This window comes from Deinococcus sp. YIM 134068, assembly GCF_036543075.1.
Lineage (GTDB): Bacteria > Deinococcota > Deinococci > Deinococcales > Deinococcaceae > Deinococcus > Deinococcus lichenicola.
In genome coordinates this window covers 1-57671 of the sequence record NZ_JAZHPF010000004.1, presented here as the reverse complement: position 1 = coordinate 57671, position 57671 = coordinate 1, and the positions used below count along the sequence as shown (strand labels likewise).

Below are 57671 nucleotides of genomic sequence, written 5' to 3'. Positions count from 1 at the left end.
TCGCGCCCATGAACAGGCCGATGACCGTGCTCAGCAGCACTGCCCCCACGCCGATGGTCAGGGAAATCTGCGCCGCGTACACCGTGCGGGTGAACAGGTCGCGGCCCAGCGCCTCGCCGCCGAACAGGTACACCTTACAGTCGGGATTGCCCGTGCCGAACAGGTGCAGGTTGCCGGGAATCAGGCCGAGCAGCCGGTAGGAGTCGCCCCGCACCCCGAGGTAGATGGGGCAGCGCGTCTCGGTGGGCCGGAACTCGTTCACGAAGGTGTCGGGGTTGAGCTGCTGCCCGTACTGGTACACGAAGGGCCGGGTCAGCCCCCCGGTCTCGGGGTTCCGGATGTGGATGGGCGTCGGCGGGTGGAAGCGGGTGATGTTCGTGGTCGAGTAGTTGGAGAGGCCGTCGGGCGCGATGAAGGGCGCGAAGAGGGCGAGGGCGTACAGCAGCAGCAGGAAGGTGCCGCCGATGCGCGCGAGGCGGTTCTTGCGAAGCTGTCCCCACGCGACGGCGAACTGGGACTGGGACTGGACGCGGCGCGCACGGGCCTGCCGGGGCTGGGGGGCGGTGGTGGTCACGTCCAGCTCCTCACGACACCGACACGCGGGGGTCCACGACCGCGAGGAGAATGTCGCTGATCGCGTTGCCGATGATGAGCAGCACGGTCGTGATCATGGTGAACCCCGCGATGAGGTAGAGGTCCTGGGTGCCAATTGCGTTGAGCAGCATGGGCGTGATGCCGGGGTACGCGAACACCACCTCGATGAAGCCCGCCCCGCCGATCAATCCCGGCAGCGTCCCGCCGATACCCGCCACGATGGGCAGGATGGCGTTGCGGAAGGTGTGCTTCCAGATCGCCGTGCGCTCGGTGACGCCCTTCGCCCGCGCCGTGCGGATGTAGTCCGAGCGCATGACCTCCAGCATCTGCCCGCGAATCACGCGCGTCAGGCCCGCCGCGTCCGTGATCGCCAGGATGAGCGCCGGGATGACGAGGTGCTTGGCGATGTCGAGCGCCTGCGCGAAGGGGCTGAGTTCCGCGTAGTTGTCGCTCCGCATGCCGCCGACCGGAATGTCCCAGCCTGTGGCAAAGCGCGCCTGCACGATGAAGTACAGCACGATCAGCGCGATGAAAAAGGACGGGAAGCCCAGCAGGAAGTACAGCACCACGTTCACGCTCTTGTCGCCGAGCGAGTTCTGCCGCACCGCGCCGTACACGCCGAGGGGAATGGAGACCGCGTAGAACAGCACCGTGATCAGCAGCACCAGCCACAGCGAGTTCACGATGCGCGGCCAGATCACGCCGAGGACGGGCTGCTGGTACTGGAAGGACAGCCCGAAGTCGCCCCGCAGCATGTTGCCCAGCCACAGCAGGTACTGCTGCCACGCGGGGCGGTCGAGGCCGAAGTTGCGCTCCAGGTTGGCGATCTGCTCGGCGCTGATGTTGGGGTTGAGCTTGGCGGGCGTCAGGAAGTCGCCGGGGGCGAGCGAGATCACGAAGAAGATCAGGAGGCTGGCGAGCAGCAGGGTCGGGATGGCCTGCACCACCCGCCGCAGGAGGAAGGGAATCATGGAGGCTCCTGTTCATAGGCCGTCGGGGGCAGCCCGCTTGCGCGAGCCACCCCCGGACGTGGTGGCGGACGGATTTACTTGATGAACGTCAGCGCGATGGTGCGCGAGCCGTAGTACGCGTCCATCATCTCGCGCTCGTACGCGCCGCCCAGACGCTCGCTGTAGGTGACGTGGTAGTTGCCACCCACGAGGTAGACCACGGGCTGCAACTCCGCCTCGGCCTTGAGGAGCTGCGCGCCGATGGTGCGGCGCTGGGCCGCGTTCAGCGTGGCGTCACCCTGGTAGTACAGCTTGGTCATCAGCGACTCCTGCGGGGTCAGGCAGGCACCGTTGGTGGGGTTGTTGTACGAGTGCAGGTTGCCGCCGCAGGGCACCGTGTTCGTTCCGAAGGGCCAGATGTTGTCGCCGCCCGCCAGCCCCAGCAGGATCGCGTCGAAGGGACGGTTCGCGCCCTTCGCGGTGAGCTGCCCCACGAGGTTGTTGAAGTCGATGGGCGTGAAGTTCACCTTGACGCCGACCTTCTTGGCCTCGTCCGTGAAGATGCGTCCGAGCTGCTCGCGCACCGTGTTGCCCGAGTTCGTGGCGAGGTTGAACTCCAGCACCTTGCCCGCCCGGTTCACGAGGTAGCCCTGCGCGTTCTTCCGGGTGTAGCCGAGCTGACCGAGCAGACGGGTCGCCTGCGCGAGGTCGTAGCGGTACTTGGGGGCCGCGTCGCTGATGTAGTTCTTGAAGATCGGGTAGACCGAGTAGTAGGTCTCGCTGCCCAGGCCGCCCAGCGCGAGCTGCACCATCGCCTGACGGTTGGCGATGTGGCTCATGGCGCGGCGGAAGCGCACGTCGCGGAAGAGGCGCTGCTTGTCGGGGTCCTCGGCCTTGTTCCAGTTGAAGGTGATCCACTGGCTCGTCGACTGCGGGCTGACGTTGGCGATCAGCGTCGCCTTGAGGTTGCCCCCGTCGATGGCCCGCTTGATCTGCGCGAGGTCGTCGGCGTTGCGCGGCCCGAAGGAGTCGATCTGCCCGGCGAGGTACGCGGCGAGCGCGGCGTTCAGGTCGTTCGTCACCCGGTACGAGTAGCGGTCGAGGTAGGGCAGGGCGTTGCCGCGAGCGTCCTTGTTCCACTCGCCCCAGTAGGGGTTCTTCTTGAAGACCGTGCGCTCGCCCGCCTGGTAGCTCTCCAGCACCCACATGCCCGGCGAGACGACCTGGCTGGCGGGCGTGCCCAGCGTCCACAGCCGCTTGACGGCCTCCGCGCCGCCCGAGCGGTACGCCTGCCCGTAGATGTGGTCGGGCCAGGGCGCGTAGCTCATGATGACGAGGGCCTTCGCGCTGGCCTGCGGGAAGTCGAACTGGAGGGTGGAGTTGTCGATCTTCTTGACGGTGATGGGCTTCTTGTTCAGGAAGAAGCTGTCGTAGGAGTTGCTGCCCACCTTGTCGTCGGTGTGAATGCGGTAGGTCGTCACCCAGTCGTCGGCGGTGATGGGCTGCCCGTCGCTGAACTTCATGCCCTGGCGAATCTTGACGACGAAGCGCCGCCCGCCGTTGCTCACCACCGGCTCGCCGTCCGCCATGTAGGGGATCAGGTCGTCGTTGCGGGGGTCCTGGGTGAAGAGGCCCGTGCCCGTGTCCATCGTGCCGGGGATGCTGTCCGCCTCCGCCGAGGTGAAGGGGTTGATCGTCTTGAAGTCGGAGATCACGTAGCTGCGGAACTCACCGCCGCGCTTGTTCGCGGTGTTCTGCTCCGCCGTCCAGGCCGCCGGGTGGACGAAGGGGGCCGCGACCGCCGACCCGAGGGTCATCGCCAGCGTAAAGAACAGTGCTTTCTTCATGGGAAGCCTCCTGAGGCTCGAAGATGGACTGGGGAAACGGGAGACGCCATCCCCGGCACGGGCCGGGATGCAACTCGGGCAGAAGGTTGAAGGGGTTCCAGCGCTGCCAATATATGAACCGACTCCAAAGAGGTCAAGAGAAGACGCTACGTTGCCGGGAAAATTGTCACGAACTGCTCAAAGAGGCGTGTTAGATGAGCGAGCCGGGGTTGGCCCAATGTACCTTGTTCGACCACGGAAGGACAAACGACAAGGCCGCCGCCCCCGTCGGGAAGCGGCGACCCGTGAGGGCGCGAGGCGGCACTCAGCGCGAGACGAAGCTGATGAGCAGGGCGAGGAGCATGAACAGCCCGCCGAGCACGCTGGTGACGCGGATGAGGCCGCCCTCCACTCCGCGCCCGCCGAGCAGCGAGCCGCCGGAGGCCATGCTGGCGGTGAGACCCGCCTGCTTGGGCACCTGGAGGAGAACGAAGAACACGAGGCCCACGCACACGAGGGCGAAGAGGATGATGAACAGGGTCAGGATCATGGAATACCTCGGGGGAGGGCGGAGGCCGCCGTTGCCCCGAATCTAACACGGGCCTGCTTTGCGGCGGAGTTGCCCGGCGCGGGGAGGGCAAAAGGGCGGGGACTTCAATCTTTTCCCAGAATCAGGGCCTAGACTGCGGCCACGCCCCTTTCCTCCCACTCCCCAGGAGGCCGACGTGACCGCTCAAGCTGGCCGGGTTCAGGAGTTGTTCCCCCCTCGTCTCCTCGTGGCAGGTGCAGTCCGGGCAGGTGCAGGATGAAGGCGCTATGGCTGGCCCTGGGTGCGGGTGCCCTCGGGCTGAGTTTCGCGGCGGGCCGTCTGAGTGCCCCTTCCGCCACCGAAACGGCCCGTTCGGGTCTCGGGGCGGCTCTGGTGCAGGTTCAAGGTCAAACGCCCACCGACCCGAACGATCCGCGCGAGGTCTTCCCGCTCGTGCCCGGCCCCGGTGACGAGCCGGGCCAGGGGCAGGGGCAGCAACCCGGTCCCCAGCAACAGGGACAGCAGCCGGGTCAGGGTGAATGCACCGTGCTGATGTTCAAGGACGGGCAGATGTACCGCATGCAGCCGGGGCCGGGGCAGCAACCCGGCCAGCAGCCCGGCCCCGGTGAGCGCGGCGACGGGCAACCCGGCAGCGACAACGAACTCTTCCCCATCCAGCCCTTCGACGCGCCCTCCCTGCCGCTGCCCGGCCTGCCGCCCACCTCCGCTCCCGATATGAGGGTCTGATGACGAATCCCGCTCCGCTGACTCCGCTCTCTCCGCAGGCCGTCACGAACGCCTCGGCCCGGCTCCGCACGCTGCTGTTCGAGGTCAAGAAGGTCATCGTCGGGCAGGACCTGTTGCTGGAGCGGCTGCTCGTCGCGCTGCTCGCGCGGGGGCATGTGCTCGTGGAGGGCGTGCCCGGCCTCGCCAAGACGCTGGCGATCAAGACGACCGCCGACGCCATCGGGGCCTCCTTCCGGCGCATCCAGTTCACGCCCGACCTCGTGCCCGCCGACCTGATCGGGACGCGTATCTACAACCAGCGGGACGGGGCCTTCGAGGTCGAACTCGGCCCGGTGTTCGCCAACCTGATTCTGGCCGACGAGATCAACCGCGCGCCCGCCAAGATTCAGTCGGCGCTGCTGGAGGCGATGCAGGAGCGGCAGGCGACCATCGGCCTCCAGACCTTCCGGCTGCCCGATCCCTTCCTCGTGCTGGCGACGCAAAACCCCATCGAGTCGGAGGGCACCTACTTCCTGCCCGAGGCGCAGGTGGACCGCTTCATGTTCAAGGTGATCGTGAGCTACCCGAGCTTCCACGAGGAGATGACGGTCGTGGAGCGGGTCTCGCAGTCGTTCGCGCCCGTGGCGGTGCAGCTCTCCGCCGACGAGCTGCGCGAGTTGCAGACGATGGCCGATGGGGTGTACGTTCACCCGTCGGTGATGGAGTACGCGGTGACGCTCGCGCGGGCGACCCGCGACCCGGCGGCGGTGCGGCTGCCCGAGCTGAGCCGGGCGATCACCTATGGGGCCAGCCCGCGCGCCAGCGTGAACCTGATCCTGGGCGCGAAAGCCCTCGCTATCGTGCGCGGGCGGGAGTACGCGCTCCCGGAGGACGTGCGCGACCTCGCGCCGGAGGTGCTGCGCCACCGCATCATGCTCTCGTACGAGGGGCTGGCGGAGGAAGTGAAAGTCGAGGAGCTGGTGGGCAAACTCGTCGCCGCCGTGCCGCTGCCGCGCGTCCACCTCGGCGACCCGCACGGGGCCGCCCCGCCGGTCGTGACGCGCGATGAGCCTGCTTAGGCGTCGTCAACGGGTGGTGGCCCCGCCGCCCGTCCCGGCTCCGGCCCCGGCCCGGCCCCCGCTGGAGGTGCCCGCCCATCTCCTGCGTCGGCTGGAGTTCAAGGTGGTGCGGCGGCTCGACGGCTTCCTGTTCGGGGACTACCGGGGGCTGTTCTACGGTCCCAGCCTCGACCTCGCGGAGGTGCGCGAGTACCAGCCGGGCGACGAGGTGCGGCGCATCGACTGGAATGTGACGGCCAGAAGCGGGCGGCTGCACGTCCGCCAGTACCGCGAGGAGCGCGAGCTGACGGCGTGGCTGATCGTGGACACGTCCGCCTCCATGAGCTTCGGCACCCGCCGCGCGCTCAAGCGGGACCTGGCGCGGGAGTTCGCGGGCGTGGCGTCGCTCGTCATCACCCGGCACGGCGATAAGATCGGGGCGGTGACGTTCGGGCCGAGTTCGGGGATGGTGCCGCCCCGCAGCGGGCGGGCGCAGGCCCTCGCGGTGATGACCCTGCTCTCGCGGGGGGTGGTGCCCGGCGCGTCCCCGGCGGCGGACCTCGCCTCGGCCCTGAACGCGGTGGAGAACACCCTGCGGCGGCGCTCCCTGCTGTTCGTGGTGTCGGACTTCCTGGAGGTGGCGACGCCGGGCGCGGGGGGCTGGGCGGGGGCGCTCGGTCGGCTCTCACAGCGGCATGACGTGGTGGCGGTGCGGGTGTCGGACCCGGCGGAACGGTCCCTGCCCGACGTGGGCGGCCTGCGGCTGCGCGACCCGGAGACGGGCGGGGAGCTGTGGCTCGACACCTCCGACCCGGGGGTGCGCGCGGCCCACGCCCGGCTGGTGGGCGAGCGGGACGAGGCGCTGCGGCGCACGCTGCGGACGGCGGGGGTGGACCTTCTCGACCTCGGGACCGAGCGTGACCCGGTGGGGCCGCTGCTGCGCTTCGCGGCGGCGCGGCGGGGGAGGCGGACATGACCTTCGGCTTTCCGGCCCTGCTGTGGCTGCTGCTGCTGCTGCCGCTGGCGGTGTGGGCACTCGTGGCGTCGGGGCGGCGGCGCGAGAAACGGGCGCAGACCTACGCCGATCCGCACCTCCTCGGCTCGGTGCTGCGGGCGGGCAACCCGCGCCGGGCGTGGCTGCCGCTCGGGCTGCAACTCGGGGCGCTGGGGCTGCTGCTGTTCGGGGCCGCGCAGCCCGTCGCCAAGCCCAGCCTGCCCGTCAACAAGGCGTCGGTGATCATCGCGCTCGACGCCTCGCGCTCCATGCTCGCCGACGACGTGAAGCCCACCCGGCTGGAGGCGGCCCGCGAGGTCGCCCGGCAGTTCCTCGACCTCGCCCCGGCCTCCACCCGCATCGGCTTCCTGACCTTTTCCGACAACGCCTCGGTCCTCGTGCGGCCCACCACCGACCGTCAGGCGGTCCTCGACGCCCTGAACCGGGTCAAGCCCGCGCAGGCAACTTCCTTCGCGGGGGCGATGGTCAGCGGCGTGCGGGCGCTGCCGGGCCGGGAGAAGGCGGTGCCGCCGCGCGAATTGCTGGAACTGCCCCCGCAACCCAACGCCACCCCGATTGACCCGCAGACCCTCCCACCGGGCGCGATCCTGCTCCTCTCGGACGGCATCTCGAACCGGGGGGCCAATCCCCTCATTGCCGCGCGCTTCGCCTCGGACCACAAGGTCAAGCTGTACGCGGTCGCCCTGGGCACCGAGGGCGGCGCGGTGAGCCGGGTGGAGGGGCAGCTCGTGTTCGTGCCCTTCGACACGCGCGAGATGAGCCGCCTCGCGCAACTGACCGACGGGGAGTTCCTGTTCCCGCCCGACCCCGAGAAGCTGCGCGGCCTGTACCGCGACCTCGGCACGGCGATTCGCTGGGAGCCGAGCGAACTGGGTCTCGGCGGCCCGCTCGCCGGACTCGCGGCGCTGCTGCTCGTGCTGGGCGGCGGGCTGGCGCTGGCGTGGCAGCGGAGGGTGCCGTGAGGGGAGAGTCGCCAGTCGCCAGTCGCCAGTCGCCAGAGTGGGGACAGGGGAAGTGGCGTTCAGCGGGGGGGCAACTGAGTTCTACATATGGCCGCGTCGGGACGCCTCACCCTCTTGAGAGGCTGACGGAAAGGCTAGTAAGACGCGGAGGCTCTCCGAGTTTTTCCTGGCGACTGGCCGCTGGCGGCTGGCGACCCCTCGACCGGCGACTCCCCCCCACCCGAGGACCGGAGGTAAATCCATGAGCTTCACCTGGCCCTGGGCGCTGGCTGCGCTGGCGCTGCTGCCCGTGTTCGTGTGGCTGTACCTGCGCGGGCTGCCCCGCCCCGCCGAGGCCGCCGTGCTGCACCCCGACCTGCGGTTGCTGGCGCAGGCGAGCGCGCGGCCCCGCCCGCTGCGGCGGCACCTCCCGGCGCTGCTGTACCTGGGGGCGCTGTCGCTGGCGCTCGTGGCGCTGGCCCGGCCCACGGCCCCGCTGCCGCTGCCCGACAACCGGACGACGATCATGCTCGTCATCGACGTATCGCGCTCGATGGAGGCGCAGGACATCAAGCCGAGCCGCTTCGTGGCCGCGCAGGAGGCGGCGCGCAATTTCGTGCGGTCGCTGCCGCAGGGGGCGCGGGTGGGGCTGGCGTCCTTCGCCGGGTACGCGGTCCTGAACGCGCCGCCCACCACCCGCCACGAGGAGGTCTTCGCGGCTATCGACGGGCTGGGCATGGCTCGCCGCACCGCCATCGGGGAGGGGCTGCTGGAGGGGCTGAACGCCCTGCCGGAGCGCGGACCGAACGCGACCGAGACGAAGAACCTCCCGGCGGCGGCCATCGTCCTGCTCTCCGACGGGCGCAACAACAGCGGCTCGGACCCGCTGGAGGCGGCGGCGCAGGCGAAGAAGTTCGGGGTCAAGGTCTACACCGTCGGCCTGGGCACCGAGAACGGTGATCCGGGCGGCGCGGGCTGGGGCGGCTTCTGGGGAGGCTTCGATGCCGAGACCTTGAAGCAGATCGCCTCCTCCACGGGCGGGCGCTACTTCGAGGCCCGGTCGTCGGGTCAGCTCAACACGATCTACCGCGAGTTGGGCCGCTCGCTGGGCTGGACCGTCCAGCCGCGCGAGGTGTCGGGCTTCGTCGCCGCCCTCGCCGGACTGGCCCTGCTGGGCAGCCTCGCCGCCTCGGACCGGATGAGTCGGCGCATCCTGTAGGCTTGTCTCTCGTCCCGTGCGGTGCCCACTCCCCCCGTCAGGGGGGGTTCGCATGTTCGTCCCCGACACAGGCCCGGTTCTGCTTGACTCTCCGGGTGCGACTTCTCTTCCTTCTTCCAGTTCTCCTCGCCGCCTGCGCCCCGTCCGTCAGCTCCAGCTCCTCCGCTTCCACGCCGCGCCTCGTCAGCTCAGGGCAGGTGTGGACCATGACCGTCGAGGGTCAGCGGGGGGAAAGTGAGCTGCTGGTCGATACCCTCCGCGACGAGGGCAGGGACGGCTACTTCTATTACACGAAGAGCCGACTCGTTCAGGCGCGAATGGTGAGCGACCGCTTCATCGTCGAGCAAAACGACGACGGAACGCCCGCCTTCCTGACGATCATCCGGTTTGACCTGGAGGCGAGCGGGACGGCACCCCGGACCTGTGCCGTCCCCCGTCCGGTGCGGGTAGCACCCGGCGAGGCCCTGCAGGGCATCTACATGAATGGCAAGGTAGATAGTTACCGTCTTTCCTCCGCCGTGGTGCCCTCGAAGGAGGCCCTCGCCGTCAATGTCCGCTGCACGCTGACGCGGGTGAAGTAGGCCTTCACAGGGCGGAGGGCAAGTCCTGGCATGAGACTGAGACCAGAATCTGCCCTCCGGCCTTTTGCTGTTCCGTCTACAGCATTTGGCATTGGCAGAGGAATGGTCATGTTGAGGGCCGCGAAGCATCCTCCACCTCGTGATAGGAGGCCCTTCGCGGCCCTCAGGGTGACACCTCTTCTTTCGTCAACCGCTCTCATCCATATGGTTCGAGCCAGAGCGACGACCCCAGCCGCAGCGAACTTCGGCTTCAGGCCGGGGTGAGGGAGAGCGGACCAGCAGGACGGAAGCCCCCCACCACGGTGGGTCTCCCGTCGTTCAGCTCAGGAGCGAAGGGCCGCTTCCAGCCACGCCAACTCCTCCTCGGTGCGGGCAAGGCTGGGCAGGATGTGCCGCTCCAGCACGCCGAGGTTGGCCGCGTCCTGCTCGGGCCGGGTGTTCTCGTGGAGGATGAGGGCCACGTCATAGGCGAGGTCTTCGAGCACGCGGCGGAGGAAGTAGAAACCCAATACGTTCGGGGCGAGCCGAATCTTCCGTCCGGCGGCGGCCTCATAGGCGGGCAGAACTTCCGGCAGCCGGGCGTGGAGCATCCACAGGTCATGCTCGGGCGGAGCGAGCCGGGCCGTCTCCCAGTCGATAATCCACAGTTCCCCCGCTGCGTCCCGCATGACGTTGCCGCCGTGCGCGTCCGTGTGACACAGGACGAACTCGCGGGACTGGGAACGGACGGCCTGTTGGAAGAACCGTGCCCGTGCCAGAAGCCGCTCGAGGTCGGCCTCAAGAGGGAGCAGGAGGTCACGGAGCGCCTGAACGCCGGGGCGGGCGTCGTACCGACCGTCTCGCAGAAGTCGCAGGTCTTCCGTCAACGAACGCTCGAAGGGCAGGTCGAAGTCCTCCGGGGGGACGGGCAACCCCGCCACAACCGAGGTGACTTGCCGTGTTCCCGCGTGCAACCGTCCCAGCAGGGGCGCGAGGGCGTCCAGTGCCCCCCGCCAGTCCGCCGACAGGTTCTCCCCCTCGCTCCACCCGTGGACGACGAGCAGTTGGCCTTCCACCTCGGCGAGATCGGCACCGCTCAGGGTGGGGACGGGACGGGGCACGCGGGTCAGCACTCCGCTTCGGCGCAGGGCGTGGAGCAGGGGCACTTCCGCCGCGACGCGCCCCGCCGCCAGCAGGCCGGAGGGGGTGTTCGGCAAGACCTTGAGGAAGAAGCTCCCGCCCGGTCCCTCGGCGCGGTAGGCGGGGGCCGTCCCACCGGGGAGGAAGGTCAGGTCGTTCACGTCCAGCCCGTAGGTGGACCGGACCACGCCGAGAAGCGCCGTCCGGCTCAAGGTGGGTTCGGCGGCCACGCCCGCCCCTTACCCCCCGCGCCGGATGAGGGCCGGGTATTCCGGCTGGCCGAAGAGGGGCGTCAGGGTGGGCACATTCAGCGGCAGGGTGACGGTGCGGCCCGCGAGGGTGACGGTCACACCGACGGGGGCGCGGCGGGCGGCGAGCGTGACGCCGGGCAAGTCCGCGAGGGCGGCCAGCGGCACGAAGGCGGCGCGGTCCACGTAGCGGACGGGCACGGGCACGCCCGGTTGCGCGGCCTGCGTGCCCGTGCCGTCGGGGAGCGCCAGCGTCGCCGTGCGCGGAGTCAGCAGGCGGATGGGCGTGCCCAGCGCCCCCGTCAGCTCCCGCAGCGGCAGGTACACCTGACCGTCCAGTGTCCGCGCGCTCTGCCCGGCGGCCTGCGCGTACTGCTCGGGCGTGAGGACCGGAGTTGGTGGGGGCGTGACGGGGGCGGGCTGGGTGGGGGTCGGTTGCGTGGGAACGGGCTGGGCCGGACGGGGCGTGTTCGGCGCGGGCACGTTCGGTGTAGGCACGGTCGCAAGAACGGCGGTCGCGGCGGCCCGCTTCGCGGCGGTGCGGGTGGCCGCCTCGGTCGCCGTCAACACCCGGCCCCATCCGGCGGGCACACCGCGAAAGCTCGTCCACGGGCCGTCCGCCAGGGGCCGCTGCCGCTCCACGGCATTCAGCGCCCCGCCCTCCCCGGAGAAGTAGAGGGTACCCGCATCGCTCACCGCCACAGGCGTGTCGATCTTGCGGCCCGACTCGATGCGCCACAGTAGTCCCCCCGTCTTCCCGACGGCGTGGACGGTGCCCTTGAGGTCCCCCACCACGACCGTTCCGTCGCTCAGCTCGGCGGCGGGGGCGACGACGGGTGATCCGGCGGTGTACACCCACGCGTCCCTGCCCGCCGTGTCCACCGCGTACACGTTGCCGTCGTAACTGCCGACGACGACCAGATCACCGCTCGTCACGATGGGACTGGCGTTCACGAAGAGGCCGGTCGCCCGCGTCCAGCGCAGCTTGCCGCCGGGGTCCACCGAGTACAGGCGGCGGTCGCTGGAGCCGAAGTAGATGTTGCCCGCACGGTCGAGCGCCGGGGAGCTGAAGACGAGCGACCCGGCGCGGAAGGCCCACTTGAGCGTCCCGTTCGGCGTCAGGGCGTGGAGCTGGTTGTTCTGCCCACCGAAGTAGATCGTGCCGTCCGCCGCCACGAGCGGGCTGCTGAACACGGGCGAGCCGACCTTGAAGCTCCAGAGGATTTGCCCCGCCCCGGAGAGCGCGTACACTGTCCCGCCCGCCGTGGCGACGATCACGCTGCCGTCGGGGCGCAGGGCCGGGCTGGCGTAGATGTCCCCATCGAGCCTCGTCCGCCACAACAGTTGGCCCGCCGCGTCGAGCGCGTAGATGTGGTCGTCGTAGGACGCGGCAATCACCGTGCCCTGCGGCGTGATCACGGGATGCGCGCGCCCCAGGTCGCCCACGGCGTAGCTCCACCTCTCCACGCCCCGCGCGTCGGTGCGGTGAACGCGGGCATCCGAGCCGACGAAGATGAGGTCTCCCCCATCGGTGACGGCGATGCTGGACACCACCTTGAGGTCGCCCAGCGGCGTCACCCTCGGCGCGACCTGGGCGGGTGAGGGGGCGGACGGCGTAACCGGTTGGGCGAGGGCGGCGGGGGCGAGGAGACAGAGGGCCAAAGACAGCGAGAGGATTTTCCTCATGTGAAGGTGAGCTCCTTTACAGTCCCTTTACGGGGTGGCGAGGTCGATAGACGCCCGCAAGGGTAGCGTCCTAAGATGCGACTCGCTATGAAAAAGATTCTCATGCTGACCGCATTTGCCCTCGCTGGCCTCGCCGCCGCGCAGGACACCACGACGCCGCCCCCCGCCGACACGACGACCCCGGCGGCCCCGACGGACACGACCACCACCCCGGCTCCGGCGGACACCAGCACCACGACCACCGATACCACCCAGACGACCACGACCCAGACCACGACCGCCGCGCCCGCCACGGAGGTGGACCCCACCACCCTGAGCGCCGCCGACAACTTCACGCGCGCGCAGGAGCTGGCCGTGCAGGCGGACGTGGCGTACCCCGTGTCCTTCTACGACCGCACACTCTGGAAGGCGTCCGTGACCCACGCGTTCTACGCCGCCAACCAGGAGGCGACCAACCGCGACTACCAGGCGTACCTCGCGCAGCTCTACACCAAGACCCAGTGGTGGATCAACGCCTACAACGCGTGGAACCGCCTCGGTGAGCTGACCGACCAGGAAAAGCAGCTCGCCTCCCTGAGCGCCGCCAAGCTCGCCTACATCGCCCTCCAGCGCGGCGACCGCACCGCCGCCCGCACCTACGTGGACAAGGGCGTGGGCTGGGCCGACAGCCCCAGCCTCCAGTCGATCCTGCGCCGCCTGTAAACGCCGCGAGTCGCAACGCGTCCTCCTCGTTGGGGGCGCGTTTTTTATTGTTTGGGGCGGCCAGGGGCCAGCTTCCAGCCGCCAGCGGGAAGGGTAGACTCGGCCCATGCGGCTCCTCGTCCTCTCCGACACTCACGGCCTCCTTCGCCCGGAGGTCCTGGCCCTCGTTCGTGAGGCGGACGCCGTGCTCCACGCGGGCGACGTGGGGAGGCCGGAGGTTCTGGACGGGTTGCGGGCGGAGTCGTCCGGCCCCGTCCACGCCATTCGGGGGAACGTGGACCGTACGCCGCCCCTCTCCAGCCTGCCCGAGACGCTGCTCGTGGAGTTCGGCGGAATGGGCGTCTACCTCCTGCACAACTTGGACGACCTCGACCTCTCCCCTGAGTCAGCAGGTATTCATGTCGTGATCAGCGGGCACACGCACAAGCCAAAGCTGGAGGAGCGCGGCGGCGTGACCTACCTCAACCCCGGCTCGGTCGGCCCCCGGCGCTTCTCACTGCCCGTCGCGTGCGCGTGGCTATATCTGGACGGGGAAGGCGGCGTTCGGGTGGAAGCCCTGACGTTGAATGTTTAAGAACTCCCGCCCGCTCTGGCGACTGGCGACTGGCGACTCTCCAAAGTCCCCCTCCTCGGCAGATGGAAGCCGGTGATAGCCTCCCCCCCATGACCACGCCCGCCTCCGCACCGACCCGCGTTCACGGCACATTGCACGCCCTCCAGGTACCCATCCCCTACCCCATGAAGACGGTGACGGTCCTAATCGACGCGCCGCCGGGTGGCCCGGTGACTCTGATCGACACGGCGCTCGACACGCCGGAGGCACGGCAGGCCATAGAGGACGGACTGGCGGCCTTTGGGCTGCACTGGGGGGATGTGGAGCGGGTGATCGTGACGCACCACCACCCGGACCATTACGGGCTGGCGGGCGTGGTGGAGGAACGCAGCGGCGCGGCGGTGCAGATGCTCGACGTGGAGATCGGGCGCGGCGAGCGGTACTGGCACCTGTGGGAGGAGTGGCTGCCCGGCCACATCAAGCACATGCGGGACCACGGCCTCCCACCCGAACTCGTCGAGACGCTGGAGCACGACAGCCGCCGGGGACGGGCACGCGTCCACCCGGCGAGCCGCGTCCAGCCCCTGCGCGAGGGCCAGAGCGTGCCTCTGGCGGGCGGGGAGTGGGAGGTGCTGTGGCTGCCCGGCCACGCCGACGGGCACCTCGGGCTGTGGAACGAGGCCGAGAGCCTGCTGATCGCTGGCGACGCGATCCTCCCGCGCATCTCCCCGAACGTGGGCCTGTACGCCTACACGCGGCCCGATCCCCTCGGCGACTACCTCCAGACGCTCGGCAAGCTGGAGGCGCTCAACCCCGCCCGCGCCGTCGTCGGGCACCACGGCCCCGTGATGGAGGGAGTGCAGGCCCGCGCCCGTGAGCTGCGCGCCCACCACCACGAGCGGCTGGACTTCATCCGCGCCGAGGCGACCCGTGAGCCGCGCAGCGCCTACGGCCTGTCCCTCGCCATGTTCAACCGCGAGCTGAACACCGCCGGACGACGCTTCGCCCTCGCCGAGACGCTGGCGCACGCCGAACACCTGCACCTGCTGGGGCAACTGGCGCGCACGTGGCAAGGCGGGGCGTGGGTGTACCACGGGTAAGGGACAGCAGAGAGAGGTCCCGCATCTCGCCGTGATGTCAGGAAAGGTCGTCTCTTCCAGGAACCCGGCTCAACCCGTTCCTGGTTCTCCTCCCTGAGTCGCCCGAGTGTCCCCGGAGGGAATGCTCTGGAAGTACCTTTCCTGAATGGGCTTGTACAGCACGCCTGCGCTTGCTATCCAGTCGAGGACGCGTCGGTAGTCTCCGGGCAATTCATGGATTTCGAGCACTTGCCTCGGCAGGATGTAGACGGACTCCGGACGCCCTGAGTGGAGAACGATCTGGTCGCCCTCGATGGTCCGGGCAGTCATGACGCAGTAAGCAAGTTCGGCCTGTGGGAGAACTTCCGGATTCTTCCAATAATAGTGGTTCGCCCAGACCTGACGGTCCCTCTGGACCCGCTCCATCACCATTGCCGGGCCGAACGTCATGACGACGGTGCAGTAGGTCCCCAGCCCGAGTTCGGCCAGGAACTCCCGGTATCCGGGGGGAAACGTGAGGCCGAGCGCACGTTCAGCCGCCGCGACCTCAAGCGGTGGGATGGTCGCCGTCAGTGGACCGATGCGCCGAACGTCCTCGTACATCCGGGGAACGTAGCATGAGCCGGATTCCCGGCGGCGGAAGGGAAACCGTCTCAAGGTGCCGTCCCGCCGATTTCCCCGCACCCACCCGCTCTATACTCGCGCGCATGACCGAACTTCAGCGCATCGTGCGGGCGCTCCAGGCGAGCGGCATGGCCGTCGAGACGGTCGAGGACGGCGCGCTGGTCCGCAACGGCGAGAGCCGGGTGGCGCTGTTCGCGGACGCGGACCACCGGGGCGGCGTGATCGTCCGCCTTCACCTCGACCTCGATCTGTACGTCGAGGAGGACTCGCTGCCCGACATCCTGATGGGCATGAACCTGATGAACCAGGGTCTCGACTACGGCACCCTGAACCTCGACCCCGTGGACGACGAGGACGAGGACGACGACAGCCCCCTCACCTTCGCCGTGCTGGGCCGCGCCGTGCTGTGGCTACGCGACCTCGGCCCTTCCGAGTTGGAGCGCCTGCGCGAGCACCTGCGCCGCTTCGAGGCCGAAGTGACTGAGGCGGTGGAACGGACCCTGCACGGGAGCCGGGGGATGAGCGCGTAGGCACCAGACCCCCTGCGAGGTGGCGCGCTGAGGGTCAAGGACAGAAGGCGCGAAGCACCAGGCGCTCGCCGTTGGCCTTCTGCTTTTTGCAACTTTTGTGAGAAGTCTCCTCTCCCCGGCTCCGGCCACAGATTCAACGTGTTGGCAGGTTGGAGAGCAGCGTCCTGGCCTGCTCGGCCACCTCCGCGTCGGCGAGGATGACGTACCGCTCGGCGCGCATCCCGCCGACGGAGGTGAAGTCGCGCCGCCCGCCGCTCATCGCGTAGCCCACGACGCTCCACAGCAGGCCCGTCAGGGCACCCATCACCATGCCGTAGGCGGCGGCATAGATCAGATTGCCGCCCCCCAGTCCCAGCAGGCCGAACAGCAGGCCGATGAACAGACCGATGAAGATGCCCTGCCCGAAGCCCAGGGTCGCCGCGCGGCCCCAGTCGAGGCGGCCCGTGACCTGCTCGACGGTCTTCAGCCCCTCGCCCACGATGGCGGTGCGCTCGACCGGGAACCGCTGGTCGCTGAGGTAATCCACCGCCCGTTGCGCCTCCGGGTAGGTGGCGTAGGTCGCCACGTTCACGCGGGCGCTCTGGTCGGGGATGAGGGCGGAGCGGGGGTCAGGCTGGGTCAAGGGGTCACGTCCTCCACCGCCAGGGTAGAGACCCGCCACCACCTTGCTCTGAGGGTGGGCTTTAGACAGCCTCATTCTTCCAACATCAGACCTTCGGCCCAGCTCAGCGCCCCTCCTCCACGACGATGCCCTCCTCGCCCATGCGGACGATGTTCGCCAGGGTCAGGATCGGCACGCCGAGGTCGGCCAGTTTGGCGCGGCCCTCCTCGAAGCCCTTCTCGATCACGCAGCCCAGCGCGAGGAGGTCGGCCCCGCTCCCCGCGATGATGTGCGACAGCGCCCGCAACGTGCCGCCCGACGCGAGGAAGTCGTCCACGACCACCACCCGGTCGCCCGGCCCCAGGTACTCGCTGCTCACGAAGAGGTCCACCACCCCGCCCTTCGTGCGGCTCACCGACCGGGCGGTGTAGACCCGCTCGTGCATGGTCACGGGCCGCTTCTTGCGCGCGTACACGAGCGGCACGCCGAGGACGAGCGCCGTCGCCAGCGCGGGCGCGATGCCGCTCACCTCGATGGTCACGACCTTATTGGGCCGCAGGGGCGCGAAGCCCGCCGCGAAACGTTCGCCCATCTCGCGCGTGAGACCGGGGAGAAGCTGGTGGTTGATCAGCCCGTCCACCTTGAGAATGCCGCCCGGCAGGACCTGCCCCTGCTCCCGAATCGCCTCCACAAGCGCCCGCATGAGGGCGAGTGTACCCGCCGGGCGGGGAGACACCGGGACCGCCTGTGCAGGTGAGAGGGGCCGAAATAAAAAAGCCGCCCTCTCAGGCGGTGATAAGAAAAAGATAGCGCGGGATGCGCGGGAAGTCAACCGCATACACAAGCTCTGGGCGGAGAGTTACACGAACTCGTCTGGGACGCCGTTTTCCTGCTCTCCAATCTTGGAGCCGAGCAACCGAGCCTGCATAGGTCAGCACCCATCTTCCCTCACTCCAGATCGTCGTAATGGTGGAGCAGCGCCGCGTCGGGGTCGCCGCCCGCGTGGTGGTGCCGGGCGACGAGGCGGGCGACGCGGGAGCGTGCCCCGGCCCGCGCGAGGAGTTCGGCCCCGAGTTCGGGGTGGTAGGCGCGCACGGCGAGCGGACCGAGGGGAACAAGCCGCGCGAGGCGGTTGGGCACCACGCCGACCAGCACCCGCTCGGCGACCCGGTACGGGCGGACGCTCTTGCCGCAGTCGTGCAGCAGGGCGGCGGCCACGAGGTCGGGCGCGGCGGCGGGGTGGTCACGCAGGAGGTGACGGGTCACGCGGCAGGCGTGGTCGCGGTCGCGGGCGTCCATGCCGAGGTAGACGCGCCGTTCGGGGGGAGTCAGCCAGGAACACGCCCAACGGTCGTCTGGTTTGGCCTGCGTGGCGCTCAGGCTGCGCGTCAGCCGCCCCACCTTGCCCGCATACCCGCGCACTTTGCGGGCCACTCGGGCGGGAATGGAGAGGGTGGGCATAGGGGGAGGATAGGGCGGCCAGCTTCCAGCCGCCAGCGGAACGGCAGTGAAAAGGAGAGTGACCGAACCACAGAGAGCAATTCGGTCACGGGCGAGGTGAGGTCCGGCTCAGTCGTCCGCCGCCACCGTCCCGGCCTCGACCTCCAGCGCGGCCAGCGCACGTTCGGCGCTCATCGCGGCCCGCGTCCCGGCACCAACGCTGGTGGCGAGCTGGCGGTACACGTAGTCCGACACGTCGCCCGCCGCGAAGAGCAGGGGCACGCTGGTGTAAATCTCGTCGGTGACTTCCACGTAACCGTCGTCGCGGAGCCTCACGGTGCCCTGCACGAAGTCGGTGTTCGGCACGTGCCCGATGAAGACGAACACGCCGTCGGTGGGCATATCCGTCACCTCGCCCGTCTTGAGGTTCTTCAGATGCACGCCGGTCACGCTGTCCTCGCCCTGAATCTCCTCGACCACGGTGTCCCAGACGAATTTCATCTTGGGGTTGGAGAAGGCGCGGGCCTGGGCCACCTTGTTCGCGCGCAGCGTGTCCCGGCGGTGGATCAGCGTCACCTCGTCGGCGAACTTCGTCAGGAAGAGGCCCTCCTCCACCGCCGCGTCGCCGCCGCCGATCACGACGACCCGCTTGCCCCGGTAGAAGAAGCCGTCGCAGGTCGCGCAGGTCGAGACGCCCTTGCCCCAGAAGTGTTCCTCGCCGGGCACGTTCAGCCGCTTGGGATTGGCCCCGGTGGCGAGGATCACGCTGCGGGCGCGGTAGGTAGCCCCGTAGCCGCGCACGGTGAAGGTATGCTCACGCCCGCCGGGCACGCACTCGATGGCCTCGACCTCCTCCATCTCGATGCGGGAACCGAACTTCTCGGCCTGCTGCACCATGCGCTGCGACAGCTCCATGCCGCTGATCGGCTCGGGAAAGCCGGGGTAATTCTCCACGTCCTCTGTCTGGGCGATCTGGCCGCCGGGCAGGCCCTTTTCCAGAATCACGGTCTTCAGGTTCGCGCGGCCCGTGTAGATCGCCGCCGTCAGCCCGGCGGGACCGCCGCCGACGATCACCACGTCGTAGTCCTGCGTCGTCTGGGAGCCACTCGTCATGGCAAAAGCGTACCACCGGCCACCTTTGGCGAAGGTCAGCCGGGCACACTTTACTTTTTAAAGCGATGAGGCCTGAAGTATAAAAGTTTGGGCGAAAATCTATACAAGTTTATTGGAGGATGAGAGCCGACCGGGCAGGCTACGACGGAGGAGGCTTTTCTACAATCCACACAACGTTTTCTATAACTCTTACAATTTTCTTACAACAAATGCCCTAGCCGTCATTTAAGTTTTCAACCAATTCTTCACAGACAGTTCATTCCTGTGTATGTCATTAAGCACACGTGAAGAAACGCGCGATTGCCGGTTCGTTGTTGACGCTGCTTCTGCTGGCCTGCGCCAGCACCTCCGGGACACCAGAGGGGGAGACGGGCACCCACGTCCATTCGGGCGGCTCGGCCCCGACGGTGGAGGCGAGCGCCGTGACGGTGCGGTGGTCGAACGCCTCCACCTGGGGTGGGAAGGTGCCCGCCGAGGGGGCGAGCGTGACCATTCCGGCGGGCAAGATCGTGCTGCTCGACGTTTCGCCGCCGCGCCTGGGGAGCGTGACGATCCCGGCTGGGAGTGCGCTGGTCTTCGAGGACGGTGCCGACCGGGAGCTGCGAACCGACTGGATCATGGTGCATGGGGGACGGCTGGAAATCGGCACCGAGGCGCAGCCCTTCACCCACCGGGCGACGATCACCCTGACGGACGCCCGGCCCGGCGAGAACGTCATGGACATGGGCGACAAGTTCATCGGGCTGATGGGGGGCGGCACCCTGGAGCTGCACGGTCAGCCGAGGTTGAGCTGGACGCGCCTCGCCGCGACGGCACGGGCGGGTCAGGCGGCGCTGACGCTCACGGAGACACCGAACTGGAAGGGGGGGGACACCATCGTCCTGGCAAGTACCGACTTCGATCACACGCAGGCAGAGACGGCGGTGGTGGCGGGCGTGAGTGGCACGACCGTGACGCTGACGGCTCCTCTAAAGAACGGGCACTACGGCGAGGTCCACACCTTCGCGGGGCGCACGCTGAGCGAGCGAGGTGAGGTGGGCCTGCTCTCGCGCAACGTGACCGTTCAGGGCGAGAGTAGCTCCAGCGCGGGCGGCTTCGGCGGGCACGTCATGATCATGGGCGGCTCGCGGGCACGGGTTGAGAACGCGCAATTCACCCGCATGGGGCAACTCGGCATCAATCGGCGTTACCCCCTGCACTTTCACATGCTCGGGGACGCGAGCACGTCCTACGTCAGGAACAACAGCCTGCACGGCCTGTTCAACCGCTGCGTCACGATTCACGGCACGAACAACCTCACGGTGCGGGGCAACGTCGCCGCCGGCACGGTGGGCCACTGCTTCTTCCTGGAGGACGGTGCCGAGGTCGGCAATGTGCTGGAGAACAACCTCGGCCTGAGCACGAGGAACGCCGCCGCCGGGAAGGCGGTCTTGCCAAGCGACCGGGGCGTGCCGGGCGCGGCGACCTACTGGGTCACAAACCCCGACAACACCCTGCGCGGGAACGTCGCGGCGGGCGGGGACGGGACGGGCTTCTGGTACGGCCTGCCACAGAACCCGACCGGGCTGAGCGCCACCACCAGCATCTGGCCGCGCCGCACGGCCCTGCGGCTGTTCAAGGACAACGTGGCCCACTCCTACGTCGAGCGTGGGCTGAACGTGGACGACGGCCCCCGCCCGGACGGCACCATCGAGACGGTCTACCACGAGGCGCGCGTGAATCCCGCCGATGAGAAGTCAGAGGGCGTCACCACCGTGTTTGAGAACTTCACCGCCTACAAGAACCGCAGCCACGGCGTCTGGCTGCGCGGCAGGAATCACGTCCTCAAGAACGCCACGCTCGCGGACAACGGCATCGGGGCGACCTTCGCGAGCTTCGACACCACCTTCTCGGGCGGGCTGGTCGTGGGCGAGACGGCCAACGTCGGCCAGACACACAACTGGGAGACGGTTGGCCTGGGCGGACGCAGCCTGCCCCGGCACTGGGACCCGAGCTTCCCCATTCGCGGCTACGAGTTCTACGACGGGCGCGTGGGTGCCGAGGGCGTGGTCTTCGCCAACTTCCAGCCCAACACCCAACGTCCGGCTTCGGCGCTCGGCTTCGTTCGCAAGAACCACTTTCCGGTCAGCCCGCGCAATTGGGCGCGTGGCCTGACCTTCGTGAACGCCACTCCGGTGTACCTCGAAAACCCCAGTGCCGAGAGCGACGGCGATCAGGCCGCCGTGTTCCTCGACACCGACGGCAGCGTGACGGGCACCGCCGGGCGCTACGTGACCGCCAGCGCGCCCCTGCTGTGGGACGCGAGCTGCGGGCACCGGGCCGCCTGGAACGCCTACGTGTGCGACAAGCCCTACGGCAAGGCGTGGTTTGAGGACGTTTCGGGGAGCGGGGCGGGCAAGCTCACCGTGACCCGGACGGACGGGGCGAACGTGACGTTCGCGGGCGTGCCGGGACGCCGCACCTACGTCTCCTCGGCGCTGCCCGCCCAGGCACACTATGCTCTGCGCTACGAGCGGGGAGCACCCAACCGCCTGCGTATCGGGCTGGACAACCGAGCTGTGGGCAACTGGCTGCGGCTGACCCTGCCGTTCACGGGCGAGCCGTACATCTACCGCGATTGGTGGATCGACAGCCGGAGCCGCCTCAAAAAGGTCACGCCAGCTCAACTGGACGCCACCCAGGGCGACAGCTACGCCCTCGTGAACGGCACCCTGTACCTCAAACTCCAGGTGCAGACGGGCCGCGAATGGGCCGTCCTCGACGTGTGTAAGCAGGACCTCTGCCGCTAGGCTGACCCCGCCGGGGCCGTGTGCACATGTGCGTGTGCGCGGCCCCAACAGGACGGAACGCGCCGCAATGAAAAACCCCGCCCGAAGGCGGGACTTTTTCTCTGGTTTTCTGGCTGGGGCACAAGGACTCGAACCTTGATTAACGGTGCCAGAAACCGACGTCCTGCCATTAGACGATGCCCCAACATCTGCTCTGGCGGCTCACGCCTTCTGAATGGGTGAGCGTGAGGGAGTATAGCCGCGCCTTCTCCCGCCGTCAATCACCGCGCGGCCCCTCCTCATCACAGCGCGAGTGACAAAACTCATTGAATGTCGATTGGACCGCGTGCAAGCCGTGCTTGCCCCCCCTGGACGGGTGGTGCTAGAGTGTGGTGTTGCCGCGCTCCAGCGCAGGTACAGGATATGTGGAGCCGGGCGCGTGAAGTGCCGGGCACCCAGGAGGAGCAGGAGTTCATGGAAGACCAGACCCAGACCCCCGTCGCAGATGGCGGGACCACTCAGCCCACGCCGGGCACCGAGCAGACGGACGCCCCGCAGATCAGCGTTGCGCCCGTGACCCAGGCCGCCCCCACCCAGGCAGGCGGCAGCGACGACCGCGACTACCCTGCCATGACGATGGAGGACGTGCTCGCCAGCGAGGCGACCGAACACCAGTCGGTCAGCCGGGGCGACATCGTGGACGGCACCGTCGTGTTCATCGGGAACGAGGGCATCGCCGTGGACGTCGGCGCGAAGGTGGAGGGCACCATTCCCCTCAACCAGATCGCCGAGGAGCCGGTGACGCTGGAAGAAGCCCAGGCGATGTACAAGCCCGGCGACAAGATCGAGGCGTACGTCGTGCGGGTGGACCTCGCCAACAGCCAGATCGTCCTGAGCAAGAAGCGGGCCGATCAGGACAAGGGCTGGCGCGTCCTGGAGCGGATGCAGGAGCGCGACGAGGCTTTCGAGGTCGAGGTGCTGGAGAAGGTGCGCGGGGGCCTCGTGGCGCAGGTCGAGGGCATCCGGGCCTTCCTGCCCGCCTCGCAGGTGGACACGCGGCGGGTGAACGACCTCGATCCCTACGTCGGCAAGCCCCTGATGGTCAAGCTGATCGAGCTGAACCGCAAGCGCAACCGCGTGATCATCAGCCACCGCGCGATCATGGAGGCCCAGAAGGCCCAGGCGCGCGAGGCGACGGTGAACAAGCTCCTTCCCGGTGCCACCTTCGAGGGCGAGGTCGTCGAGATCACCGACTTCGGGGTGTTCGTCAACCTGGGCGGCATCGACGGGCTGGTGCACCGCAGCGAACTGACCTATGGCCGCTTCAATCACCCGCGCGACGTGGTGAAGGTGGGCGACAAGGTGCAGGTGCAGGTTATCGACGTGGACGAGGGCCGCGAGCGCATCAACCTCTCGATGAAGTCGCTGACCCAGGACCCCTGGGAGGGCGCGGTCGAGAAGTACCATATCGGCCAGCGGGTGAAGGGCAAGGTCACGAACCTGACCAACTTCGGTGCCTTCGTGGAGCTGGAGAGCGGGCTGGAGGGCCTCGTCCACGTCAGCGAGATGAGCTGGACCAAGCGTGTGCGTCACCCCAACGAGGTGATGAAGGAAGGCGACGAGGTCGAGGCCGTCATCCTGCGGATCGACCCCAAGGAGCGGCGCATCTCCCTTGGCATTCGCCAGACCACGGACGATCCGTGGAGCGCGCTGCCCGACCGCTACCCGCCCGGCACCCCCGTCAAGGGCAAGATCACGGGCATGACCGACTTCGGCGTGTTCATGGAGATCGAGGAGGGCATCGAGGGCCTGATCCACATCAGCGAACTCGACACGCAGCGCGTGAACAACCCCGCCGACCTCTTCAAGAAGGGCGACGAGATCGAGGCCGTGATCCTCAACATCGATCCCGTGGAGCAGCGCGCCAGCCTCTCGCGGCGTCGGGCGCTGGGCGGCGGCGGCCCGGTGCGCGACTACGTGAGCCAGGGCGGCGGCACCCGCAGCGACCGGTACAGCGGTGGCGGCGGCGGGCAGGGCGGTGGACGCAGCGGTGGACGCGGTGGCCGGGGCGGTGGGGCGGACTACGCCTTCAACGCCAAGGACGCCTCGCAGGGCGGCGGCAAGATCAGCACGAAGCTGGGCGACGTGTACGCCGACCTCTTCGCGCAGTTCGGCCTCGGCAGCGACAAGAAGGACGACGCCAAGACCGAGGGCGCTGGGGACGAGGCAAAGCAGGGCGAGTAAGTCTCAGCCCACCAAGCAGGCCCGCTGGGAGCGATTCCGGCGGGCTTCCTTTATAGGCGTTCCGCCAAGAGGGCTTGCAAACGACGTATTTCGGCAATGAGGGATAGAATGTCATCACGTGCACGAGCAATAAAGACTACGTTTTCGTCAAACTCCTCTTCAAGCGCGAGAGCAGGACTTTGCAGACATGTGATAGCTATTACGTCCCCACAGTCAATTTTGCCCTCAGCAGGAAGTTTCTTACCGCGTCCATGATCTGCGTAGACGCCATCTAGCTGCTTCCCTCATGGGGTACGGCCTACGTACACTGCACCCTGATACAGAGCGTCATCTGTGAAAATGACGTGCCAGGGACCAGAGGTCGTGTTCTTCAATCTGGCTTCGATGACACCTAACTCGTCATCTGTCATCTGTCATCAATCTCAGCTTGCGCCTCGATGCCTCTCCGGGCAAGCTCGCGCGTCTTTACCCTTCTGTCCTGCTCAGGGCAGCTGCCAGCGCACGGTCCCTCTCTGGTCAGTGCGCCACACCCGCGCCCCCGCCTCAGCGACTCGCGCCAGAACGTCGGAGTGGGGGTGGCCATAGGTGTTGCGGCCCACGCTCACCAGCACGTCGGCGGGCGTGCTCTCGCGCAGAATGGCCGAACCCGTACTGTGGCGGCTGCCGTGGTGCGCGGCCTTGAGGAGGTCGAGGTCGCCGACGCCCAGCCGCACCTCCATCCCGGAGGAGAGGTCGCCCAGCAGGGCGGCGCGGAAGCCGGGCGACTCCACGGTGAGGGCGACGCTGTTCTCGTTGTCCTCGGGCTGCCACGCGCCCTGCGGGGGCCACAGGACGGTGAGCGTCACGTCCTCCGCCGTCACCCGGTCGCCGCGCCGGACCTCGCGGACGGGCACGCCCTCCTCACGGGCGACGGTGAGGAGCGCCGTCAGCACGGGGTCATCCGTCTTGGGCTGACCGATCCAGAGTTCACCGACCGGGAGGGAGCGGAGGACGGCGGAGAGGCCCTCGATATGGTCGGTGTCGGCGTGGGTTGCAATGACGGTGGAGAGGCTTCTGACCCCCAATGCACGCAGGGCGGGGACGACCGTCCGCCCGCCCACGTCGTAGTCGCTGCCCACCGAGCCGCCGCCGTCCACGAGGACGCTCAGGCCGGGGGCGCGGACGAGGGTGCTGTCGCCCTGGCCGATGTCCAGAAAGACCAGCTCGCGGGTGGGCCGCAGCAGGCCGGGCAGGAGGGTTAGGAAGGCACACGCGAGCAATGTGCCCAGCGCCACGGGTGCCCGGACGCGGCCCCGCAGCCACAGCACGCCCGCCAGCGCGGCGACCGCGTAGGCGACGAGACCCGCCGGGCCGATGGCACCCCACGTCAGGACTGGGGCACGCCCGAACAGCTCCACCACGCCGAGCAGGGCGGAGGCGAGCAGGCCGTTCGCCCAGTTCACGACGACGGCGAGCGGACCGAGCAGCCCCGCCACAAAGCCCAGCGGCACGAGCGCCGCCATGATGACGCCCGCGACGAGGTTGGCGGGCAGGCCGACGAGCGGAAGCTGCCCGAACGTCCCCGCGATGACGGGCAGGGTGGCGAGTTCGGCGAGGACCGTGGCGACGAGCGCCAGCCGCAGCCACAGCGGCCACCGTGCCGGGAGCCGCGCCGCCGCCTGCCCTGACAGGGTGAGACCGAGCACGGCCAGGAAGGAGAGTTGAAAGCCCACGTCCAGCAGCCACAGCGGGAAGGGCAGCAGGCAGGCGACGGCGGCGAGGGCGATCACGGCGAGGGGATCGGGTTTCCCTCGCCCGATGGCATAGGCGAGGAGGACGGCCATACCCATCAGCACGGCGCGGAGGATGCTGGGGGACACGTTGACGAGGGCGAGGTACGGAATCAGGAAACCGGCGGCCAGCCCGTACCGCCACCCCAGCGGCACCCGCAGCCACATCAGCAGCCCGATCACCGCGCCCGTGAGCAGGGCGACGTTCTGACCGCTGAGCGCCATGAGGTGCGAGAGACCTGAGCGGGCGAAGGCGTCGCGCACCGAGTACCCTTCCTCGAAGTCCTCACGCCCGATATCGCCCCGGTCGCCGAGTTCTATTGCCTGCATCAGGGCCGCCTGCCGCTGGCCCAGCCCGGCGGTCAGGCCACGGCGGAACCAGCCGCGCATCCCGCCCTCCGGCGTACTCGTCTTCACCCGCGCCCCGACGAGCACGGTCGTCGGCGTGGGCACCAGCAGCCCGCCCTGCCCGCGCAGCCACGCCGCCTGATCGAAGCCGCCCGGCACGTCCCGCCCCTCCGGACGCACGAGGCGACCGCTCAGGACGACCCGGCCCGGTGGCACGCGCGGTCTGGGCGACACGGCCACCCGCGCGGGCGGGTCCGAGAGGCTCAGGAACTGGCCGTCCCAGTCGCCCGTCAGGGTGACGAGCGCGCCGACCCACGGGGCCATGTGGTCGGGCTGGGCGGCGTTCAGGCGTTGTGACCCGAACCCGAGGCCCGCCCCAACGAGCGCGAGGAGGGCCAGCGCCGCCCGACCGTCCAGCACGATGAGGACCACGCCGAGCAGGACGGCGAGAACGCCCCACCCAACGCCCAACCCGAGCAGGATGCCGCCGATCACGCCGCAGGCGAGGGGGACGGGCCACGCGAGACGGCCCGAGGTGGCGCGCGTCGGGCTGACGCTCTGCGGCCTCACACCAGCACCGGATGTGGCGTGTCGGCCCACCATCAGAAGGTCACGAGCGGCGTGAGGGTGGCGAGGGCGGACGGCCCGATCCCGCTCACCCGGTCCAGGTCGGCGAGGCTGTGGTAGGGCCGCCCCGCCACGATCCGCGCGGCGAGGGCCGGGCCAACCCTGGGCAGCGCCTCCAACTGCTCCTGAGAGGCGGAGTTGAGGTTGATCTTGCCCGAGATGAGCGGCTTCACGCTCGCCGTGGTGGGGTACTCGGGCGCGGCGACCGGCTCCCCGGCGGCGGGTGAGGGCAACTCGGCACGGGTCACGACGGGTGCCCGCGTCTGGGGCAGGGCGACGGGGCCGAGGGCGAACGCACCGACGGTCAGCACGCCGCCCGCGAGAAGGAGAGTCCAGTGGCGCTCGGAAATCGACACGCGCGCCAGTGTAGGTCGGGGCCGCCGGGCGCGATGCGGCAAATCCGTCCCACGGACCTATGCTCTTCGGGTGTCCCCCACCGCCGCCCGCGCTCCCGGTTTGACGCCCACCGTTCTGCTCTGCCTCGGGCTGGTGTATGTCGTGTGGGGCAGCACCTATTTCGGAATCAAGGTGGCGATTGAGAGCCTGCCGCCGCTGGGGATGCTCGCCCTGCGCTTCCTCGTCGCCGGGGCGCTGATGTACGCCTTCCTGCGCTGGCGGGGCGTCCCCGCACCGACCCGGCGGGAGTGGGGCGCGAGCGCCGTCGTCGGGCTGCTGCTGCTGGGGGGCGGCACGGGCCTCGTCACGCTGGCCGAAAGGGACGCGAGCAGCAGCGTCGCGGCGCTCGTCCTCGCCGTCTCTCCCCTCTTCGCCGCGCTGTTCGCCCGGCTGTGGGGCGAGCGCACGGGCGGGCGCGAGTGGCTGGGCATCGGCGTTGGTTTGGTCGGGATCGCGCTGCTGAACGTGGGGGAGTTGCGGACGACACCGCTCGCCGCGCTCCTCCTTATCCTCGCGCCGCTGTGCTGGACGTTCGGAAGCCAGTGGTCGCGGCACCTGCCCCTCCCCGCCGGGCTGATGGGCAGCGCCGCCGAGATGCTGACGGGCGGGGTGCTGCTGGGGCTGCTCAGCCTCCTGTTCGGGGAACGCTGGGGTATGCCGACCGCCGCGAGCCTGGTTGCCCTCGTCTACCTCACCCTCTTCGGGAGCGTGGCCGCGTACAGCGCCTACATGTACCTCGTGGCGCACACCCGCCCGGCCCTCGCCACGAGCTACGCCTACGTCAATCCGGTCGTGGCGGTCCTCCTCGGCGTCGGCCTGGGCGGCGAGACGCTGACGGCTCTCGGCTGGGTCGCCGTCGCGGTCATCCTGGCGGGCGTGGTGCTCGTCGTGTGGCCGAGAACGGGGATCGAAACCGGGAAGGCCGAGCGCGCCTGAGCCGTACAGTGGGCGGCATGAACCTCTCCGTGCGGCTGGCCGAGACGGTCCTGACCCTGGGCGTGCACGCCACGCAGGGCGAGACGGTGCCCACCCCGAGCGGGACGCTCACGCCCGTCTCGCTCGTCGTGTTCGGCGTGGGGGCGGGCGGGGACGCGGGAGAGAACGGCGGCGGTGGGGGCGGCGGCGTGAGCGTTCCCCTCGGGGCGTGGGTGAGCGACGGGCAGGGCACGCACTTTCAACCGAACACGGTGGTGCTGGCGTCGGTCGCGCTGACTGGCCTTGCCGGAATCGTGAGGGCGTGGCGGCGGTAGGTCGGGCCTGGCCTTCACGCTACCTTGCGCTCCATGCCCGACCACCCCTTCCCCCTCTCCCCCGCCGGGGTGAGGGCCTTCGCCTTCCGAACACTCGGGCCACGCACGTCGCTCGCGGTGGCGCTGGGCCGGATGGGTTTCTTGCAAGCCGATCCCATCCGCGTCCCGGCCCGCGCGCAGGACCTCACGCTCATGCAGAGGGCGCGCGGCTACCGGGCGGGCGACCTGGAGCGGCTGTATCCCGCGCTGGGCATCGAGGAGGACATGCTGCCCAACTACGGCTTCGTGACGCGGGCGGTGCAGGCCCTCCTCCACCCGCGCGAGGTCGGGGAGAGCCGTCTGGAACATGAGCACCCCGAGTTGCTGGACACCGTGCGGGCGATGGTGTCGGGGCGGGAGGAGGTTCACCCGCGCGAGGTGGCCGCCGCGCTGGGCCGGGGCCGGATGGTCAACGCCTGGGGCGGTCAGTCGGCGGCGACGACGCGGGCGCTGGACCTCCTCCACCGCCGGGGCGAGGTGCGGGTGACGCGGCGGCTGGGCGGCGTGCGGCTCTACGGCCCGGCTCCCCACCTCGCGGCGTTGCGGGCGGCTCCCCTCACCACCGCCGAGCGCGTGCGTGGGGCCGTCCACCTTCTCGCCGCGTTGTATGGGCCGCTGCCGGAGGCGAGCCTCGGCTACCTCGTCAGCCTGTCGCGCTTCGGGCTGCCACACTTATCCGGCGAGTTGCGCGCGGCGCTCAGGGTGGCGGTCAGGGAGGAGCTGACGGGCACGCGGGTGGACGGCGTGCGGTACGTGTGGCCCGCCGAGTGGGACGCGGGCGCGTTGCCCATTCCTCGCGGCGTGCGGATCGTCGGGCCGTTCGACCCCCTCGTGTGGGACCGCCGCCGCTTCACGCTGCTGCACGGGTGGACGTACCGGCTGGAGGCGTACACACCCGCCGCGAAACGGCAGTTCGGCTACTACGCGCTGCCCATCTTTCAGGCCGAGCGCGCGGTGGGCTGGGCGAATCTGCGGGTGGAGGGTGGAGAGTTACGCGCCGACGTGCAGTTCGTGCCCGGCGTACGGGAGACAGTGGCGCTGAGGAGAGGGCTGGAGGCGGAGTTGGACCGTTACCGGGTGTTTCTGGGCGTGGGTTGAACGACCTCCTGCCAAGCCAGCGCCACCCGCTCCAGAGCGTTTCGCACCCCGCTCCCCGCCTCCCGCCGGGCCTGCCGCGCCGTACTCAACACGTTCAGGGCGAGACCCGTCCGCTCCTCGGCGGCGAGTTGCGAAGGCATGAGGGCGTGGCCGTGCGCGGCGAGTTCGGCCCGGTACGCCTCCCGCAGTTCCGGGCCGAGGCGGATGCGGTCGGGCGCGTCCAGGCGGACATGGAGCAGGTGCGCGAGGTCCTCCCCGAGCGGCGAGCCGTGCGCCTGCCCGTAGTCGATCAGGATGGGCGGGCCGCCGTCTTTCGGCCACAACACCTGCCCCGCGTGCAGGTCGCCGTGGGCCAGCGTGACGCCGCGTGTGGCGGCGAGCAGGTCGGGCAGAGCGCGGGCAGCCTCCTGAACTGCCCGTCGCTCAGCGTCCGTCCAACTTGGGCCGAGGTCGGCGGCGACCCGCTGAGCATGACGCACGGCGCGGGCCGCGTCCCACTCCCAATCTCCTGTGAGTTCCGGTCGATTCAACCAGAAGGCGTGGTGGCGGGCGAGGAGGCGCGCGATTTCCAGCAGGGCCGCCTCCCGCGTGGCATCCGTCCCAAAGGCACCCCACCCCGTCGTCGTGTCCGTGAGGTCGCGGGTGAGGAGGTGAGCGCGCAGGCCATCCGGGTCGAGGGCCGCGTGGAGCAGCGGCGCGTGCGGCACGGGCGAGCGGGGCGCGAGGTCGCGCAGGTAGGCGGCCTCCCGCGCCAGCCGCCGGAACGCGCGGGCGTCGTGCCATCCGGCGGGAAGGTACTTCAGGAAGAGGGGACCGTGAGCGGAGGCGTACCGGGCGAAGGCCGCCCCCTCCCCCACCCACGCCTCCACCCGGCGACGCGGGCCGGGAAAGGCGGCGCGCAATTCGGCGGGCCACACACGGGAGGAGACGGCGGGACCGTCCCCGCGCAGGGCGTCCCGCCAGTCTTTTAAGGTATGGCCCAGTCTCAAACGAAGAGCGCGAACAGCCCGACCACCGAGCCGCCCGCGAGCGCCGCCCCGACGAGGAAGACGCCGAGGCAGCCCAGGCCGCTCCGGCGCTTCACCTGACGGTAGTGCCCGCCCCCGACGAAGCGCCCCCGGTGGCCGCTGCTGTGGCTGTGGCCCACCACGCCGCCGAGAAAGCCGCCCCGGTGCCCGCTGCTGCTGCGGTGCCCCCCGAACACGCCACGACGCTTGCCGCTGCTACTGAACGAAAAGGAGCCGCCAGAAAATCCACTCATGCCCCAGGTTACGCGACGGCAGAGCCAGGAGTTCCGGAAGGGTTCGTCCCTGAACGCAAGATTGAGAGACAGTTTCGACGTTCCCAGGAGAACAAAAGACGCCGCCTTCCAGCCCCTCCCCCCATGAGCGTCATACACACGGCACTCACGGGGGTACACTGACGACACGATGAGCGAGCGGAAGTATTTCGGAACGGACGGCGTGCGCGCGGTCGCGGGTGAGTTCCCGTTGACGGCGGCGTGGGTGATGACGCTGGGCGCGGCGGCGGGCGAGGTGCTGCGGCGGCAGAATCCGCATCCCAGCGTGGTGATCGGCAAGGACACCCGGCAGAGCGGCGACATGCTGGAGGCGGCCCTCGCGGCGGGGCTGACGAGCCGGGGCGTGAACGTCGTCCACGTCGGGGTCTTGCCCACGCCGGGCGTGAGTTACCTCACCCGCCACCTCGGGGCCGACGCGGGCGTGGTCATCAGCGCCTCACACAACCCGTACCAGGACAACGGGATTAAGTTCTTCGGCAGGGAGGGCGGGAAACTCAGCGACGCCACCGAGCATGAGATCGAGGCCGCGATAGACGAGGTGGAAACCCTCGCTCCCGTGACGGGCGTGGACCTCGGCTCGGTCACGAACTACGCGGAGGCCGAGCGGCTGTACGTGAATTTCCTGCGCTCGCACGCCCCCGACCTCACAGGGCTGCGGGTGGCGCTCGACTGCGCGAACGGGGCGGCGTACCGGGTCGGCCCACGGGTCTTCCAGGCGGCGGGGGCGGACGTGTTCGCCGTGTACACCACCCCCGACGGGCGCAACATCAACCGGGGCTGCGGCAGCACGCATCTGGATCACCTCAAGCAAATTGTGCAAGGCGGCGACTACCACCTCGGCGTGGCCTTCGACGGCGACGCGGACCGGGCGCTGTTCGTGGACTCGCGCGGGAACGAGGTGCAGGGCGACCACATGCTGCTGCTGAACGCCCGCGCCCGGCAGGACCGGGGCGTGGTGACGACCCTGATGGCGAACATGGCGCTGGAGGTCAAGTTGCGTGAGGCGGGTATTCCTCTGGAGCGCACCGCCGTCGGCGACCGCTACGTTCACGAGCGGCTGCACGAGCGGGGCCTGACCCTCGGCGGCGAGCAGAGCGGGCACGTCCTCTTCCTCGACGTGTCGCCCACCGGGGACGGCGTGCTGACTGCGCTGCTCACCCTGGGGGCCATGAGGAAGCTCAGCACCACACTGGACGAACTCCACGACGAACTCGTGATGTTCCCGCAGACGCTGAAGAATGTCCGCGTCGGCGACAAGAAGGCCATCGCCCGCGACCTGGAGGTTCAGGCCGCCGTCGCGCAGGCGGAAGCCCGCCTTCAGGGCCGGGGCCGCGTCAACCTGCGTCCCAGCGGCACCGAGAACCTGATCCGCGTCATGGTGGAGGGTCCCGACGAGGCGGAGATTCATGAGGTCGCCGGGGCGCTCGCGGCGGTCGTGGAGGAGCGGGGACGGGTGGGAATTTAGGTCTGGCAGACGGCTGTTTTTGCTCCCTCTCCCCTCGTGGGAGAGGGCTGGGGTGAGGGGGCGTGTGACCAACTCCACCGCAAGAGCAGGCCTTCTCCCTCCCCGTTAGCCTGGACGCCAGGCCCGCTTCACCCCCTCCCGGCCTCCCCCCTCAAGGGAGAGGAGCAAAACCACAGCTCCACAAGCCAGTCTCTACAAGCCACGTGCCACACGCCACACGCCCTCATCAATCCGTCATCCCTTCCCCTCCCCGCCCGCCGCCCCTCCGTAGAATGCCTCCATGACTGCCCCCGTCCCCTCGCCCGATACGCTCGTCCTGATAGACGGGCACGCGCTGGCCTTCCGCTCGTATTTCGCGCTGCCGCCGCTGAGCAGCAGCAAGGGCGAGGCGACGCACGCCATCCTCGGGTTTCTGCGCTTCACGCTACGGCTGGCGCGGCAGGCGTCCAACCAGATCATCGTGGTGTTCGACCCGCCCGTGAAAACCTTCCGGCACGAGCAGTACGAGGGCTACAAGTCGGGCCGCGCGCAGACGCCCTCGGACCTGCCCGGCCAGATCGACCGCATTCGGGAGGTCGTGGACGCAATTGGTTTTCCCCGGCTGGAGGAACCCGGTTTCGAGGCCGACGACGTGATCGCCTCGCTGACCCGCATGGCCGAGGGCAAGGGCTTTCAGGTCCGCATCGTGACCTCCGACCGCGACGCCTACCAGCTCCTCGACGACCACGTGCGGGTGATCGCCAACGACTTCGCCCTGATCGGGCCGGACGAGGTGCGGGAGAAGTACGGCGTGACCGTGCGGCAGTGGGTGGACTACCGCGCGCTGACGGGCGACGCGAGCGACAATATCCCCGGCGCGAAGGGCATCGGGCCGAAGACGGCGGCGAAGCTGCTCCAGGAGTACGGCGACCTCGACACGGTGCTCGCCCGCGCGCAGGACGGAAGCCTCGAACCGAAGGGCACCCGCGAGAAGCTCCTCGCCTCGGAGGCCGACGTGCGCTTCAGCCGCGACCTATCGCGGATGGTGACGGACCTGCCGCTGAAGGTGGAACTGGGGGCGTTGCGCGGCGCGGGCGATCCGGCCCGGCTGGAGCAACTGCTCGACGAACTGGAACTCGTCAGCCTCAAGCGGGAGCTGACCACGCTGGGACAGCCCGCGCCGGAGATCAGCGAGCCGGACCCCACCCCGCAGGAGGCCCCCGCCGAGATCGAGGTGGGCGAGTGGCGCACCCCCGGCGAGGGCGTGACGTGGGGCTTCGTGCTGTCGCGCGAGGACGACCTGACCGCCGACCTGCTCGCGGCGGCGACCTACGACGGGCGGGTGGCGCGGGTGGCCCCCGTGGAGGAGCGACCCCACGAGGCCGACGGGGCGATGGCCGTGCTGCAAGCCGCCTCACCCGAGGCACCGCTTCTCCAGGACGGGTCGGAGGAGACGCGCCCCCTCACCAAAGCCGAGCAGAAGGCGGCGGAAAAGGCGAGGAAGGCCGCCGAGAAAACCGCACAGAAGGCCGCCGCGCTCTTTCCCCCCACCGTCTCCGACGCCGAGTTCGTCGGGCAGCGAACGGTGACGGCGGCGGGCGCGAAGGCGCTGGCGGCGCATCTCAGCGTGCGCGGAACCGTCGTGGAGCCGGGCGACGACCCCCTCCTCGCCGCCTACCTCCTCGACCCGGCGAACACGAACATGCCCACGGTGGCCGAGCGGTATCTGAGGGTGACGTGGCCCGCCGACGCCGCCGGACGCGCGGTGATGACGCGGCGGCTGCTGGACGAACTTCCTGCTCAACTCGATGAACCGCGCCGCAAACTCTACGAGGAGATGGAAAAACCGCTCGCAGGCGTGCTTACCCGCATGGAGGTGCGCGGCGTCCGGCTCGACAGCGAGTACATCCGGGGGCTGGCGGGGGCGACGACCTCGCGGATTCAGGAGTTGGAGGCCGAGATTTACCGCCATGCCGGGCGCGAGTTTCCCATCCGCAGCCGCGACCAACTGGAGGCCGTGCTGTACGACGAACTCGGCCTCGCCACGGGCAAGAAGACGAAGCTGACGGGCAAGCGGTCCACCGCCGTCTCCGCCCTCGAACCCCTGCGCGACGAGCATCCCATCATCCCGGCGCTCCTCGAATACCGCGAGCTGGAGAAGCTGCGCGGCACGTACCTCGATCCCCTCCCCAACCTCGTGAACCCGCGCACGGGGCGGCTCCACACCACCTTCGCGCAGACGGCGGTGGCGACGGGGCGGCTGAGCAGCCTGAACCCCAACCTCCAGAACATCCCCATCCGCTCGGAGCTGGGCCGCGAGATTCGCAAGGGCTTCGTCGCGGACGAGGGCTACGTGCTCCTCAGCGCCGACTACTCGCAGATCGAGCTGCGGCTGCTCGCGCATATCGCCGACGATCCCCTGATGCAGCAGGCGTTCCGGGAGGGGGCCGACATCCACCGCCGCACCGCCGCGCAGGTGCTGGGGCTGGAGGAGGCGACGGTCAGCTCCCAGCAGCGCCGCGCCGCGAAGACGGTCAACTTCGGCGTGCTGTACGGCATGAGCGCCCACCGCCTGAGCAACGACCTCTCCATCTCCTACAGCGAGGCAGCGTCCTTCATCGACATCTACTTCAGCACCTACCCGGGCATCCGGGGCTACATCGAGCGCACGCTGGAGTTCGGGCGCGAACACGGCTATGTGGAGACGCTGTACGGTCGCCGCCGCTACGTGCCCGAGCTGAAGGCGCAGAACCGCAACGTGCGCGAGGCCGGGGAGCGGCTGACCTACAACATGCCCATTCAGGGCACCGCCGCCGACATCATCAAGGTGGCGATGGTCCAGCTCGACCGCGAATTGGAGGCCCTGGGTGCCCGCCTCCTGCTGCAAGTCCACGACGAACTGCTGATCGAGGTGCCGGGGGACCGGGTGGACGAGGCGAGCCGCCTCACCCGCGAGGTGATGGAGGGCGCGGCGCGGCTCAGCGTGCCCCTCGCCGTGGAGGTCGGGGTGGGGCCGAACTGGTACGACACGAAGTGAGGGCGGGAGTTGGCGGGGGCGTGGCCCCACGTCCAGCCCCACCTCATCCTCACCGACCTGCTCGATCTGATCGGTCGAGTGGGACCGGACCGCCGCGTTCCTTATAACTTGTCTTGTTGTTGGGCATTCAAAGCAGGTTCGGATGTGTTGAATTGACGCTTGTCCACGACGGCCTGTCTGCCCTCGGCATTGTAAACGCGGATGAGTGTGCTGATCGCACTCCGAGAAAACCTCATGACCTCGCAGCGTGGACGACGAGCATGGCCGCGTCGAGGACGAGTTGCACCCGTCCCCCTTCCCGCAAAGTCGCAAAGTCGGCGGGGTCCCCAGCCGTTCGCCCTGAAGCGCGGCGAGGAAGGCGGGGAAGAGGAAGGCGCGGGCCATGCCCACATGCGCCTGCCCCCACAACTTCCCTGCGCGGCGTTTTCCTCGGATGGGGCACAGCCTTCCCTGTCGACCACCTCAAACCACCCATCCAGCCGCCACCCGCCGGACCAACAAACCTATCGATATCGGGATCGTCCCAGTGCCCCATGCAAACCGGACAGCCCGTCGTTCAGAGGCCGGGAATGTGCCCCGTTGATTGACAGGGCCAATGGCTTTGGCTACAGTATAGGGAACCGGTTTCCTGAAGTTGAACGGCTCAGCCTCTGCTGAAGCCCCTCCTCTCGCCCCGACTGTGAGGCAAGCCCATGTCTGCCCAGGCTCCCACCCGACCCCGCCCTCTGACGGCTGCCTTTCTCCAGCCCCGGCATGAACGGCTCACACCCTGGGCTATGCGGGTCACTCTGGGAGAGGGCGGCCCACTCCCCGAATCGCGTCTCCTGCACCTGAACGAGGACGGCCCGGCAGAACTGACCGTCAGTGTGCAGGACAGTCCCTACGCACTCCAGTGGGCCTATCAGGAACAGCCTTTCCTGGAAGATCATCCCGAGCGAGCCTACGTATGGACGCGCGACGGAAACATACGGCACACCCGTGTGCAGGCACCGGAGGACCTCACCTTCGGGGTCGGCGAGGTCAGCGGCCCGCTTCAGAAGAATGGACGGCGTTACACCCTGACCCCCAGAGACGCCCTGGGGTACGACCCGGAGACGGGCGACCCCATGTACAAGCACTGGCCGGTCATCGTGACCCGGCGGGGTGAGGTGTGGAGTGCCCTCATCTACGACCAGCCTCAGCCCATGACCATCGACTGCGGCTGCGAGCGGCACGCCTACAACGGCTTTTACACGTTCACGGAAGTGCAGGGCGACTGGCTGCGCTACGTCGTGGTGGCGGCGGCGACGCTCCCTACCCTGCTCACGCGCCTGACCACTCTCCTGGGCCGCCCGGACATGCCGCCGCGCTGGTCGCTGGGGTATCTGGCCTCCAGCATGGCCTACACGGACGCCCCCGACCCGGTGTCGGCCCTGCTCGGGTTCGCGGCGGAGGTGCGCCGCCGGGACGTGCCCTGCGACGGGATGCACCTCTCCAGCGGGTACTCCATGCACGACGGGAAGCGCTTCGTGTTCGAGTGGAACCGCCAGACTGTTCCCGATCCCGAGGCGTTGATCGCGGGCCTGCATCGGCAGGGCATCCGCACCATCGCCAACATCAAACCGGCGCTGCTGCTGGAGCACCCCAAATACGCCACGCTCCAGGAACAGGGGGCCTTTCTCCGGGACGAAACGGGCGAAACGCAGGTCGCCATGTTCTGGGGAGGGGACGGCTCATGGCTGGACTTCACGAATCCGGTCGCCCGTGAGTGGTGGCAGACCCAGGTCCGCACGGAGGTTCTGGAGCGCGGGATCGATGGGGTGTGGAACGACAACAACGAGTTCGCGCTGGACGCCCCGATGTTCGGCGTGGATGGGCGGCCCACCTTCCCGAGCGAGCAGATTCTGGGCATGGCGACCGCCTCCGCCGCCGCGCAGCGTGAGCAGTCGGCCCGGACCCACCTGCGCCCCTTCCTGATTACCCGCTCGGCCTCGCTGGGGACGCAACGGCTGGCCCAAACGTGGTCGGGCGACAACCTCACCAGCTGGAAGAACCTGCGGTTCAACACGTCCATCGGCCTGGGCCTGGGGCTGAGCGGGTATGCCAGCAACGGGCACGACGTGGGCGGCTTCGTGGGGGACGCGCCGGGGGCCGAGCTGCTGCTGCGCTGGATTCAGCACGCGGTGGGCTATCCGCGCTTTTCCATCCACTCGTGGAAGAATCCGCCCACCGAACCCTGGAGCCATCCGGAGGTCGAGGACGCCGCCCGTGAGGCCATCCGCCTGCGCTACCGTCTCCTGCCCTACCTGTACAGCCTGTTCTGGGAACACACCCGGACCGGCGCGCCCATTCAACGCCCGCTGATGTACGAGTTCCCCGACCTCATGCACGATCCGGGGTTCGACGCGTTGCTGGGGCCGTTCCTGCTGTTTCCCCAGGTGGGTGAAGGGGAGCGGCAGATTACCCGAACGCTGCCGGGGGCGTGGTACGACTTCCACGGCGGGCCATGCCTCAGCGGCACCTTCACCGCGCCGGCCCCGTTGGAACGGACGCCGCTGCTGGTCCGCGAAGGTGCCATCGTGCCCGTCGGCCCGGTCATGCCCTCTATCAGTGCGGAACTGGACACCGAACGCACGCTGCTGCTGTACCCCGGCCAGCACAGCGAAACCACCTTCACGCTGTACGAGGACGACGGGCTGACGCTGGCACATCAGCACGGTGCCTCCACCGCCATCCGCTTCACCTTCCGCTGTGACGACGCCCTGGAACTGCACAGCGAGGTGCTGCACGCTGGCTACCGGCCCCGCTTCGACCACATCCGCGTATCCCTCGCCGTGCCTGACGGGCGTCCCCTGACCTTCACGGGGGACCTGACGGCAAGTCAGGCCGCCCCCGATCCCTTCATTCTGCCCTTCCCAACTCCCAAGGAGGATGTATGAGACGTTTCGCCGCATTGCTCGCCGCGCTGTCCCTCGCCAGTGCCCAGGCCAAGACCGACCTTCAGGTCGTGTGGTTCACGGAGGCCCCGGCAGAGCAGACCATTTTCGACAAGTACGTCCTGATGTACGAGAAGGCCAACCCGGACGTGGATGTGAGCGTCACCTACGTTCCCTTCCAGCAGCTCACGCAGAAACTGCAACTGATGGTGGCCGGGAAAACTCCGCCGGACGTGGCCCGTGTGGTCACGGCGAACATCGCGGAGTTCGACCCGGTGGCGTCCGATCTGGGCAAGTACACCAACGGGACCACCTTCGCCAATCAGTTCCTCTCCTCACAGGTGCCCTACATCAAGAAGGGCAACCGCGTGATCGGGGCACCGCTCGACGTCACCGCCAACGGGCTGTTCTACAACAAGGACTGCTTCAGGGAAGCCAAGGTGGCCGTCCCGACCAATCCCCTGCGCCCGTGGACCTGGGCACAGTGGCGTCAGGCCCTGGAAACGGTGACCAAGAACAGCAAGTGCCGCTTTGGCCTGAGCTTCGATTACACGACCCTGCGGTTCAGCACCATGCTGTACCAGGCCGGTGGGCGCTACCTTGATGCCAGTGGCAAGAAGATGGCGGTGAACACGCCGCAGTCGGAGCGCGCCATCGACTTCTTCGCCGACATGGTCAAGGATGGTCTCATTCCCAGGAGCCAGTGGCTGTCCGGCGAGGACCCCTCCAGCCTGTTCAAGAGCGGACTCAGCGCCATGTACATGAGCGGCAACTGGAACCTCACGCAACTGAGCCAGGTCAAGAATTTCCAGTGGGGTGTGGCTCCGCTGCCCAAGGACAAGATTCGCAGCACCGTGCCCGGCGGCAAGTTCCTGATGGGGTTCAAGGACAGCAGGAACCCGGCGGAGGGCGCGAAGTTCATCCAGTGGCTCACCGGCAAGGACATCAACATCGCCTTTTCCAAGGACAACATGACCCTCTCGGCCCGCAAGGACGCCAGGGGCGTGAAGTACGGCACCTTCGACGATGAGATCGCCATCTACCAGAGCGACCTGAGCATCACGCCCAGTTACGTGGGCAGGGACTGGTCGAATCCCGCCATGGCGAAGATCAACACGTTCATCCGCGACCAGATCGTCAAGGTGCTGCTGGGCCAGCAGACCAGCAAGCAGGCGCTGGAGGCCATCACGGCAGAGGGCAACAAGAACCTGAAATAAAAACGGGAAGCGCGGGAAAGCCGCCAGCTTTCAGCCGTCATTCGCCTGCACCACCGGCCAGGGCTGAAAGCTGAGCGCTGTCCTGGCGTTGTCCCGCTGGAGAAGCCCGTGAACTACCGCACCCGCAAAGGTCTCGTCCCCTACCTGTTCGTGGCCCCAAATACCCTGATTTTCAGTCTGTTCGTGCTGCTTCCCATGATCTACGGCCTGGGCTTCTCGCTCTTCGACGGGAACTTCACCACCGGGCTGGGAAACTTCGTCGGGTTGCAGAACTATCAGGAACTGCTCCAGGACGGTGCCTTCCTTCGCGCCCTGCTCAACACCCTGTGGTACGTGGGCGCGGTGGTGGTCATGGTGGTGGTGCTGAGCCTCGCGCTGGCGCTGATGCTCAAGGAAACCACCCTGGCGAGTTCCATCGCCCGCGTGGGGTTCTATCTGCCGGTCATCCTGTCGCCCGTGGTGGTGGGCGTGGCGTGGCGCTGGATGTTCGGAACGGAACTCGGCATCATCAACGCCCTGCTCACCATGACGGGCGGCAGCCCGATCCCCTGGCTCACGGACGTGACCTGGGCGCGGGTGCTGGTGACCCTCGCCAGCGTCTGGAGCATGACCGGGTTTTACATGGTGCTGTTCATCGGCGGGCTGAACACCATTCCCACCGACATGTACGAGGCGGCAGAGGTGGACGGGGCCAGCCCCGCGCAGCGTTTCTGGAAGATCACCGTGCCCCTGCTGGTGCCGACCACCATGCTGGTGACGATCCTGGCGACCATCAACGCCTTCAAGGCCTTCGAGATCATCCTGGTCCTGACCAGCGGCGGTCCCGGCGACAGCACCAAACTTCTGGTGCAGAACATCTACCAGAGCGCCTTTGAGGGTGGAAACCCCAGTTACGCCAGCGCCCAGTCGGTGGTGCTGTTCGCGGTGCTGATGCTGCTGACCTTCGTCCAGACCCGGATCGCCAGAGAAGACTGAGGGAGGCGCTGAGACTGCGGCGCTCTCCTTCCCTTTCCCGTGTTCCCACTGTTCAAGGAGTCCACGTGACGGTTCCTGCTACTGCCGTTCCCACCGAAGCGCCCCGCGCCGTGCTGCGCCGATCGAGGCGCAAGAAAAACCCCCTGTGGCAGGTGCTGGCGCTGCTGCTGGCCGTGTTCTTCCTGCTGCCGGTGATCTGGGTGGTCCTCTCCAGCTTCAAGTCCGGTGCGGAGCTGTTCGCCTTCCCGCCGACTCTGCTCCCCACGGAACCCACCCCGGCCAACTACCAGAATGCGCTGACGACCGGGAATTTCGGCCTGTACGCCAGCAACAGTCTGTTCGTCGCGGTCATGAGTACGCTGCTGGCCCTCTTCACCAACTCGCTGGCGGCCTTCGCGCTGGCGAAGTACCGCTTCAAGGGCCGGGGGTTTCTGTTCCTGCTGACGCTGGCGACCATCATGATTCCCCTTCAGGTCATCATGGTGCCGATCTTTCTGGTGCTGCGGCAGATCGGCCTGACAGACTCGCTGTGGGGCATCATCATTCCCCCTGCCGCGACGCCCACCGGGGTCTTCCTGCTGCGCCAGTACATGCTCAGCATTCCCGACGAGATTCTGGAGGCCGCCCGCGTGGACGGCGCGAGCGAGTGGGGTATCTACTGGCGCATCATCCTGCCGCTGAGCATCCCGGCGCTGGCGACCCTGGCGATTTTCAGTTTCACCTGGCGCTGGAACGACTTCGTGTGGCCCTTCATCGTGCTGACCAGCGAGAACAAATCGACCCTGCAACTGGCGCTGGCGCGGCTGGTGGGCCAGTTCGGCGTGGACTGGAGTACCCTTCTGGCCGCTACCGTGATCACGATGCTTCCCATGCTGGTGGTGTTCCTGCTGTTGCAACGCTACTTCCTGAGCAGCACTACGGCGGGCAGCGTGAAGGGTTAACCGTGAGCGGTCTTCTCACAGAGCAGATGCTGGAGGGTCAGCGGGCGGTCGTCACGGGCGGCAGCGGCATCCTGGGGCGTCGGCTGGCGCTGGCCCTCGCGGAGGACGGGGCCACCGTCTATGTGGGCGGCACCCGGGAGGAGAGTGCCCGGCAGGCCATCGACGCCGTTCTGGAGGCCCATCCACAGGCCCAGGACCTCCGCCCCCGGCTGCTGCCCCTGGCCGTCAACGTTCTGGACCCCGCCTCCCTGCACGCGGCGGCCCGGCGGACCGAGGAGGAGGGCGGCACCGACATTCTGGTCAACGCCGCCGGGGGGAACCGACCCGAAGCGTCGGTGGGACCGGAGCAGGAGTTCTTCGACCTCGACCTCCTGGCCGTCGACGAGGTGATTCGCCTGAACCTGACCGGAACCCTGGCGGCCACCCAGGCGTTCAGCCGGGGGATGACCGGGCGGGGCAGGGGGTCTATCGTGAATATCGCCAGCATGTCGGGCCTCCGGCCACTCACGCGGGTGGTGGGGTACAGCGCCAGCAAGGCCGCGCTCCTCAACTTCACCCAGTGGCTGGCGGTGGAATTCGCCCAGAAGTACGGTCCCGGCCTGCGGGTCAACGCCATCTCGCCGGGATTCTTCCTGACCGAGCAAAACCGTTACCTGATGCTGGGCGAGCAGGGCGAGCCGACCGAGCGGGCGCGCCGCATCCTGGCCCACACCCCGCAGGGGCGGTTCGGCGTGCCGGACGATCTCGTGAGTGCCCTGCGGTGGCTGGTGTCTCCGCACAGCGCGTTCATCACCGGGACGAATATTCCGGTGGATGGGGGCTTCAGCGCCTTCGGGGGCGTGTGATGGCCCGCACCTGGGAGGTGCCGGAAACCTTCTTGTTCGGCCCGGACAAGGCCCAGAAGGAGGTGGCCCTGGACCTCTATTCCAGTGTGGAGGGACTGGGGATCGTCGCGCCACACGGTCACGTGAATCCGGGGCTGCTGGCCGACCCGCAGGCGCGCTTTCTGCATCCGCACGACCTGTTGGTCAAGCATGACCACTACCTGTTCCGGCTGCTGTACAGCCGGGGCGTCCCGCTCGAGGCCCTCGGCGTGGGGCAGGAGGACTACGATGCCCGCGCCGCCTGGCAGACCTTCTGCACCCACTTTCACCTGTTCGACGGCACCCCCAGCGGGCTGTGGCTGCGGCTGGAACTCACCCGGCTGTTCGGCGTCACCGAGAAGCCCTGCGCCGCGAACGCCGGGGCCATCTACGAGCAGATCGACGCCCTGCTGAACACGCCGGACTTCACTCCCCGTGCGCTCTACCGGAGGTTCGGCCTCGAGGTGCTGGCGACCACCGACCCCGCCACGGCTGACCTCTCGCAGCATGCCAGGGCGCAGGCCGACGGCTTCAACGTGGTCCCCACGTTCCGGCCCGACGCGGCGCTGCACTTCGCCCGCCCGGACTGGCGCACGAACCTTCAGGCCCTGGAGCAGTGCGGCGGTCGGTCCATCGAGCGGTACGCCACCCTGCTGGACGTGCTGCGTGAACGCCGGGCGCAGTTCAAGGCCCACGGCGCGAGGGCCAGCGACCATGACGCGGCGCAGGTGAATCTCGCCCCGTTGTCCGGCGGCGAGGCGGAAAAGCTCTTTGACCTGGCGTTAGGGGGACAGCTCACCCCCGAGCAGGCGTACCGCCTGGAAGGTCACGCCCTGTTCGATCAGGCCCGGCTGAGCGCGGAGGAGGACGGCCTGGTCATGCAGCTTCACCTCGGCTCGGTACGCAACCACAACCCGCTGCTGTTCCGCCGGTACGGGCCGGACATGGGCAGCGACATCCCGCAGCGGGTGAACTGGACGGCGGGACTCAGGGACCTGCTTGCGGCCTTCGGGAACCACCCGAACTTCCGCGCCATCCTGTTCACGCTGGACGAGAGCACCTACACCCGCGAACTCGCGCCGCTGGCCGGACATTACCCCGCCCTGCGGCTCGGACCGCCCTGGTGGTTTTTCGACAGCGTGCTGGGCATCGAGCGGTATCTGGACGCGGTGACGGAAACGGCCACGCTCCACAACACGGCGGGCTTCAACGACGATACCCGCGCCTTCGCCAGCATTCCCGCACGGCATGAGGTCTGGCGGCGCACGGTCGCGAACTGGCTCGCCCGGCAGGTCCTGCGCGACATCCTGGACCTCGAGGAGGCGCGGCACCTGGCCCGGCTGACCGCCAGAGAACTCGCCTTGCAGGCCTACAGGTTCGACTCGCCGGTCGTGGCACCGGTCCTGGCCGCGTCGACGTGACATGTTGCGACAGACGCGCTGCCCACCCCCAGACCCCTCCGTTCCTGAACTGCATCGAGAACTCGCTGATGGTCGCCTCGCCGTGCGCCAGTGGCCCGGTCTCTGAATGAGAGCGGCGACCCCACGCCCGGTGTAGTCAGGTCCGGGGGTCGTCTTTCGCCTTCCCATGGCTGATGGTTGACATGCTGTGACAGGCGGGGCACTCGGTCATCCCGGCATGACGCCACGTTCACGCGGCCTCTCCCCTTCAGGCCCGTCCCGTCACCGCCTCGCCTTGACCAAATTCAGGTCCTGATGGGCGAAACTGTCCTCACGAGATTTCTCTGAATCAGTCCTCCAGACGGAGGGGCTAGAAAGGAGTGACACATGACGGACGACGCGAGGGCGGTCATGGACGGGGTGAGGGGCAGCACCGAGGACCCCCCGCAGCATGCGGGAGCACTGGAGGAGTCGGGCGGTGCCGGCACCGTCTCCGCCCCCAGGAGCGCACTGACACCCGGAGAGGTCGGGGCCGCTTCGGCTCAACCTGACGACACCCTGGGGAACACAGAGGCGGTCACGGCGGACATGGATGCCTGGACCACAAGCACCGAGCGTGAGAAGGAGTTCCTCACGGGTGCTGATGAAGGAGTCACGGGCACGAACGACCGCTGAGACCGTGTTCCAACCGTCCCGTTCCCCACGGGGGAAACAGGCGGCGGCGCACAGAGTTGATGGCCTGGTCCTACGACCCGTGCGTGATTCGGCACCCGAGTGCCCCGCCCCTCACCCCTTGGGAAAGCGGGTCAGCGGAAAGGTGTCGACGTTCGCCGAGCGTTGCTGCACGAGGACGCCGCCGTCCACCACGATGAACTGCCCCGTGATGTAGGACGCCTCCGCCGACGCCAGAAAGACGGCGGCACCCGTCAGGTCGTCGGGAGTGCCGTAGCGGCCCAGGGGCACCACCTCTTCACGGCGGCTCAGCTCCTCGCCGCCCAGGCCGTAGGTGTTGATGAAGCCGGGCGTCACGCCGTTGACCCGCACTCCGTAGGGTGCCAGATCGAGCGCCAGCGCGCGGGTCAGGGCCTCGACCCCACCCTTCGCGGCGTCGTAGGCGGTAAAGCCCCGGTGGGCGCGGGTGGCACCGCCGCTGGAGACGTTCAGGATGACCCCCGAGCGCCGCTCCACCATCGCGGGCGCGGCCCGGCGGGAACACAGGAAGACACTCTTCAGGTTGACACCGAGCAGCCGGTCCCACCACGCCTCGTCCGCCTCAAGAAAGTGGCGCTGGTCGCCCGTGATGGCCGCATTGTTGACCAGGACCTCGACCGGTCCCCACTCGCGCTCCACCCGCCCGAAGATGCCGTCCACGTCCCCCGCCCGCGACACGTCGCCGGGCACGGCCAGCGCCTCTCCCCCGGCCTCCCCGATCTCCTCCGCTACGGCGGCAGCCACTTCCTCCCCCAGGTCGTTGACGGCCACGCGGGCACCTTCCTGGGCAAAACGCAGGGCGAAGGCGCGGCCTATGCCCTGGCCGCCGCCGGTGATCAGTACGGTCGTTCCCGTCAGTCGTGTCATGGAGTTATTGTGATGGCCCGGCTGGAAGCTGCGGCTTAATGCACGGTGCCGAACGGCAGCGGAGTGTTAATGAGCATCAACGTCGCCGCTGTACAGGCCTGGACGCCGGCGCAGGCCTGCACCGGAAACGAGATCGCTTGCCCTCCAGCCTGAAGGAGGCCCGTCGGGGAGATGGGAAATCCTGGCGGCAGGGCGAGAGGCCGGACGTTTAGGGGTTGAATGGTGCCCTCGATCAATTGCAGGGTCGCGCGCCGGAGCGGCCAGTCAGGGTACGCACGATAAACGGACTGTCCAGGGTATGCCACGCCTCGGTGCCCCAGGCATGGCGGACGCGCCGCAAGTTCTCCACTCCTCGACTATGCCCGTTCCGGCGCTCTTTCGGTGCCCCACGTCCTGCATCCGGGTCATCGGACCTGACCTCGCGCGACATCACTCGCCAGACCCCTCACCCCGGACGCGGACGGTCGGGGAAGCCCTCCACAGGGCAGGATCAGGGACTTCGGCGGGTGGATTGCCGCACGCGCAGCACGCCGAACTGCTGGGGCGGCGGGGCGGTCTCGGGACGGGCGATCAGGTCGAGCAGCAGCCGGGCGGCGTCCTCGCCCAGGTGCTGGCTGGGAATCTCCATCAGGGTCAGGGGCGGGGACAGGTGGGGGGCCAGCGGGTGGTTTCCGAAGGCCGCCACGCCGATGTCCCCCGGAATCCGCAATCCCTGGGCACCCAGGGCGGTCATCAGGCCGATGGCGATCAGGTCGTTGTAGCAGACGACGGCATCGGGCATCTCCCGTCCCTGGTGGAGCTGGGCGCTGGCCTGTTCGCCGCCGGGCACATCCGGGGACGTGACCCGGACCACCTGGGCGTCCAGACCGGCCCGCGTGACGGCGGCGCGGTACCCCTGCTCGCGCTGAGCGTCCACCCAGAAGGGCGGACCGGCCAGGTAGCAGATGCGGCGGTAGCCCTGGGCGATCAGGTGGGCGGTGAGCTGCAACGCGGCGGTCTCCTCGGCGACGCTGACCCCAGGCATGCCTCCCGTGGAACGGCCCACCATGACGATGGGCCGCTCCGGGTCGTGCAGGTCCCGGAGTTCCTCGTCGCTCAGACGCGACCCCGCGAGGATCAGGCCGTCGGTGCGGGCGCGCAATGTCTCGATGAGCTGGCTCTCGCGCTGCGCGCTCTCCTGGGCGTCCACCAGCAATACCGCATACCCGTGCTGTGCCGCCACCTGGCTGGCCCCCTTGACCAGGGCCGTGAAGTGCGGGTTGAAGATGTCGAGAATCACGATACCCAGCGCACGTGCCTTACCGGTACTCAGGGTCTGGGCGTGGAGGCTGGCCTGATAGCCGAGCTTGGACACCGCCTCCCAGACCTTCTTCTCGGTTCCGGGCTGGAGCTTCTGGGTGCCGTTGACCACCTTCGAAACGGTGGAACGGGCCACTCCGGCCTCCTGGGCCACGTCGGAAATCGTCGGTTTCTTGCGTCTGGTCACGACGGCCTCTGGCGCAGTGGGACGTGCCCGAGCAGACAGTCACAGGTCGCCCTCTGAGCAGGGCTGGGAAACTTTGACCCGCCATAAGGACCGTCTCGCATCACACCGGCTGGCTCTCTCACTGTGAGACCTACTGTAGCGGTTTCAAAACGGGCTTGACAGCGGTAGGAAAACTCTCCACTCCCGCTGGAAACCAGTTTCCAAATACCCATCCGTCCTACGAGGAGCATCGCTGCTGTTCCGTTGCCTCCGGAGATGGGCCAGCGTCTTGTCCCCGCGCCCTCAACAGAAGGAGGTGGTATGAGCAACCCGTCCCCCCGCATCCTGACCGTCGTCCTTGCCCTCGCCGCCAGCACCGCCGAGGCCAGGACCACGCTCGACGTGCTGTGGTTCACGGTCAGCCCCGCCGACCAGTTCCTACCTGAGAAGTACGCCCGGCGGTACGAGGCCCTGCACCCGGACGTGGAGGTGAGGTTCAACTTCGTTCCGCACAACGGGTTGACGCAGCGCCTTCAGGTGATGATCGCGGGCCAGACGCCGCCCGACGTGACGCGGGTCATGACCGCCAATATCAGCGAATTCGCGCCCGCCGCCCTCGACCTGACGGGCACCGTCTCCCCGGATGAGTTCACGGGCCTGCAACAGAACTACATGCGCCAGGGGGCCGGATCATCGGCGCGCCCCTCGACGTGACGGTGGCGGCCATGTACTACAACAGGCGTTGCTTCGACGAGGCGGGCATTCAGGTCCCGACGGGAACCCAGGCCCCCTGGACCTGGGCCACCTGGCACCGGAACCTGGAGACCGTCACGCGCGGCAGCGACTGCCGCTCCGGGGTGAGCTGGGACTTTCAGCTCCACCGCTGGAGTCCGCTGCTGTATCAGGCGGGCGGCAGCTTCATGAACCGCACGCAGACCGGCTGGGCGGCAGATACCCCGGCGGGCGAACGCGCCATGAACTTCTTCAGAGGGCTGGTGGAGGGCGGCCTGCTGCCCCGCAGCCAGTGGCTGTCCGGTGAGGACCCGGCGGCGCTGTTCAAGAACGGCCTTCGACGAGCAGAACCCGGCGTACGCCAGCGCGCAGTCGGTGGTGGTGTTCGTGGTCCTGCTGATCCTGGCCTTCCTTCAGACCCGCGTCTCACGCCAGGACGGAGGAGGGCACCGGCCATGACCCAGTTCGCCGCCGTTCCCGTCCCGCCGCACTCTGCCCGTGCCCGCCGCCGGCCCCCCCGCTGGCCGGGCCGGCTCCGCGACCTCCTGCTCTCGCTGGCCGCGCTGTTCTTTCTCCTGCCCGTGATCTGGGTGGTGGTGTCCTCGTTCAAGTCGGCGGGCGAGCTGTTCACCTTCCCGCCCACGCTGCTGCCCGCCGCACCGACCCTGGACAACTACCGGCGGGCGTGGCAGGGCGGCGACTTCGCCCGGACTGGCCTCAACAGCCTCCTCGTGGCGGGCGCGGGCACGCTGCTCACGCTGCCGACCTCGTATCCGGTGGAGGAGGACCCCGGCGTGGCCTCGGTGCGGCGCATCTACACCCACTTCAAGGAGCAGGGGTACTCGACGGTGGTGATGGGCGCGTCGTTCCGCAGCGCGGCGCAGGTGGAGGCGCTCGCCGGGTGTGACCGGCTGACGGTCAGCCCCGCCCTGCTGGGAGAACTGGACCGGGATCAGGGCGTGCTGGAACGGGCGCTGTCGCCAGACGTTCCTCCTTCAGCCCTCCGACAGGCCATCCTCACGGAATCCGCCTTCCGGTGGGCGCTGGTGGACAACCAGATGGCCGGGGAGAAGCTCACCGAGGGGCTGCGGCTGTTCGCACCGGGATGATCTGGCCCTGCGGCGGGACATCGAGCGGCAGGTGAAGGAAATGCCCACGTGGGCCGTCCCGGCACACTGAACCCCTGGGCATGCCGGTCCGGCGGCACCGACCCCCGGCTTCCCCTCCCCTCCCTGTGCGGTCCCTACGCGTCCGTTTCCAACACCGCCACAGCCGTGACCTCATCCACGATGAGGCGGCTCATGAGCCTTCCTTCGAGAGCGCCGCGCAGTGCCGCGACCTTGCCGAGTCCGCTCACGACGCAGATCGATTCGGGGACGCGCTGCACCAGGCTCAACTCGGGGCCGCTGGCGCGGGCGTTGAGCGAGAGATCCTCCCAGGTGCCGTCGGCACGGTAGAAGACGGTGGCGATGTCGCCCACCGCGCCCTCGTTCTTCACCGTCCGGAGGTCGTCCACGTCCAGGTACCCGGCGCTGTAGACGTGGCTGGGCACGCTGGCGTCCAGGCTGCCCACCGAATACATCAGGATGTCGGCGCTCTCCTGCAATGCCAGCACGTGCCGCACGCTGCGCTCGCGCCACATCGCCCGCTTGGTGAGCGGGTCGTCGAAGAAGGTCGGCACCGGGAAGAGCTGCGCGCCCCCGGAGTAGTTGCGGGCGAAGCGCAGAATCGTGTCGGTCACGAAGCCGGAGACGAAATCGCTCTGGGAGGCTGACCCGTTGAGCTGCACGAAGGTTACGCCCGGCACGTTCAGCGGCGTCAGGGCGCGGCTCACCGCCTCCAGGGTGTTGCCCCAGGCCAGCCCCACCCGCATGCCGGGGGTCAGCCGCTTGCTCAGCAGGTTCGCGGCGGCGGTGGCCGTGCGCTCCAGCCAGAGGTCCTCGGTGCTTCCGGGCAGCACACCCACCACCTGGGGGCGCAGAAACGGGTAGCGCTCACGGAGCCGGGCTTCCAGCCCCTGCGCCTCGCCCTCCGGGTCGTGGATGCGGATTTCGACCAGGCCGCTGCGCCGGGCATAGGAGAGCAGCCGCGAGACCTTGGGACGCGACAGGCCCAGCTCGGCGGCAATCTCCTCGGTGGTCCGGCCCTGCTCGTAGTACAGCCGGGCGACCTGAACCGCCTGGTGCGGCATCGAGGGCGCGGACCCACCGGAGGTGCGCGCGATCTTGTCGGTGGTCATGCACTGTGGATAGTACAGGTCGGCATGGTGAGGCGGCGGCGAAATGCCCACCACTTGAACGTTTGTTCAGTGAGGCGCATACTTTGTTCATACGGTTGAAACATGTTGTCATCCCTGGCGCGTCAGGGCCGATCCCCCCTTCTGGACAGGAGCAAGCTGACCCCATGAGCCTGACCCCGACACAGCGGTACATCCTCGCCCTCGATCAGGGCACCACCAGCAGCCGGGCCATCGTTTTCGACCGGGGCGGCACCATCGTCTCGAAGGCCCAGAAGGAGTTCACCCAGCACTTTCCGCAGCCCGGCTGGGTGGAGCACGACGCGGGTGAGATCTGGGCGACCCAGAGCGGCGTGATGCAGGAGGCCCTGAGCAGTGCCGGGCTGCGGGCCTCGGACCTCGCCGCCATCGGCATCACCAACCAGCGCGAGACGACCCTCCTGTGGGACCGCAGGAGCGGGCAGCCCATCCACCGCGCCATCGTCTGGCAGGACCGGCGCACCGCCGGCCTCTGCGACGAGTTGCGGGAGGCGGGCCACGCCGAACTGTTTCAACAGAAGACGGGGCTGGTCCTCGACGCCTACTTCTCCGGGACGAAGGTGAGGTGGCTGCTCGACCACGTGCCCGGTGCCCGCCGGAGGGCCGAGGCCGGTGAGCTGTGTTTCGGGACGGTCGACTCGTGGCTGATCTACAAGCTGACCGAGGGCGGGCTGCACCTGACCGACGCCAGCAACGCCAGCCGCACGCTGCTGTACAACATCCATACCGGCGACTGGGACGACGACTTGCTGGCACTGCTCGACATTCCCCGCTCGCTGATGCCGGAGGTGCGCGACAGTTCGGGGGTGTGCGGGCAGACCGCTCCGGGCCTGCTGGGTGCCCAGGTGCCCATCGCGGGGATCGCCGGAGACCAGCAGGCCGCGACCTTCGGGCAGGCCTGTCTGGAGGTGGGCATGGCGAAGAACACCTACGGGACCGGGTGTTTCATGCTGCTCAACACGGGGGCCGAGGCCCCGGCGTCCCGGCACCGCCTGCTGACCACGGTGGGCTGGCAACTCGGGGGGCACCGGACGTACGCGCTCGAAGGAGGGGTCTTCGTGGCGGGGGCCGTGGTGCAGTGGCTGCGCGACGGCCTGGGCATCATCCGCAGCGCCGCCGAGGTCGAGGACCTGGCGGCCCGTGTGCCGGACAGCGGCGGGGTGTATCTGGTGCCCGCCTTCGTGGGGCTGGGAGCGCCGTACTGGGACCCCTACGCGCGCGGCACGGTGGTCGGCCTGACGCGCGGCACGACGGCGGCCCACATCGCCCGCGCGGCGCTGGAGAGCGTGGCCTTTCAGAGCGCCGAGCTGCTGGACGCCATGCAACAGGACACCGAGCACAGCGGCATCCAGCTCCGGGAACTGCGCGTGGACGGCGGCGGCAGCATCAACGACGCCATGATGCAGTTCCAGGCCGATATTCTGGGCGTCCCGGTCGTGCGGCCCCGCATCACCGAGACGACGGCCCTGGGTGCCGCTTCCCTCGCCGGGCTGGCCGTGGGCTTCTGGAGCGGTCTGGACGAGTTGAAGTCGCTCTGGCAGGTGGGCCGGCGCTTCGAGCCGACGCTGGGCGGGGACGAGCGCCACAACCGGCTGCACCACTGGAAACGCGCGGTGGAGCGCAGCCGGGACTGGGCTGAGCCGGAGTGAGGGGCTGGGCGGTGCAGGAGCCGTGCCGCCGACCCGACGCGCGTTGTTAGTTCGGAGAGCGCAAAGACCACTGACTTCGACTGGCGACCCTGAGCGGGCGGCACCCACCCCCAGACGAGACCGAGAAAGCCCTGGCCTCCCCGGAGGTGCTTGCCTCTGCCCTCCTTCTGCACATACGTTCACGTTCCTTGAACATCTGTTCGAGAAGGCGTATGTTCGTTCCACAACTTGGAGGACACCCTATGAAGCGTGCAGACATACTTCAGGCCATCAGTGATCCCGCCCCCTGGGACGTGCTGGTCATCGGCGGCGGGGCGACGGGGCTGGGAACGGCGGTGGAGGCCGCCACCCGTGGCTACCGCACCCTGCTGATCGAGGCGCACGACTACGCCAAGGGCACGTCGAGCCGCAGCACCAAGCTGGTGCATGGCGGCGTGCGCTACCTCGCCCAGGGCAACATCGCGCTGGTGCGCGAGGCACTGCGCGAGCGCGGCCTGCTCAAGCGAAACGCGCCCCATCTGGTTCACGACCTCGGCTTTCTGATCGCGGGCTATACCTGGTGGTCGGCACCGTTTTACGGCGTCGGCCTCAAGCTCTACGACCTGCTGGCGGGCAGGCTCAACCTGGGAAGCAGCCGCTACATCGGCGTGCGGGAGGCCCTGGAGCGCACCCCGACCCTCAAGCGCAAGGGCCTGAAGGGCGGCATCCTCTATTTCGACGGCCAGTTCGACGATTCGCGCCTGGCGATCACGCTGCTGCGAACCCTGGAGGACCACGGCGGCGTGGCCCTCAACCACGCGCCCGTGACCGCGCTGCACAAGAACGCCGCCGGGCAGATCGACGGGGCCACCCTCACCGACAGCGAGACCGGGCAGACCTATACGGTGCGGGCGAGGGCCGTGGTGAACGCCACCGGGGTCTTCGTGGACAGCGTGCGCCGGATGGACGAGCCGGGTGTGGGGAACATGCTCTCGCCCAGTCAGGGCGTGCATGTCGTGGTGGACCGCCGGTTTCTGCCCGGAGACAGCGCCCTGATGGTCCCGCGCACGAGTGACGGACGGGTGCTGTTCGCGGTGCCCTGGCACGACCACGTGGTCATCGGCACCACCGATACGCCCGTGCCCGAGGTGAGTCTGGAGCCGCGCGCGCTGCCGGAGGAGATCGACTTCATCCTGCGTACCGCCGCCCAGTACCTCGACCCCGCCCCCCGGCGCGAGGACGTGCGGAGCGTCTATGTCGGCCTGCGCCCGCTGGTCAGCAATGAGAAGACCGACGGCGTGGGGTCCACCGCCACGCTGTCGCGCGATCACGTCATCCGTATCTCGCCCTCGGGGCTGATCAGCGTGACGGGCGGCAAGTGGACCACCTACCGCCACATGGGGGAGGACACGGTGAACCGTGCCGCGAAGTTGGCCGGACTGCCCGAGCGCCTGAGCCTGACGCAGGGGCTGCACCTGCACGGCTGGAGCACCGAAGCCCCGGCGGGCGAACACTGGCAGGTCTACGGCAGTGACGCCGGGCACGTCCGGGCGCTGGAAGGGGCCGAGACGAAGTTGCATCCCGACCTCCCCTACACCGAGGCCGAGGTGCGCTGGGCCGCCCGCGCCGAGCAGGCGCGCACCGTCGAGGACGTGCTCAGCCGCCGCCTTCGGGCACTGCTGCTGGGGGCCAGGGCCAGCGCCGAGGCCGCCCCCAGGGTCGCCCAACTGCTCGCCGGGGAACTGGGCCGCGACGACGCCTGGTGCCGCTCCCAGGTGCGGGAGTATCAGGCCCTGGCGCAGCAGTATCAGCTCGGCAGTCCCGCTCCCGCCGGGGAAGAAAAGGTGTGAACCCCAGTCCTCCCGCCTTTGCCCAACGGCGGTTGAGCGGGTGCGGGCAGGGCACGATGTCAAGACACCTGATCATGGGTCGTCCAGTCCACCGAGCCAACGCTCCAGGCGTGAATTGGGAGGGGCGGGGAGGGGCGGGGAGGGCCAACCTGCGCCCGCCCTCGCCCTTCTCGTGCCAGGTGTCCGGGGACGCTCTGAACCGTCAGAGCGGTGGCCTGACCAGTTGAGGGAAAACACCTCAACTGGTCAGGTCCGAGCGGAGCGAGTCACCGTGGCAGAGCGCGGCCTTGTGTGGAGTGGATGGGGATGCCCTCCTCCCATCCACAGAACGGAGGATCGCGGTCAGACTCCATTGGAGGTAAGACGCCCTTGGCCGCAGAGGGAGCGGCGGTGCCTGGCGAGGACCTGCGCTGGACGTCCCACCCACTCAGGGACATGGGAGTTGGTCTGGTTGCGGCGGCTTGGCGGGAGGACGCCGAGTGAGTCCGCCCACACAGCCCGGAGAAGGGCAAGTCACCGAACAAGTTCGCCCGCCTCGCACGAGCGGGCTGAGGTGCGCCCGAAGTGCATTTGGATGGGGCCGGACCACGGGGGTTCCCTCGAACAGGCTGGCTTCCAGGAACACGGGCGAGCACCGGACTTCCCTCATCTCCACACCTGCACCCCCCAACTCGCTCGACTCCCCCAGCCCCAGCGCCGCAAGCATCGACTGGCAGCCCTCAAAACCTGGCGACGAGGTGGGGACCAGACGACCCAGAGTTCAAGCCGCCTACCGATGTTCTTGGCTCCCCTCTGCTTCCCGGCCCCCAGGCTCTTGCCATCACCGAAGCGGACAGACGGAGCCATCTCGGTTGCCTGACTCCTTCCTGACTCCACGCCGACGCCGCGCTGACAGCCGTTCTTCACGCTGCGCTCATGGGGAAGACCTTTGTCCGCCTCACGGCCCTGCTGTCCCTGACCCTGGGCGTCACTCACGCCGCCACCCTGGTGGGCTACGCCGAGCTGCCCGCCGACACCCTCGCGGCGGGGGGCACCGACCGGGGCGTTCGGCGCGGGGGGGACGCGTGGCCCGGCCCGCTTCCCGCGCCCGCCCGTGCAGGGCTTCTCCGGGGTGCAGTTCGGCCCCGGCGGCGGGTACGTCTTTCTCAGCGACAACGGCTTCGGAGGCCGGGCGAACAGCGCCGACTACCCCCTGCGGCTGTACCGGGTGGGCCTGATGGCGAAGACCGCGCCGGGCGGGACGGGCCGGGTGGAGGTGGGGACGTTCGTGAAGCTGCGCGACCCCGACCGCCGGGTGCCCTGGACCATCGTGAACGAGGCCAGCCGCGAGCGGGGGCTGACGGGCGCGGGACGGACGTGAAGGACCAGACCGAGTTTCTGTGGCTGCGGCTCGACGCGCCGCTGACGCTCGCCCCCGGCGTGGGCCGACGCTAGACTGGAGCCTCCGCCCTCCCCACTCCCTTCCCCCTCCCAGGAGACCCGCCGTGATTCAGCGTTCCCTCTGCGCCCTGACCCTTGCCCTCGGCCTCGCCGCCTGCGATCAGGCCGCCCAACCCGCCCAGACCGTGGACGTGACCGTCCTGGGCCTCAACGACTTTCACGGCAACCTGCTGCCCACCGGCTTCGCGGCGATCAAGGTGCCCGACCCCGCCGACCCGACGCGGCAGATCAACCTGCCCTCGGGCGGGGTGGAGGCCATCGGCGGGCTGCTGAATGACCTGCGCGCCCAGAATCCCAACACCCTCCTCGTGGGCGGCGGCGACCTCATCGGCGCGAGTCCCGTGATCTCCAGCCTGCTGCGCGACGAGCCGAGCGTGATCGCCCTGAGCAAGCTGGGGATGCGGGCAAGTGCCCTGGGCAACCACGAGTTCGACCAGGGCCTGAAGGAGCTGCTGCGGATGCAGAACGGCGGCTGCGACAGCAACGCCCCCGACAAGGCCTGCAAGTTCGAGGCGGCCTATCCCGGCGCGGACTTCCAGTGGCTGGGCGCGAACGTGGTGTACAAGCAGGGCGGCGCGCACCCCTTCGCGCCCTACCACATCGAGACGACCGCCGGTGGGGCACGGATCGGCTTCATCGGCGCGGTGCTGAGGGACACCCCCACCATCGTCTCCCCGGCGGGCGTGGCGGACCTCGACTTCCTCGACGAGGCCACGGCCATCAACAGGTACGTTCCCGAGTTGCTGACGCAGAAGGTGGACGCCATCGTCGTGCTCATCCACCAGGGCGGCACGACCACCGAGGCCTACGACAAGGCGGGCTGCACCACCCTGACGGGACCCATCGTGGACATCGCGCGGCAGGTGCGCCCGGAGGTCGCCGCCATCATCAGCGGCCACTCGCACCAGGGGTACAACTGCGTGGTGAACGGGCGGGTCGTCATCCAGGGCGACCAGTACGGCCACCTGCTTCAGCGCCTCGACCTGAAGGTGGACAAGGCCAACCACAAGGTGCTGGAGGTCCGGGCCGAGAACGTCGTCGTGAATGCCCAGACCCAGGCGAAGGACGCGGCGATGACCGACCTCGTGGGGCGGGCGCAGGCGCTCACGAAGGCGATCAGCGAGCAGCCCGTGGCGAACCTCGCCGCGCCGCAGATCAGCCGCACGAACAACGTGGCGGGCGAGTCGGCGCTGGGCGACGTGATCGCGGACGCGCAGCTCGCCGCGACCAGCCCGGCGGCGAACGGGGGGGCGCAGATCGCCCTCATGAATCCCGGCGGCATCCGCGCCGACCTGCCGGGGACGCCCCGCGCGGGCAACGCCGTCACCTTCGGGGACGTGTTCGCTGTGCAGCCCTTCGGCAACACCCTCGTCGTGATGACCCTGACGGGCGCGCAGATCGACACCCTGCTCGAGCAGCAGTGGCTGGGTCAGCAAAACCCGCGCATCCTGCAAGTCTCGGCGGGGTTCGCGTATACCTACGACCTGGCCCAGGCGGCGGGCAGCCGGGTGGACGCGGCGAGCATCACCCTGAACGGCGCGCCCCTCGATCCGGCGGGCACCTACCGGGTGGCGGTGAACTCCTTCCTGGCGGGCGGCGGGGACAATTTCACGGTGCTCCGGGAGGGCGTGGGCCGCCTCGAACAACCCAACCTCGTGGATGTGGACGTGCTGGCCGCGTACCTCAAGGCGGCGGCACCAGTCGCTCCGGGGGCGCAGAACCGCATCACCCGCCTGAACTGAGGGAAGCGGGGCCGGGACGGATCGAACGCCCGGCCCCGCCTGCTGTCGTCCCAGCCCAGTCGAGAGGCGTTGTTCAAGTCAGGGCGTTGGCGGGCACGCCTGGCCGATCAGGGGTCAGACGCTCCAGACCCCGCGCGATCCAGGGCAGGAGGGGAACGAACAGCAGCGTACCCAGCACATGGAAGGCGGGCTGCGCGTCGGCAATCTGCCGGCCCGACTTGCCGCCCGACGGCAGCCAGCGGCCCAACTCGACGAGCTGACCCACGAACGAACAGCACTCCGAGCAGCACGGTGGTGCCGTTGAACAACAAGTGGAACGCACCCGTCCGCACCGCCTCCCGCACCGCCTCCCGCGAGCGGCCCACCGAGGCTGGCGAGCGTGTCGGCGCAGGTGCCGATCTCCGCGCCCGCCGCGAGCGCGACCCCGGCGTGCAGACTGATCAGGTCCTGGCTGGCGAGCGTGATCACCACCGCCACGGTCGCGGACGACGACTGCACGACGACCGTGAACAGCGCCCCGGTCAGGAGGCCCAGCCACACGTTCTTCAGGTTCCGCACAGCATTCAGGAAGCTCTTCAACGACCCGCCGATCCTCTTGCGCCGCCCGCCCGCTCCCAGCAGCACGATCAGCCCCAGGAGCAGGGCGACGGGCACGAGGGACGGGTTGATATTCAGGGCGATGATCTGCCCGCCGAGAGTGGTGCCGATGCTGGCCCCCATGACCACGCCGAGCGAGCGTGCGAACGACGGCAGGCCCGAGTGAACCAGGCTGGTGGTGAGGATGACCCTCACACTGGAGGGGTCCAGGATGGTCATGACCACGGTGCCCCCGTCCCGATGGACTCGAACCGGTGGCGGGTGCAGCGTTCCAACCTCGCCTTGACCCGCGCCGTGCCGAGTTCGCCCAGGGTGTCGGCCATGCGTGTCGCGCCGTACAGGAAGACGCACAGACCCGCCAGCGCCCCCGGCAGAATCTCAGGGACATTGGGGGGTCCCCGCCTGCCCTGCGCGGCGGCCACGCCAGCCGTCACGAGGAGGAGGGCAGGTCGGGGAGACGAACGGGGCAGCCGGGCGCGGGACGGTGGGAGGGGGGCCGGACAGGGGCAAGTCAGACAAAAGCAGGAAGGAGGAGAACCGCGATGGGGGGGGGGGGGGGGAGGGAGTCCTCCCCCTCTGTGGGCGCGGGGGACGGGCCT

At 68.8% G+C, this 57671-nt stretch carries 50 protein-coding genes and 1 tRNA gene (1 of these 51 running past the window's edge); 30 read left to right on the top strand and 21 right to left on the bottom strand.

Features of this window, described 5'->3' with window-relative positions; translation table 11 throughout:
• The 4 genes from V3W47_RS05945 to secG all read right to left on the bottom strand — a co-directional run.
• Positions 1-574, bottom strand: the 5' portion of a protein-coding gene (locus V3W47_RS05945) for an ABC transporter permease (RefSeq protein WP_331824269.1). It extends 566 nt beyond the left edge of the window; the window shows 574 of its 1140 coding nt (coding positions 1-574); its start codon is at positions 572-574; its stop codon lies beyond the left edge, outside the window.
• Between the two features lie 10 nt (positions 575-584).
• Positions 585-1565 carry an ABC transporter permease gene (locus tag V3W47_RS05940; protein ID WP_331824268.1) on the bottom strand — a complete coding sequence of 327 codons (981 nt, stop codon included), beginning with the start codon at positions 1563-1565 and terminating at the stop codon, positions 585-587.
• Positions 1566-1639: 74 nt separating this feature from the next.
• Positions 1640-3391 (bottom strand): ABC transporter substrate-binding protein, encoded by a 1752-nt coding sequence (locus V3W47_RS05935; RefSeq protein WP_331824267.1) that lies wholly within the window; start codon positions 3389-3391, stop codon positions 1640-1642.
• A gap of 304 nt (positions 3392-3695) precedes the next feature.
• The gene (gene secG / locus V3W47_RS05930) at positions 3696-3920 is read right to left on the bottom strand and encodes a preprotein translocase subunit SecG (RefSeq protein ID WP_331824266.1); all 225 of its coding nucleotides are present in this window, start codon (positions 3918-3920) and stop codon (positions 3696-3698) included.
• Between the two features lie 255 nt (positions 3921-4175).
• Here secG and V3W47_RS05925 point away from each other — a divergent pair, with 255 nt between their 5' ends.
• From V3W47_RS05925 to V3W47_RS05900, 6 genes are all read left to right on the top strand, one after another.
• Entirely contained in the window at positions 4176-4646 is a 471-nt protein-coding gene (locus V3W47_RS05925; RefSeq protein WP_331824265.1) for a hypothetical protein, read from the top strand.
• Positions 4646-5704 (top strand): AAA family ATPase, encoded by a 1059-nt coding sequence (locus V3W47_RS05920; RefSeq protein ID WP_331824264.1) that lies wholly within the window; start codon positions 4646-4648, stop codon positions 5702-5704. The genes V3W47_RS05925 and V3W47_RS05920 overlap by 1 nt, the downstream gene beginning before the upstream one ends.
• Complete coding sequence (locus V3W47_RS05915; protein ID WP_331824263.1) at positions 5691-6659, top strand: DUF58 domain-containing protein; 969 nt, start codon at positions 5691-5693, stop codon at positions 6657-6659. Before V3W47_RS05920 ends, V3W47_RS05915 begins: the two co-directional genes overlap by 14 nt.
• Positions 6656-7660 (top strand): VWA domain-containing protein, encoded by a 1005-nt coding sequence (locus V3W47_RS05910; RefSeq protein WP_331824262.1) that lies wholly within the window; start codon positions 6656-6658, stop codon positions 7658-7660. The genes V3W47_RS05915 and V3W47_RS05910 overlap by 4 nt, the downstream gene beginning before the upstream one ends.
• Positions 7661-7901: 241 nt before the next feature.
• The gene (locus V3W47_RS05905) at positions 7902-8858 is read left to right on the top strand and encodes a vWA domain-containing protein (RefSeq protein WP_331824261.1); all 957 of its coding nucleotides are present in this window, start codon (positions 7902-7904) and stop codon (positions 8856-8858) included.
• 206 nt (positions 8859-9064) lie between these two features.
• A complete protein-coding gene (locus V3W47_RS05900) occupies positions 9065-9439 on the top strand; it encodes a hypothetical protein (RefSeq protein WP_331824260.1) in 375 nt (124 codons plus the stop codon).
• A gap of 323 nt (positions 9440-9762) precedes the next feature.
• Here the strand turns inward: V3W47_RS05900 and V3W47_RS05895 are convergent, their stop codons facing one another.
• Both V3W47_RS05895 and V3W47_RS05890 read right to left on the bottom strand, forming a co-directional pair.
• Positions 9763-10788, bottom strand: coding sequence for an aminoglycoside phosphotransferase family protein (locus V3W47_RS05895; protein WP_331824259.1), 1026 nt, complete (start codon positions 10786-10788; stop codon positions 9763-9765).
• Between the two features lie 9 nt (positions 10789-10797).
• Positions 10798-12492: an outer membrane protein assembly factor BamB family protein gene (locus tag V3W47_RS05890; protein WP_331824258.1), complete on the bottom strand. Its 1695-nt coding sequence runs from the start codon at positions 12490-12492 to the stop codon at positions 10798-10800.
• 87 nt (positions 12493-12579) lie between these two features.
• On the opposite strand from V3W47_RS05890, the gene V3W47_RS05885 reads away from it, so the two are divergent.
• The 3 genes from V3W47_RS05885 (at position 12580) to V3W47_RS05875 (ending at position 14847) form a co-directional block, all read left to right on the top strand.
• Positions 12580-13194: a hypothetical protein gene (locus V3W47_RS05885; protein ID WP_331824257.1), complete on the top strand. Its 615-nt coding sequence runs from the start codon at positions 12580-12582 to the stop codon at positions 13192-13194.
• 106 nt (positions 13195-13300) lie between these two features.
• On the top strand, positions 13301-13768 hold the full coding sequence (locus tag V3W47_RS05880) for a metallophosphoesterase family protein (protein ID WP_331824256.1): 468 nt from the start codon (positions 13301-13303) through the stop codon (positions 13766-13768).
• Positions 13769-13857: 89 nt separating this feature from the next.
• On the top strand, positions 13858-14847 hold the full coding sequence (locus V3W47_RS05875) for an MBL fold metallo-hydrolase (protein ID WP_331824255.1): 990 nt from the start codon (positions 13858-13860) through the stop codon (positions 14845-14847).
• A gap of 69 nt (positions 14848-14916) precedes the next feature.
• On the opposite strand, the gene V3W47_RS05870 is transcribed toward V3W47_RS05875, so the two are convergent.
• Positions 14917-15429 carry an SMI1/KNR4 family protein gene (locus V3W47_RS05870; RefSeq protein ID WP_331824254.1) on the bottom strand — a complete coding sequence of 171 codons (513 nt, stop codon included), beginning with the start codon at positions 15427-15429 and terminating at the stop codon, positions 14917-14919.
• 104 nt (positions 15430-15533) lie between these two features.
• Between V3W47_RS05870 and V3W47_RS05865 the strand changes: the two genes are divergently transcribed.
• Positions 15534-15980, top strand: a complete 447-nt coding sequence (locus tag V3W47_RS05865) for a hypothetical protein (RefSeq protein WP_331824253.1) — start codon at positions 15534-15536, stop codon at positions 15978-15980.
• Positions 15981-16113: 133 nt separating this feature from the next.
• Here the strand turns inward: V3W47_RS05865 and V3W47_RS05860 are convergent, their stop codons facing one another.
• The 4 genes from V3W47_RS05860 to trxB form a co-directional block, all read right to left on the bottom strand.
• Positions 16114-16602 carry a YflT domain-containing protein gene (locus tag V3W47_RS05860; RefSeq protein ID WP_331824252.1) on the bottom strand — a complete coding sequence of 163 codons (489 nt, stop codon included), beginning with the start codon at positions 16600-16602 and terminating at the stop codon, positions 16114-16116.
• Between the two features lie 103 nt (positions 16603-16705).
• The gene (gene xpt / locus V3W47_RS05855) at positions 16706-17284 is read right to left on the bottom strand and encodes a xanthine phosphoribosyltransferase (protein WP_331824251.1); all 579 of its coding nucleotides are present in this window, start codon (positions 17282-17284) and stop codon (positions 16706-16708) included.
• A 245-nt stretch (positions 17285-17529) separates the two neighbouring features.
• Positions 17530-18042: an HD domain-containing protein gene (locus V3W47_RS05850; RefSeq protein WP_331824250.1), complete on the bottom strand. Its 513-nt coding sequence runs from the start codon at positions 18040-18042 to the stop codon at positions 17530-17532.
• Positions 18043-18150: 108 nt separating this feature from the next.
• On the bottom strand, positions 18151-19134 hold the full coding sequence (gene trxB, locus V3W47_RS05845) for a thioredoxin-disulfide reductase (protein ID WP_331824249.1): 984 nt from the start codon (positions 19132-19134) through the stop codon (positions 18151-18153).
• A 284-nt stretch (positions 19135-19418) separates the two neighbouring features.
• On the opposite strand from trxB, the gene V3W47_RS05840 reads away from it, so the two are divergent.
• Positions 19419-21923 carry a G8 domain-containing protein gene (locus V3W47_RS05840; RefSeq protein WP_331824248.1) on the top strand — a complete coding sequence of 835 codons (2505 nt, stop codon included), beginning with the start codon at positions 19419-19421 and terminating at the stop codon, positions 21921-21923.
• 110 nt (positions 21924-22033) lie between these two features.
• Here the strand turns inward: V3W47_RS05840 and V3W47_RS05835 are convergent.
• A tRNA-Gln gene (locus V3W47_RS05835) sits at positions 22034-22107 on the bottom strand.
• Between the two features lie 269 nt (positions 22108-22376).
• Between V3W47_RS05835 and V3W47_RS05830 the strand changes: the two genes are divergently transcribed.
• Positions 22377-24146, top strand: coding sequence for a 30S ribosomal protein S1 (locus tag V3W47_RS05830; RefSeq protein WP_331824247.1), 1770 nt, complete (start codon positions 22377-22379; stop codon positions 24144-24146).
• Between the two features lie 482 nt (positions 24147-24628).
• Here the strand turns inward: V3W47_RS05830 and V3W47_RS05825 are convergent, their stop codons facing one another.
• Positions 24629-26866, bottom strand: a complete 2238-nt coding sequence (locus V3W47_RS05825; protein WP_331824246.1) for a DNA internalization-related competence protein ComEC/Rec2 — start codon at positions 26864-26866, stop codon at positions 24629-24631.
• Complete coding sequence (locus V3W47_RS05820; RefSeq protein ID WP_331824245.1) at positions 26866-27246, bottom strand: ComEA family DNA-binding protein; 381 nt, start codon at positions 27244-27246, stop codon at positions 26866-26868. Before V3W47_RS05820 ends, V3W47_RS05825 begins: the two co-directional genes overlap by 1 nt.
• A gap of 70 nt (positions 27247-27316) precedes the next feature.
• Here V3W47_RS05820 and yedA point away from each other — a divergent pair, with 70 nt between their 5' ends.
• Genes yedA through V3W47_RS05805 form a run of 3 tightly spaced genes read left to right on the top strand, consistent with a single transcriptional unit; the run spans position 27317 to position 29673 of the window.
• Complete coding sequence (yedA, locus tag V3W47_RS05815; protein ID WP_331824244.1) at positions 27317-28222, top strand: drug/metabolite exporter YedA; 906 nt, start codon at positions 27317-27319, stop codon at positions 28220-28222.
• Positions 28223-28239: 17 nt separating this feature from the next.
• On the top strand, positions 28240-28536 hold the full coding sequence (locus V3W47_RS05810; protein WP_331824243.1) for a hypothetical protein: 297 nt from the start codon (positions 28240-28242) through the stop codon (positions 28534-28536).
• A 33-nt stretch (positions 28537-28569) separates the two neighbouring features.
• Complete coding sequence (locus tag V3W47_RS05805; protein WP_331824242.1) at positions 28570-29673, top strand: DNA glycosylase AlkZ-like family protein; 1104 nt, start codon at positions 28570-28572, stop codon at positions 29671-29673.
• Here the strand turns inward: V3W47_RS05805 and V3W47_RS05800 are convergent.
• Complete coding sequence (locus V3W47_RS05800) at positions 29646-30662, bottom strand: phosphotransferase family protein (protein WP_331824241.1); 1017 nt, start codon at positions 30660-30662, stop codon at positions 29646-29648. The two genes, V3W47_RS05805 and V3W47_RS05800, sit on opposite strands and share 28 nt — an antisense overlap.
• A complete protein-coding gene (locus tag V3W47_RS05795; RefSeq protein WP_331824240.1) occupies positions 30659-30934 on the bottom strand; it encodes a hypothetical protein in 276 nt (91 codons plus the stop codon). The genes V3W47_RS05800 and V3W47_RS05795 overlap by 4 nt, the downstream gene beginning before the upstream one ends.
• A 169-nt stretch (positions 30935-31103) precedes the next feature.
• On the opposite strand from V3W47_RS05795, the gene glmM reads away from it, so the two are divergent.
• From glmM to V3W47_RS05750, 9 genes are all read left to right on the top strand, one after another.
• Positions 31104-32438 (top strand): phosphoglucosamine mutase, encoded by a 1335-nt coding sequence (gene glmM, locus V3W47_RS05790; RefSeq protein ID WP_331824239.1) that lies wholly within the window; start codon positions 31104-31106, stop codon positions 32436-32438.
• A 280-nt stretch (positions 32439-32718) separates the two neighbouring features.
• On the top strand, positions 32719-35454 hold the full coding sequence (gene polA / locus V3W47_RS05785) for a DNA polymerase I (RefSeq protein ID WP_331824238.1): 2736 nt from the start codon (positions 32719-32721) through the stop codon (positions 35452-35454).
• 776 nt (positions 35455-36230) lie between these two features.
• A complete protein-coding gene (locus V3W47_RS05780; RefSeq protein ID WP_331824237.1) occupies positions 36231-38372 on the top strand; it encodes a TIM-barrel domain-containing protein in 2142 nt (713 codons plus the stop codon).
• Positions 38369-39586: an ABC transporter substrate-binding protein gene (locus V3W47_RS05775; RefSeq protein ID WP_331824236.1), complete on the top strand. Its 1218-nt coding sequence runs from the start codon at positions 38369-38371 to the stop codon at positions 39584-39586. Before V3W47_RS05780 ends, V3W47_RS05775 begins: the two co-directional genes overlap by 4 nt.
• A 108-nt stretch (positions 39587-39694) precedes the next feature.
• Positions 39695-40561, top strand: a complete 867-nt coding sequence (locus V3W47_RS05770) for a carbohydrate ABC transporter permease (RefSeq protein ID WP_331824235.1) — start codon at positions 39695-39697, stop codon at positions 40559-40561.
• Between the two features lie 65 nt (positions 40562-40626).
• Entirely contained in the window at positions 40627-41502 is an 876-nt protein-coding gene (locus V3W47_RS05765; RefSeq protein ID WP_331824234.1) for a carbohydrate ABC transporter permease, read from the top strand.
• A 2-nt stretch (positions 41503-41504) separates the two neighbouring features.
• Complete coding sequence (locus tag V3W47_RS05760; RefSeq protein WP_331824233.1) at positions 41505-42347, top strand: SDR family oxidoreductase; 843 nt, start codon at positions 41505-41507, stop codon at positions 42345-42347.
• On the top strand, positions 42347-43786 hold the full coding sequence (gene uxaC, locus V3W47_RS05755; RefSeq protein ID WP_331824232.1) for a glucuronate isomerase: 1440 nt from the start codon (positions 42347-42349) through the stop codon (positions 43784-43786). Before V3W47_RS05760 ends, uxaC begins: the two co-directional genes overlap by 1 nt.
• A gap of 366 nt (positions 43787-44152) precedes the next feature.
• Positions 44153-44440 (top strand): hypothetical protein, encoded by a 288-nt coding sequence (locus V3W47_RS05750; protein WP_331824231.1) that lies wholly within the window; start codon positions 44153-44155, stop codon positions 44438-44440.
• A gap of 111 nt (positions 44441-44551) precedes the next feature.
• Here the strand turns inward: V3W47_RS05750 and V3W47_RS05745 are convergent, their stop codons facing one another.
• Both V3W47_RS05745 and V3W47_RS05740 read right to left on the bottom strand, forming a co-directional pair.
• Entirely contained in the window at positions 44552-45343 is a 792-nt protein-coding gene (locus V3W47_RS05745; protein ID WP_331824230.1) for an SDR family NAD(P)-dependent oxidoreductase, read from the bottom strand.
• Positions 45344-45833: 490 nt separating this feature from the next.
• Entirely contained in the window at positions 45834-46829 is a 996-nt protein-coding gene (locus V3W47_RS05740) for a LacI family DNA-binding transcriptional regulator (protein ID WP_331824229.1), read from the bottom strand.
• A 300-nt stretch (positions 46830-47129) separates the two neighbouring features.
• Here V3W47_RS05740 and V3W47_RS05735 point away from each other — a divergent pair, with 300 nt between their 5' ends.
• Together V3W47_RS05735 and V3W47_RS05730 are read left to right on the top strand one after the other, a co-directional pair.
• Positions 47130-47522, top strand: coding sequence for an extracellular solute-binding protein (locus tag V3W47_RS05735; protein WP_331824228.1), 393 nt, complete (start codon positions 47130-47132; stop codon positions 47520-47522).
• A gap of 11 nt (positions 47523-47533) precedes the next feature.
• Entirely contained in the window at positions 47534-48649 is a 1116-nt protein-coding gene (locus V3W47_RS05730) for a transaldolase family protein (RefSeq protein ID WP_331824227.1), read from the top strand.
• 134 nt (positions 48650-48783) lie between these two features.
• On the opposite strand, the gene V3W47_RS05725 is transcribed toward V3W47_RS05730, so the two are convergent.
• Positions 48784-49779: a sugar-binding transcriptional regulator gene (locus V3W47_RS05725; protein WP_331824226.1), complete on the bottom strand. Its 996-nt coding sequence runs from the start codon at positions 49777-49779 to the stop codon at positions 48784-48786.
• 164 nt (positions 49780-49943) lie between these two features.
• Here V3W47_RS05725 and glpK point away from each other — a divergent pair, with 164 nt between their 5' ends.
• From glpK to V3W47_RS05705, 4 genes are all read left to right on the top strand, one after another.
• Positions 49944-51464, top strand: coding sequence for a glycerol kinase GlpK (glpK, locus tag V3W47_RS05720; RefSeq protein WP_331824225.1), 1521 nt, complete (start codon positions 49944-49946; stop codon positions 51462-51464).
• Positions 51465-51706: 242 nt separating this feature from the next.
• Positions 51707-53293, top strand: coding sequence for a glycerol-3-phosphate dehydrogenase/oxidase (locus V3W47_RS05715; protein ID WP_331824224.1), 1587 nt, complete (start codon positions 51707-51709; stop codon positions 53291-53293).
• 1093 nt (positions 53294-54386) lie between these two features.
• On the top strand, positions 54387-54653 hold the full coding sequence (locus V3W47_RS05710) for a hypothetical protein (RefSeq protein WP_331824223.1): 267 nt from the start codon (positions 54387-54389) through the stop codon (positions 54651-54653).
• A 127-nt stretch (positions 54654-54780) separates the two neighbouring features.
• A complete protein-coding gene (locus V3W47_RS05705) occupies positions 54781-56475 on the top strand; it encodes a bifunctional metallophosphatase/5'-nucleotidase (protein ID WP_331824450.1) in 1695 nt (564 codons plus the stop codon).
• 114 nt (positions 56476-56589) lie between these two features.
• Here the strand turns inward: V3W47_RS05705 and V3W47_RS05700 are convergent, their stop codons facing one another.
• Positions 56590-57291 (bottom strand): Na/Pi cotransporter family protein, encoded by a 702-nt coding sequence (locus V3W47_RS05700; protein ID WP_331824222.1) that lies wholly within the window; start codon positions 57289-57291, stop codon positions 56590-56592.
• Entirely contained in the window at positions 57288-57506 is a 219-nt protein-coding gene (locus V3W47_RS05695) for a hypothetical protein (RefSeq protein WP_331824221.1), read from the bottom strand. The genes V3W47_RS05700 and V3W47_RS05695 overlap by 4 nt, the downstream gene beginning before the upstream one ends.
• Positions 57507-57671: the final 165 nt, after the last annotated feature.

Bases quoted from the DNA above. Each gene is read 5' to 3' on its own strand.
- V3W47_RS05920 (WP_331824264.1), top strand. From the start codon at position 4,646: ATGACGAATCCCGCTCCGCTGACTCCGCTCTCTCCGCAGGCCGTCACG.
- V3W47_RS05890 (WP_331824258.1), bottom strand. From the start codon at position 12,492: ATGAGGAAAATCCTCTCGCTGTCTTTGGCCCTCTGTCTCCTCGCCCCC.
- V3W47_RS05830 (WP_331824247.1), top strand. From the start codon at position 22,377: ATGGAAGACCAGACCCAGACCCCCGTCGCAGATGGCGGGACCACTCAG.
- V3W47_RS05715 (WP_331824224.1), top strand. From the start codon at position 51,707: ATGAAGCGTGCAGACATACTTCAGGCCATCAGTGATCCCGCCCCCTGG.
- V3W47_RS05940 (WP_331824268.1), bottom strand. From the start codon at position 1,565: ATGATTCCCTTCCTCCTGCGGCGGGTGGTGCAGGCCATCCCGACCCTG.
- V3W47_RS05750 (WP_331824231.1), top strand. From the start codon at position 44,153: ATGACGGACGACGCGAGGGCGGTCATGGACGGGGTGAGGGGCAGCACC.
- polA (WP_331824238.1), top strand. From the start codon at position 32,719: ATGACTGCCCCCGTCCCCTCGCCCGATACGCTCGTCCTGATAGACGGG.
- V3W47_RS05880 (WP_331824256.1), top strand. From the start codon at position 13,301: ATGCGGCTCCTCGTCCTCTCCGACACTCACGGCCTCCTTCGCCCGGAG.
- V3W47_RS05905 (WP_331824261.1), top strand. From the start codon at position 7,902: ATGAGCTTCACCTGGCCCTGGGCGCTGGCTGCGCTGGCGCTGCTGCCC.
- trxB (WP_331824249.1), bottom strand. From the start codon at position 19,134: ATGACGAGTGGCTCCCAGACGACGCAGGACTACGACGTGGTGATCGTC.
- glpK (WP_331824225.1), top strand. From the start codon at position 49,944: ATGAGCCTGACCCCGACACAGCGGTACATCCTCGCCCTCGATCAGGGC.
- V3W47_RS05850 (WP_331824250.1), bottom strand. From the start codon at position 18,042: ATGCCCACCCTCTCCATTCCCGCCCGAGTGGCCCGCAAAGTGCGCGGG.
- V3W47_RS05865 (WP_331824253.1), top strand. From the start codon at position 15,534: ATGACCGAACTTCAGCGCATCGTGCGGGCGCTCCAGGCGAGCGGCATG.
- xpt (WP_331824251.1), bottom strand. From the start codon at position 17,284: ATGCGGGCGCTTGTGGAGGCGATTCGGGAGCAGGGGCAGGTCCTGCCG.
- glmM (WP_331824239.1), top strand. From the start codon at position 31,104: ATGAGCGAGCGGAAGTATTTCGGAACGGACGGCGTGCGCGCGGTCGCG.
- V3W47_RS05775 (WP_331824236.1), top strand. From the start codon at position 38,369: ATGAGACGTTTCGCCGCATTGCTCGCCGCGCTGTCCCTCGCCAGTGCC.
- uxaC (WP_331824232.1), top strand. From the start codon at position 42,347: ATGGCCCGCACCTGGGAGGTGCCGGAAACCTTCTTGTTCGGCCCGGAC.
- secG (WP_331824266.1), bottom strand. From the start codon at position 3,920: ATGATCCTGACCCTGTTCATCATCCTCTTCGCCCTCGTGTGCGTGGGC.
- V3W47_RS05810 (WP_331824243.1), top strand. From the start codon at position 28,240: ATGAACCTCTCCGTGCGGCTGGCCGAGACGGTCCTGACCCTGGGCGTG.
- V3W47_RS05925 (WP_331824265.1), top strand. From the start codon at position 4,176: ATGAAGGCGCTATGGCTGGCCCTGGGTGCGGGTGCCCTCGGGCTGAGT.
- V3W47_RS05805 (WP_331824242.1), top strand. From the start codon at position 28,570: ATGCCCGACCACCCCTTCCCCCTCTCCCCCGCCGGGGTGAGGGCCTTC.
- V3W47_RS05735 (WP_331824228.1), top strand. From the start codon at position 47,130: ATGAGCAACCCGTCCCCCCGCATCCTGACCGTCGTCCTTGCCCTCGCC.
- V3W47_RS05725 (WP_331824226.1), bottom strand. From the start codon at position 49,779: ATGACCACCGACAAGATCGCGCGCACCTCCGGTGGGTCCGCGCCCTCG.
- V3W47_RS05935 (WP_331824267.1), bottom strand. From the start codon at position 3,391: ATGAAGAAAGCACTGTTCTTTACGCTGGCGATGACCCTCGGGTCGGCG.
- V3W47_RS05780 (WP_331824237.1), top strand. From the start codon at position 36,231: ATGCGGGTCACTCTGGGAGAGGGCGGCCCACTCCCCGAATCGCGTCTC.
- V3W47_RS05700 (WP_331824222.1), bottom strand. From the start codon at position 57,291: ATGACCATCCTGGACCCCTCCAGTGTGAGGGTCATCCTCACCACCAGC.
- V3W47_RS05795 (WP_331824240.1), bottom strand. From the start codon at position 30,934: ATGAGTGGATTTTCTGGCGGCTCCTTTTCGTTCAGTAGCAGCGGCAAG.
- V3W47_RS05875 (WP_331824255.1), top strand. From the start codon at position 13,858: ATGACCACGCCCGCCTCCGCACCGACCCGCGTTCACGGCACATTGCAC.
- V3W47_RS05910 (WP_331824262.1), top strand. From the start codon at position 6,656: ATGACCTTCGGCTTTCCGGCCCTGCTGTGGCTGCTGCTGCTGCTGCCG.
- V3W47_RS05825 (WP_331824246.1), bottom strand. From the start codon at position 26,866: ATGGTGGGCCGACACGCCACATCCGGTGCTGGTGTGAGGCCGCAGAGC.
- V3W47_RS05730 (WP_331824227.1), top strand. From the start codon at position 47,534: ATGTACTACAACAGGCGTTGCTTCGACGAGGCGGGCATTCAGGTCCCG.
- V3W47_RS05900 (WP_331824260.1), top strand. From the start codon at position 9,065: ATGACCGTCGAGGGTCAGCGGGGGGAAAGTGAGCTGCTGGTCGATACC.
- V3W47_RS05745 (WP_331824230.1), bottom strand. From the start codon at position 45,343: ATGACACGACTGACGGGAACGACCGTACTGATCACCGGCGGCGGCCAG.
- V3W47_RS05915 (WP_331824263.1), top strand. From the start codon at position 5,691: ATGAGCCTGCTTAGGCGTCGTCAACGGGTGGTGGCCCCGCCGCCCGTC.
- V3W47_RS05870 (WP_331824254.1), bottom strand. From the start codon at position 15,429: ATGTACGAGGACGTTCGGCGCATCGGTCCACTGACGGCGACCATCCCA.
- V3W47_RS05885 (WP_331824257.1), top strand. From the start codon at position 12,580: ATGAAAAAGATTCTCATGCTGACCGCATTTGCCCTCGCTGGCCTCGCC.